At 60.2% G+C, this 56,932-nt stretch carries 53 protein-coding genes (2 of these 53 cut by a window edge); 31 read left to right on the top strand and 22 right to left on the bottom strand.

What is annotated here, in order from left to right; genetic code table 11:
- Positions 1–810: the 3' portion of a beta-barrel assembly-enhancing protease gene (gene bepA, locus ACW5XC_RS09745; RefSeq protein WP_005352930.1), read on the top strand. 645 nt of this gene lie to the left of the window's left edge; only the last 810 of its 1,455 coding nucleotides appear in the window; its start codon lies beyond the left edge, outside the window; it ends in the stop codon at positions 808–810.
- A 101-nt stretch (positions 811–911) separates the two neighbouring features.
- Here the strand turns inward: bepA and ACW5XC_RS09740 are convergent, their stop codons facing one another.
- A complete protein-coding gene (locus ACW5XC_RS09740; RefSeq protein ID WP_042053119.1) occupies positions 912–1,394 on the bottom strand; it encodes a TlpA family protein disulfide reductase in 483 nt (160 codons plus the stop codon).
- Between the two features lie 60 nt (positions 1,395–1,454).
- On the opposite strand from ACW5XC_RS09740, the gene arsC reads away from it, so the two are divergent.
- Together arsC and ACW5XC_RS09730 are read left to right on the top strand one after the other, a co-directional pair.
- Positions 1,455–1,805, top strand: a complete 351-nt coding sequence (gene arsC / locus ACW5XC_RS09735; RefSeq protein ID WP_019445365.1) for an arsenate reductase (glutaredoxin) — start codon at positions 1,455–1,457, stop codon at positions 1,803–1,805.
- Positions 1,802–2,185, top strand: coding sequence for a DUF2069 domain-containing protein (locus tag ACW5XC_RS09730; RefSeq protein WP_005333836.1), 384 nt, complete (start codon positions 1,802–1,804; stop codon positions 2,183–2,185). The genes arsC and ACW5XC_RS09730 overlap by 4 nt, the downstream gene beginning before the upstream one ends.
- Before the next feature lie 56 nt (positions 2,186–2,241).
- Here ACW5XC_RS09730 and ACW5XC_RS09725 read toward each other — a convergent pair whose 3' ends face one another.
- Positions 2,242–2,850 (bottom strand): acyl carrier protein phosphodiesterase, encoded by a 609-nt coding sequence (locus ACW5XC_RS09725; protein ID WP_042053118.1) that lies wholly within the window; start codon positions 2,848–2,850, stop codon positions 2,242–2,244.
- 389 nt (positions 2,851–3,239) lie between these two features.
- On the opposite strand from ACW5XC_RS09725, the gene ACW5XC_RS09720 reads away from it, so the two are divergent.
- Together ACW5XC_RS09720 and iadA are read left to right on the top strand one after the other, a co-directional pair.
- Positions 3,240–4,019 (top strand): ABC transporter substrate-binding protein, encoded by a 780-nt coding sequence (locus ACW5XC_RS09720; RefSeq protein ID WP_042053117.1) that lies wholly within the window; start codon positions 3,240–3,242, stop codon positions 4,017–4,019.
- Between the two features lie 66 nt (positions 4,020–4,085).
- A complete protein-coding gene (iadA, locus tag ACW5XC_RS09715; RefSeq protein ID WP_042053116.1) occupies positions 4,086–5,216 on the top strand; it encodes a beta-aspartyl-peptidase in 1,131 nt (376 codons plus the stop codon).
- Positions 5,217–5,319: 103 nt separating this feature from the next.
- Here the strand turns inward: iadA and ACW5XC_RS09710 are convergent, their stop codons facing one another.
- Positions 5,320–6,222: a lysine exporter LysO family protein gene (locus tag ACW5XC_RS09710; RefSeq protein WP_042053229.1), complete on the bottom strand. Its 903-nt coding sequence runs from the start codon at positions 6,220–6,222 to the stop codon at positions 5,320–5,322.
- Between the two features lie 533 nt (positions 6,223–6,755).
- Here ACW5XC_RS09710 and ACW5XC_RS09705 point away from each other — a divergent pair.
- From ACW5XC_RS09705 to ACW5XC_RS09655, 11 genes are all read left to right on the top strand, one after another.
- A complete protein-coding gene (locus ACW5XC_RS09705) occupies positions 6,756–7,526 on the top strand; it encodes an ABC transporter ATP-binding protein (RefSeq protein ID WP_005337310.1) in 771 nt (256 codons plus the stop codon).
- Positions 7,527–7,575: 49 nt separating this feature from the next.
- Positions 7,576–8,349, top strand: coding sequence for an ABC transporter substrate-binding protein (locus ACW5XC_RS09700; RefSeq protein ID WP_005337307.1), 774 nt, complete (start codon positions 7,576–7,578; stop codon positions 8,347–8,349).
- A 211-nt stretch (positions 8,350–8,560) separates the two neighbouring features.
- Positions 8,561–9,301: an ABC transporter permease gene (locus ACW5XC_RS09695; protein WP_042053114.1), complete on the top strand. Its 741-nt coding sequence runs from the start codon at positions 8,561–8,563 to the stop codon at positions 9,299–9,301.
- Between the two features lie 93 nt (positions 9,302–9,394).
- Positions 9,395–10,087 (top strand): ABC transporter permease, encoded by a 693-nt coding sequence (locus tag ACW5XC_RS09690; RefSeq protein ID WP_005337302.1) that lies wholly within the window; start codon positions 9,395–9,397, stop codon positions 10,085–10,087.
- A 176-nt stretch (positions 10,088–10,263) separates the two neighbouring features.
- Positions 10,264–10,923: a TIGR01621 family pseudouridine synthase gene (locus ACW5XC_RS09685; RefSeq protein WP_042053113.1), complete on the top strand. Its 660-nt coding sequence runs from the start codon at positions 10,264–10,266 to the stop codon at positions 10,921–10,923.
- Positions 10,923–11,618 (top strand): HAD family hydrolase, encoded by a 696-nt coding sequence (locus ACW5XC_RS09680; RefSeq protein ID WP_408649416.1) that lies wholly within the window; start codon positions 10,923–10,925, stop codon positions 11,616–11,618. The genes ACW5XC_RS09685 and ACW5XC_RS09680 overlap by 1 nt, the downstream gene beginning before the upstream one ends.
- 224 nt (positions 11,619–11,842) lie before the next feature.
- The gene (gene hppD / locus ACW5XC_RS09675) at positions 11,843–12,979 is read left to right on the top strand and encodes a 4-hydroxyphenylpyruvate dioxygenase (RefSeq protein ID WP_042053112.1); all 1,137 of its coding nucleotides are present in this window, start codon (positions 11,843–11,845) and stop codon (positions 12,977–12,979) included.
- Positions 12,972–14,123: a homogentisate 1,2-dioxygenase gene (locus ACW5XC_RS09670; protein ID WP_042053111.1), complete on the top strand. Its 1,152-nt coding sequence runs from the start codon at positions 12,972–12,974 to the stop codon at positions 14,121–14,123. The genes hppD and ACW5XC_RS09670 overlap by 8 nt, the downstream gene beginning before the upstream one ends.
- Positions 14,124–14,133: 10 nt before the next feature.
- Positions 14,134–15,129 carry a fumarylacetoacetate hydrolase family protein gene (locus ACW5XC_RS09665; RefSeq protein WP_042053110.1) on the top strand — a complete coding sequence of 332 codons (996 nt, stop codon included), beginning with the start codon at positions 14,134–14,136 and terminating at the stop codon, positions 15,127–15,129.
- Positions 15,130–15,268: 139 nt separating this feature from the next.
- Positions 15,269–15,907, top strand: a complete 639-nt coding sequence (maiA, locus tag ACW5XC_RS09660; RefSeq protein ID WP_042053226.1) for a maleylacetoacetate isomerase — start codon at positions 15,269–15,271, stop codon at positions 15,905–15,907.
- Between the two features lie 38 nt (positions 15,908–15,945).
- Positions 15,946–16,077 (top strand): hypothetical protein, encoded by a 132-nt coding sequence (locus ACW5XC_RS09655; RefSeq protein WP_265339887.1) that lies wholly within the window; start codon positions 15,946–15,948, stop codon positions 16,075–16,077.
- A 62-nt stretch (positions 16,078–16,139) separates the two neighbouring features.
- On the opposite strand, the gene ACW5XC_RS09650 is transcribed toward ACW5XC_RS09655, so the two are convergent.
- The 6 genes from ACW5XC_RS09650 to ACW5XC_RS09625 form a co-directional block, all read right to left on the bottom strand.
- Entirely contained in the window at positions 16,140–16,499 is a 360-nt protein-coding gene (locus ACW5XC_RS09650; RefSeq protein ID WP_202904090.1) for an OST-HTH/LOTUS domain-containing protein, read from the bottom strand.
- Positions 16,448–16,726 carry an NYN domain-containing protein gene (locus tag ACW5XC_RS09645; RefSeq protein ID WP_408649417.1) on the bottom strand — a complete coding sequence of 93 codons (279 nt, stop codon included), beginning with the start codon at positions 16,724–16,726 and terminating at the stop codon, positions 16,448–16,450. Before ACW5XC_RS09645 ends, ACW5XC_RS09650 begins: the two co-directional genes overlap by 52 nt.
- A gap of 462 nt (positions 16,727–17,188) precedes the next feature.
- Complete coding sequence (asnB, locus tag ACW5XC_RS09640) at positions 17,189–18,853, bottom strand: asparagine synthase B (protein WP_005352808.1); 1,665 nt, start codon at positions 18,851–18,853, stop codon at positions 17,189–17,191.
- A 192-nt stretch (positions 18,854–19,045) separates the two neighbouring features.
- The gene (locus ACW5XC_RS09635) at positions 19,046–19,414 is read right to left on the bottom strand and encodes a cupin domain-containing protein (RefSeq protein ID WP_042053109.1); all 369 of its coding nucleotides are present in this window, start codon (positions 19,412–19,414) and stop codon (positions 19,046–19,048) included.
- Positions 19,415–19,544: 130 nt separating this feature from the next.
- Entirely contained in the window at positions 19,545–21,119 is a 1,575-nt protein-coding gene (locus tag ACW5XC_RS09630; protein WP_042053108.1) for a cation:proton antiporter family protein, read from the bottom strand.
- A gap of 54 nt (positions 21,120–21,173) precedes the next feature.
- Positions 21,174–21,923 (bottom strand): HAD-IIA family hydrolase, encoded by a 750-nt coding sequence (locus ACW5XC_RS09625; protein WP_005337281.1) that lies wholly within the window; start codon positions 21,921–21,923, stop codon positions 21,174–21,176.
- Between the two features lie 197 nt (positions 21,924–22,120).
- Here ACW5XC_RS09625 and ACW5XC_RS09620 point away from each other — a divergent pair, with 197 nt between their 5' ends.
- Entirely contained in the window at positions 22,121–23,185 is a 1,065-nt protein-coding gene (locus tag ACW5XC_RS09620; RefSeq protein WP_042053107.1) for an adenosine deaminase, read from the top strand.
- Between the two features lie 111 nt (positions 23,186–23,296).
- Here ACW5XC_RS09620 and ACW5XC_RS09615 read toward each other — a convergent pair whose 3' ends face one another.
- The 4 genes from ACW5XC_RS09615 to ACW5XC_RS09600 all read right to left on the bottom strand — a co-directional run bounded on the left by ACW5XC_RS09615 (position 23,297) and on the right by ACW5XC_RS09600 (position 28,509).
- Positions 23,297–24,283: a zinc-binding dehydrogenase gene (locus ACW5XC_RS09615; RefSeq protein WP_042053106.1), complete on the bottom strand. Its 987-nt coding sequence runs from the start codon at positions 24,281–24,283 to the stop codon at positions 23,297–23,299.
- Between the two features lie 146 nt (positions 24,284–24,429).
- Positions 24,430–25,551, bottom strand: a complete 1,122-nt coding sequence (locus tag ACW5XC_RS09610; RefSeq protein ID WP_042053105.1) for an alkene reductase — start codon at positions 25,549–25,551, stop codon at positions 24,430–24,432.
- Between the two features lie 196 nt (positions 25,552–25,747).
- Positions 25,748–27,283: a TerC family protein gene (locus ACW5XC_RS09605; protein ID WP_021231440.1), complete on the bottom strand. Its 1,536-nt coding sequence runs from the start codon at positions 27,281–27,283 to the stop codon at positions 25,748–25,750.
- A 299-nt stretch (positions 27,284–27,582) separates the two neighbouring features.
- Positions 27,583–28,509: a cation diffusion facilitator family transporter gene (locus ACW5XC_RS09600; protein ID WP_042053104.1), complete on the bottom strand. Its 927-nt coding sequence runs from the start codon at positions 28,507–28,509 to the stop codon at positions 27,583–27,585.
- A gap of 167 nt (positions 28,510–28,676) precedes the next feature.
- Between ACW5XC_RS09600 and ydiJ the strand changes: the two genes are divergently transcribed.
- The 4 genes from ydiJ to ACW5XC_RS09580 all read left to right on the top strand — a co-directional run bounded on the left by ydiJ (position 28,677) and on the right by ACW5XC_RS09580 (position 34,947).
- Complete coding sequence (ydiJ, locus tag ACW5XC_RS09595; RefSeq protein WP_042053103.1) at positions 28,677–31,748, top strand: D-2-hydroxyglutarate dehydrogenase YdiJ; 3,072 nt, start codon at positions 28,677–28,679, stop codon at positions 31,746–31,748.
- Entirely contained in the window at positions 31,748–32,236 is a 489-nt protein-coding gene (locus ACW5XC_RS09590) for a hypothetical protein (protein WP_042053102.1), read from the top strand. The genes ydiJ and ACW5XC_RS09590 overlap by 1 nt, the downstream gene beginning before the upstream one ends.
- A gap of 167 nt (positions 32,237–32,403) precedes the next feature.
- Positions 32,404–32,865 (top strand): hotdog fold thioesterase, encoded by a 462-nt coding sequence (locus ACW5XC_RS09585; protein WP_042053101.1) that lies wholly within the window; start codon positions 32,404–32,406, stop codon positions 32,863–32,865.
- Between the two features lie 180 nt (positions 32,866–33,045).
- On the top strand, positions 33,046–34,947 hold the full coding sequence (locus ACW5XC_RS09580; protein ID WP_042053100.1) for a DEAD/DEAH box helicase: 1,902 nt from the start codon (positions 33,046–33,048) through the stop codon (positions 34,945–34,947).
- Between the two features lie 490 nt (positions 34,948–35,437).
- On the opposite strand, the gene ACW5XC_RS09575 is transcribed toward ACW5XC_RS09580, so the two are convergent.
- From ACW5XC_RS09575 to ACW5XC_RS09565, 3 genes are all read right to left on the bottom strand, one after another.
- Entirely contained in the window at positions 35,438–36,760 is a 1,323-nt protein-coding gene (locus ACW5XC_RS09575) for a Na+/H+ antiporter family protein (protein ID WP_005344933.1), read from the bottom strand.
- A gap of 274 nt (positions 36,761–37,034) precedes the next feature.
- Entirely contained in the window at positions 37,035–37,712 is a 678-nt protein-coding gene (gene rnt, locus ACW5XC_RS09570; protein WP_042053099.1) for a ribonuclease T, read from the bottom strand.
- Between the two features lie 99 nt (positions 37,713–37,811).
- Entirely contained in the window at positions 37,812–38,555 is a 744-nt protein-coding gene (locus tag ACW5XC_RS09565) for a phosphatase PAP2 family protein (RefSeq protein ID WP_042053097.1), read from the bottom strand.
- Between the two features lie 247 nt (positions 38,556–38,802).
- On the opposite strand from ACW5XC_RS09565, the gene ACW5XC_RS09560 reads away from it, so the two are divergent.
- The 9 genes from ACW5XC_RS09560 to ACW5XC_RS09520 all read left to right on the top strand — a co-directional run bounded on the left by ACW5XC_RS09560 (position 38,803) and on the right by ACW5XC_RS09520 (position 49,084).
- Complete coding sequence (locus tag ACW5XC_RS09560; RefSeq protein WP_042053095.1) at positions 38,803–39,924, top strand: 4-phosphoerythronate dehydrogenase; 1,122 nt, start codon at positions 38,803–38,805, stop codon at positions 39,922–39,924.
- A gap of 194 nt (positions 39,925–40,118) precedes the next feature.
- Positions 40,119–41,135, top strand: coding sequence for an aspartate-semialdehyde dehydrogenase (locus ACW5XC_RS09555; protein ID WP_005344937.1), 1,017 nt, complete (start codon positions 40,119–40,121; stop codon positions 41,133–41,135).
- A 271-nt stretch (positions 41,136–41,406) separates the two neighbouring features.
- A complete protein-coding gene (locus tag ACW5XC_RS09550) occupies positions 41,407–43,611 on the top strand; it encodes a FimV/HubP family polar landmark protein (protein WP_042053092.1) in 2,205 nt (734 codons plus the stop codon).
- A gap of 200 nt (positions 43,612–43,811) precedes the next feature.
- A complete protein-coding gene (gene truA / locus ACW5XC_RS09545; protein ID WP_042053091.1) occupies positions 43,812–44,621 on the top strand; it encodes a tRNA pseudouridine(38-40) synthase TruA in 810 nt (269 codons plus the stop codon).
- A gap of 119 nt (positions 44,622–44,740) precedes the next feature.
- Positions 44,741–45,604, top strand: a complete 864-nt coding sequence (gene accD / locus ACW5XC_RS09540) for an acetyl-CoA carboxylase, carboxyltransferase subunit beta (RefSeq protein WP_042053089.1) — start codon at positions 44,741–44,743, stop codon at positions 45,602–45,604.
- A gap of 2 nt (positions 45,605–45,606) precedes the next feature.
- The gene (gene folC / locus ACW5XC_RS09535; RefSeq protein ID WP_042053088.1) at positions 45,607–46,866 is read left to right on the top strand and encodes a bifunctional tetrahydrofolate synthase/dihydrofolate synthase; all 1,260 of its coding nucleotides are present in this window, start codon (positions 45,607–45,609) and stop codon (positions 46,864–46,866) included.
- Between the two features lie 74 nt (positions 46,867–46,940).
- The gene (gene dedD, locus ACW5XC_RS09530; RefSeq protein WP_042053087.1) at positions 46,941–47,741 is read left to right on the top strand and encodes a cell division protein DedD; all 801 of its coding nucleotides are present in this window, start codon (positions 46,941–46,943) and stop codon (positions 47,739–47,741) included.
- A 170-nt stretch (positions 47,742–47,911) separates the two neighbouring features.
- Positions 47,912–48,229 carry a heavy metal-binding domain-containing protein gene (locus tag ACW5XC_RS09525; protein ID WP_005352756.1) on the top strand — a complete coding sequence of 106 codons (318 nt, stop codon included), beginning with the start codon at positions 47,912–47,914 and terminating at the stop codon, positions 48,227–48,229.
- 252 nt (positions 48,230–48,481) lie between these two features.
- Positions 48,482–49,084, top strand: a complete 603-nt coding sequence (locus tag ACW5XC_RS09520) for a hypothetical protein (protein WP_042053086.1) — start codon at positions 48,482–48,484, stop codon at positions 49,082–49,084.
- Positions 49,085–49,184: 100 nt separating this feature from the next.
- On the opposite strand, the gene cysG is transcribed toward ACW5XC_RS09520, so the two are convergent.
- The 5 genes from cysG to ACW5XC_RS09495 form a co-directional block, all read right to left on the bottom strand.
- Positions 49,185–50,576, bottom strand: coding sequence for a siroheme synthase CysG (gene cysG / locus ACW5XC_RS09515; protein ID WP_042053085.1), 1,392 nt, complete (start codon positions 50,574–50,576; stop codon positions 49,185–49,187).
- Between the two features lie 197 nt (positions 50,577–50,773).
- A complete protein-coding gene (gene asrC, locus ACW5XC_RS09510) occupies positions 50,774–51,784 on the bottom strand; it encodes a sulfite reductase subunit C (RefSeq protein ID WP_040066440.1) in 1,011 nt (336 codons plus the stop codon).
- Positions 51,785–51,795: 11 nt separating this feature from the next.
- Positions 51,796–52,635 carry an anaerobic sulfite reductase subunit AsrB gene (gene asrB / locus ACW5XC_RS09505; RefSeq protein WP_042053083.1) on the bottom strand — a complete coding sequence of 280 codons (840 nt, stop codon included), beginning with the start codon at positions 52,633–52,635 and terminating at the stop codon, positions 51,796–51,798.
- A 1-nt stretch (position 52,636) separates the two neighbouring features.
- Positions 52,637–53,695, bottom strand: a complete 1,059-nt coding sequence (gene asrA / locus ACW5XC_RS09500) for an anaerobic sulfite reductase subunit AsrA (protein WP_042053081.1) — start codon at positions 53,693–53,695, stop codon at positions 52,637–52,639.
- Positions 53,696–53,895: 200 nt separating this feature from the next.
- Complete coding sequence (locus ACW5XC_RS09495) at positions 53,896–54,738, bottom strand: patatin-like phospholipase family protein (RefSeq protein ID WP_042053080.1); 843 nt, start codon at positions 54,736–54,738, stop codon at positions 53,896–53,898.
- A gap of 265 nt (positions 54,739–55,003) precedes the next feature.
- Between ACW5XC_RS09495 and ACW5XC_RS09490 the strand changes: the two genes are divergently transcribed.
- Positions 55,004–56,020, top strand: coding sequence for a S66 family peptidase (locus tag ACW5XC_RS09490; RefSeq protein WP_042053078.1), 1,017 nt, complete (start codon positions 55,004–55,006; stop codon positions 56,018–56,020).
- Positions 56,021–56,098: 78 nt separating this feature from the next.
- Here the strand turns inward: ACW5XC_RS09490 and ACW5XC_RS09485 are convergent, their stop codons facing one another.
- On the bottom strand, positions 56,099–56,932 hold the 3' end of the coding sequence (locus ACW5XC_RS09485) for an LTA synthase family protein (RefSeq protein WP_042053077.1). Its footprint extends 1,422 nt past the window's final position; the window shows 834 of its 2,256 coding nt (coding positions 1,423–2,256); its start codon lies off the right edge, out of view — the gene reads right to left on this strand; the stop codon is at positions 56,099–56,101.

Here is a 56,932-nt window from a genome sequence, read left to right as displayed (position 1 = left end):
CCCATGGGGATGGCCAACTTCTTCCAGAAACTGGCTGCCGAATACCGTTACGCCAGCAAGCCGCCGGAAATGCTGCTCACTCACCCGCTGCCGGAGACCCGGATCAGCGAGGCCCGCGCTCGGGCGGGCAGCTATGGTCGCCGCGACTTGCCGCCCAGCCTCGACTTCTGGCTGGCCAAGGTGCGGATTCAGGTCCGTTTTGGTACCGATACCCCGCAGGGGCTGCTGAGCTACTTCGATAGCCGGATCCAGAAGGGGGATTATCCGCTCAAGGATGCCGCCATCTATGGCAAGGCGCTGGCGCTGATCCAGCTCAAGCGCACCGACGAGGCGGATACCCTGATGCAGGAGCTGGCGGCCCGTCATCCGGAAGATCTCTTTATCGTCGATGCCCAGACCGATATCGATCTGGCCAAGGGGCGCAGTGCTCAGGCCATCGCTCGCCTCGAGAAGTTCCGCAGCCGGATGCCGGACAACGAAGTGGTGGTGGTCAACCTCGGCAACGCCTACCTCGAGAGCGGCAACTACAAGAAGTCCATCGCCATCCTCGACCCCTATGCCCGTGCCCATGAGGAGAACAATCTGGCCTGGAACCTGCTGGCCGATGCCTATCGCAAGGCGGGCAGAATGACCGAGCTGCATATGGCACGGGCCGAGATGCTCGCACTGCGCGGGGATTATCAGGCGGCCATCGACGAGCTGATCGTGGCGCGCGGCACCACCAGTGACCGGATGACACTGGCCCGACTGGAGGCGCGTATCACCGAGCTGGAGCGGGCCAAGAAGGATCTCGACAGCCTCAAGGGCTAACGAAACCTGGCATTGGCCTATCAAACAAGGGCGCACTACGGTGCGCCCTTGTTGTTTATGGCTGTGGCGTTGATGTGGGGGACGGTGATAGCAGCGATGGGCTAGTGACTCATGCTGCTGGCGGTCGCTTTGAGCATCTCGATCTGCTGCTGGTCGAGCTCGCCGACCAGCGTTTGCTTGAGTTTGCCCTCACTATCGAGCAGGTAGCTGGTGGGCAGGCCGCTTGGGCGAGGGAAGGGGAGGCTGGCATCTTCATTGGCAATAAGGAGCGGCACCTTGATGTGATACTCCGCAGCCAGCTTGTCCAGCTCTGCTGGCGTGGTCGGGTCGTAGTTGATGGCCACCACTGTGAGCTGGCCTTCTGCCGCCAGCCCGTTGAGGCGCGGCATCTCCCGCAGGCAGGGGGCGCACCAGGGGGCGAAGTAGTTGACCAGCAGCGGCTTGCCGGCAAAGTGGCGCAGGCTGACCGACTGCTTTGTTGCATCGGTAAATTCGGGGGCTGGTGTGCAGGCGCCCAGCAGGCCAGCCACAATCAGCCAACAAATTCGTTTCAATTCCTTTCCACTGCCGCTTACCCTGACCATCACTTTCCCCTACAATAGCGCCGTTTCTAGTCCCATCTTGCGATTAATCAGGGAGTTACCATGAGCGAGACCCAAATCTACCACAATCCGCGCTGCTCCAAGAGTCGCGAAACCCTGGCTCTGCTGGAACAGCACGGGATCGCCCCTGATGTGGTGCTCTATCTGGAGCAGGCCCCGAGCGAAGATGAGATCCGCAACCTGCTCTCTCTGCTCGGTTTTAGCGATCCCCGCCAGCTGATGCGCACCAAGGAGGATCTCTACAAGGAGCTGGGATTGGCCGGTGTCAGCGGCGATGCCCTCGTCCGCGCCATGCATCAGCATCCCAAGCTGATCGAGCGTCCCATCGTCATCAAGAATGGTCAGGCCCGTATTGGTCGCCCGCCGGAGCAGGTGCTGGAGATCCTCAAGTGAGCACCCGCTTCGCACGTTGGCTGACTCTGGTCGGCTTCTTCGGCCTGCTGGGCTGGGTCATCCTCTGGCATCTGTGGTTATCACCCCATCCGGACCTCAACCCCTGGCTGCTGCCGGTGATCTGGACGGTGCCGCTGCTCTTCCCTCTCAAGGGAATCGTGCAGGGCAACCCCTACACCCACGCCTGGGGCAACTTCGTGTTGATGCCCTATTTCCTCCACGCCCTCACCCTGATCACCACGGATGAGGGGGAGCGGTGGCTGGCGGTGGTGGAGCTGGTCTTCACCACTCTCGCTTTTGTCGGCACCATCTATTACGCCCGACTGCGTGGTCGGGAGCTGGGCTTAAGCATTCGCAAAAAGAAAGACGAAGCCAACTGATGACAAACGCCCCGCAAGGGGCGTTTTTTATGGGGAAGCAGCGTTATCCAGAGGGATCACTGTGCCCCTTGGGCTGCCCGATATTGGGCCAGCTGTTGCTGGCTAAAGTCCATCAGCGCGGGATAGAAGCGCAGAAATCCCGCCTCGCATGTTTGCCACTGCGACTCATCGAGGGTCAACAGCGCCTCTCCCAGTTGTACCGGGCGGCGCAGTCGGCGGCCGATGCCATTCAGCGCTTGCCCCAGCCCCTCCCTGTGGCGGTAGGAGGCGATCCAGTTCTGCTCGGCCATCCGTTTGAGGGGGAGTGGCAGTCCATCCGGCAGGCGTGGGTGATCCGCCAATAGCTGGTCATAACTGCGTTGCAGGAAGCGGGGCAGGGGCTCGGTGCTGAACAGTCCCCAGTGCAGGCTCAGCCAGTGGTCGTAGATCATATCCACCACTATGCCGCCAAAGCGGCGCCAGGGGGCCTCGAAACAGGCGACGGCCGCCTTGTGCTCGGGGTGGCCGTCGGTGAAGGCGTCAATTTTGCGGTGCAGCCAGATCCCCTCATCGAAGTGGGCGGCAAGCCCCGTGGGCAGCGTGCCTTTGACGAAATCGCCGAGCAGATTGCCGGTGAGGGAGCTTCGGGTGTGGGCAGCCAGATGGAGATGGGCCAGAAAATTCATCGGTAGCTGTGGGTCTGTTATGGGATGGCAAGGTGCTTCGAGCCTAACGGATCCCTCCCGCCTTGACCATGATCGGGATTTTGCTACTGTCCTGCGGCTGCCTCTTGCCGGGCAAAATTCGGGCGTGCTAAGGTGATGCCATCTTTGTCACAGGACGCGACAAACCACCATGATGCGCAAAGCCAGAGGCTTTTTTCTGGCCTTCTACTTCAAGCCTTTCTATCTCTCCGAGTGGTTCGACGAATAGATCGAACCCCTGAAGCAGTTCACTGACGCCCGCTCGGGCGTGATCTCGCTCATCCAGATTCTGCCGCTTTTGGTCATCGCATGCATTCGCCTGCGGTGCCTTGTCCGCGCCTGTGCGCTTTTTATGTAATGGAGTACTCAAGATGAAGATCAGACTGACCCTCTCAGCCCTGTTTGTTGCTAGTCTGCTGGCCACCCCCGCCATGGCCAAGGAGTGGAAAACCGTGCGTTTCGGGGTGGAGGGGGCCTACCCGCCCTTCTCCTGGACCGATGCGTCGGGCGAGATCAAGGGGTTTGATATCGATCTCGCCAACGCCCTTTGTAAGCAGATGGCGGTCAAGTGCGAGCTGGTGGCGCAGGATTGGGACGGCATGATCCCGGCCCTGCTGTCGCGTAAATACGATGCCATCATCGCCGCCATGTCGATCACCGACGAGCGGCGCCAGAAGGTCGATTTCACCGAGAAATATGCCCATATTCCCAATCGCTTTGTGGCGGCCAAGGGGACCGAGCTGACGCTGACCCCGGAAGGCATGGCGGGCAAGCGCATCGGGGTGCAGCGTGCCACCACCCACGATAAGTACCTGACCGACAATTTTGGCTCGAATGTCACCATCGTCCGTTACGGCAATGCCGATGAGGCCTATCTCGATCTGAAGGCGGGTCGGGTGCTGGCCCTGCTGGCCGATGCCTCTGCCATTGAGCAGGGGCTCCTTGGCAAAGAGGGGGGCGACAAGTTCGATTATGTGGGGCCCGCCCTGACCGATCGCCAGTGGTTTGGTGATGGTATGGGGATCGCCGTGCGCAAGAGCGATAAGGAGCTCAAGGGCAAGCTGGACGAGGCGATCAAGGCCCTGCGTGCCAATGGCACCTATCAGCAGATCAACCAGAAGTACTTCAAGTACGATATATATGGTGGTTGACGGGGGGAGGGAGCTTGCTCCCTCTCTTTTCATTGGGCAAGCGACAATCGTGCAAGGAGGATCGCCATGTTGACCCTGATCGAGGGAGCCGAGATCTTCAGCCCCACCCACCTTGGCCAGCAGGATCTGCTGGTGACCGATGGCCGTATCGCCTGGATGGGCAAGGGGTTGACGGTGCCCGCAAACTGGCCGCTGCACAGGGTCGATGGTCGTGGCCGCTATCTGGTGCCCGGACTGGTGGATCCGCTGGCCCATATCACCGGCGGCGGCGGTGAGGGGGGCTTTGCCTTTCGCACCCCGGAGCTGGCGGCGAGCGAGGCGCTCAGGGCCGGCGTCACTACCCTGGTGGCGGCGCTTGGCACCGACAGCCTGACCCGCACTCCCGCGCAGGTGCTCGGCAAGGTGCGCGAGTTTCGCGCCGCCGGGGTGAGCGCTTTTATGTATACCGGCTCTTACCATCTGCCGGTCAAGACCCTGACCGGCACGGTGGAGTCGGACATCATCCTGATCCCCGAGGTATTGGGGGTGGGGGAGGTGGCCATCAGTGACCACAGATCCAGTGCGCCGACCCACGACGAGCTGGCCAGGCTTGCCAGCGAGGCGCGGGTGGCCGGGCTGCTTGCGGGCAAGAGCGGGGTCAGCTTCTTCCACGTCGGGGATGGCAAGGGGGCATTGGCGCCCCTGCGGGCCCTGCGCGATGAGACCGACATTCCGCTGCGCCAGCTCTATCCCACTCACTGCAACCGCAACCCCTGGCTCTTTGCCGAGGCCGTCGAGTGGGGCAAGGCGGGAGGCTGGGTAGATCTCACCACCTCGAGCTTTCCCGATCTGCTGGAGGATGGCGAGCGGCTTGCCGCCGATGCACTCGTCGAGCTGTTGGCCGCCAGTGTGCCTGCCGAGCGCATCACCTTTAGTTCGGATGCCAACGCCAGCCTGCCGCGCTTTGATGGCGAAGGGCGCCTAATCGAGATGCGCTGCGGTCAGATTGCCAGCCTGTGGCAGCAGTGCGTGCGCGCGACCCAACTCGGTGTCTCGCTGGAGAGGGCATTGGCCGCGGTGACGAGCAATCCGGCGCAGGCGCTGGGACTCGGCAGCAAGGGGCGTATCGGGGTCGGGCAGGATGCGGATCTGCTGCTGGTGCACGACCGGACGTTTGCTATCGAAAGGGTGATGAGCGGCGGCCTGTGGCGCGAATAAGGCTGCGGGCAATATCGCAGCCAGTGCGAGTGTGTGGTTGCTCCAAACAGCCAAAGCCCGACAACAAGGTCGGGCTTTTTTATCTGCAATGTGGGAATCAGGCTTAGATCGCCAGAAATCCGAGGATCAGGATGGGGCCGAGCAGGCTCAGGATAAAGCCGGAGACAATGGCCACCGGCACCACCTGAATGCCCCCTGATTTCTGGATAACCGGCAGGGTGAAGTCCAGCGCCGTGGCGCCGCCGTAACCGATGGCCGCCGAGGGGTGGCGTCGCATCAGGACCGGGATGATCAGAATGGCGATAAGCTCGCGCCCAAGATCGTTGATAAAGGCAGCAGAGCCGAGCACCGGCCCCAGTTTGTCGGCCACCAGAATGCCGGAGAGCGAATACCAGCCGAAGCTCGAGCTCATCGCCAGACCATGGGCAAAGGGCATGCCCAGCAACTGGGCCGCCAGCAGGCTGCCCAGCCAGCTGCTGAGGATGACGGTGGCGGCTATCTTCATCCCCCAGGGGTTGAGCAGGATCTGGCGCAGCCGCATGCCAGAGTTGCGCATCTGCACCCCGATGAGAAACAGCAGCAGCATCAGGGCCCACTCGCTCCACTTGTCGATGGGCAGTGCGCGCAGATCCACCAGCAACCCGAGCAGCACACCGCCGAGCACCACAAAGCAGAGCTGCAGGGATTCCCACAACAGGTGTAGCTTGCTCGGCATCTTGGTATCACTCGCCTCGTGGGTCGGCGGCGTGCGCTTGTCGAGCCACCAGAGGGCCAGCAGGTTGCAGAGCGTGATCGCGGTGAGCATCACCCCGGCGACCTTGAAGATCACCGCCAGATTGCTGCCCAGGTTCTCCACATAGGCAAGCCCGAGCCCCATCAGAAACAGAATGAGGTAGACCATCTTGCCCAGACTCTGGTTGACCAGCTTGATCAGCCGGGCAGAGGAGAGGGGAATCAGATAGCCGATTGCCAGTGGCAACAGGATCAGCAACACATTGAGCAGCATCGAGGCCTCGATCACAAAAACTGATAAAAACACCACCTTATCATTACTTATTGGTTCTGTGTCACATATCTATCGCTTTCATGGCCGAAAACAGCCCTTTTGGGGGCGGATTGTTACTTTTTTGCCACAACCTCTCTGCTTGATAAGGTTCTGTGCGAGCCCGAGTGCACCAATGAAATCAAGTCGATCCGATCGGGGGGCCGATATTTCGCTCGGCAAGGGGGTGCATAAAGCCATTTTGGTGCCGGTTTGGCACACATCACGCTTTTCTCTTGCCACTGATATGATTGGGGTATAAAAAGGCGGTATCGGAATAGCCATTGAAACGGCTGTTTATGCAAACAAAGTGCTGAAAAATACGCAAAGAGCGAATAAAAATAGAGCGAATCCCCTGAAGACCCTCGTTCTGTATTGTTTTTTCACTATCCGGGTGATATTTTCGCTGAAGGTTGCCATCGGTTAACTTTTTGTTAAATGGACGATGGTTGAGTCACGCCCCCTGCGGCGTCTAGGGACAGACAAGGTTGTAATGGATGAGCGACGTTGCCGCACTGGAAGTACGTGATCTGCACAAATATTTTGGCACCCACGAAGTGCTCAAGGGCATCGACATGACCGCCCACAAGGGGGATGTGATCTCCCTTATCGGCTCCTCCGGCTCGGGGAAGTCGACCTTTCTTCGCTGTATCAATCTGCTCGAAACCCCCTCATCCGGCACCGTCTCGCTCCATGGCGAGCTGATCCGGATGAAAACCAGCCGCGCCGGCGAGCGGTTGCCCGAGGATATGCGTCAGGTGGAGCGGATCCGCAGCCGGCTGGCCATGGTGTTTCAAAGTTTCAATCTCTGGTCACACATGACCATCATGCAGAACATCATCGAAGTGCCAATCCAGGTGCTCAAGGTGCCTCGCGCCGAAGCACTGGCCAAGGCAGAGCAACTGCTCAACCGGGTTGGACTCTGGGAGCGGCGTGACTACTATCCCGGCCACCTCTCCGGTGGTCAGCAGCAGCGGGCCGCCATTGCCCGTGCGCTGGCGGTAGAGCCCGAGGTGATGCTGTTTGACGAACCCACCTCGGCGCTGGATCCCGAGCTGGTGGGGGAGGTGCTCGGCCTGATGCGCGAGCTGGCCGAAGAGGGGCGCACCATGCTGGTGGTGACCCACGAGATGTCGTTTGCCCGGGATGTATCGAACAAGGTGATGTTTCTGCATCAGGGGCGGGTGGAAGAGGAGGGCAACCCCAAGGAGATTTTCGCCCATCCCAAATCCGAGCGGTTCAAGCAATTCATCTCCTCCATCTACTGATGGCGGGATGCCTGGTTACCCAATCAACTGTTTTATCAAGGAGAGATACATGAACAAGCTGATGCTGGCGACAGCCGTAGTTACTGCCCTTGCGTCCGGTAGCCTGATGGCCAAGGAGTGGAAAGAGGTCCGGATCGGGGTTGAGGGTGCCTATCCCCCCTTCTCCTGGACCGAGCCCAGTGGCGAGGTGAAAGGTTTTGATATCGACATCGCCAACGCCCTGTGCGAAGAGATGAAAGTGAAGTGTACCCTGGTCAAGCAGGACTGGGACGGCATTATTCCGGCGCTGCTGTCGCGCAAGTTTGACGCCATCATCGCTACCATGGACATCACAGAAGAGCGCAAGAAGAAGGTGGACTTCACCCAGAAGTACCAGCACATTCCGGCCCGCTTTGCCGCCAAGAAGGGCACTGACGTGCAGCTCGACAAAGCCTTTATGGAAGGCAAGTCCGTCGCGGTGCAGCGTGCGACCTCCATGGATACCTTTATTACCGACAACTTCCCCAACGCCACCATCAAGCGTTACGGCACCGCCGATGAAGCCTATCTCGATCTGAAATCCGGTCGTGTGGACTATGTGCTGGCCGACTCTGCCGCCATCACCGACGGTCTGTTGAAGAAAGAGGGCGGTGATGCCTTCGAATTCGTCGGCCCGAAACTGACCGATCCCAAGTGGTTTGGCGAGGGTGCCGGTATTGCGGTGCGCAAGGCCGATAAGGATCTGAAAGAGAAATTCAACGCCGCCATTCTGGCGCTGCGTGCCAACGGCAAGTACAAGGAAATCAACGACAAGTACTTCGAGTTCGACGTTTACGGAGAGTAAAACAAAGAGACGTTTACGGCGAGTAAGTCCAAAGACGTCTACGGCAAGTAACGACAGATTGATCCCGTCAGTAGTCATCGGGCCCGTCACCTCCCTGAGGGAGTTTACGGGCCCGCATTGATTGCAATGGAGCTGCACATATTTCATTCGGACTGCTATGGATCCTTCTGGTTAGCAGGTGCGTGAAGATTCAGTGGCGATGGAGCTGCATATGTTTGATTTGAAAGGATACGAAGCCTCGCTGCTGGAGGGCGCCTGGGTCACCCTGGAAGTGGCGCTGGCCTCCCTGCTGCTGGCGTTGCTGCTGGGGATGCTGGGGGCGCTGGCCAAACTCTCTCCCTACAAGTGGGCCAGGGCCATCGCCACCGGCTACACCACCATTATTCGCGGTATCCCCGATCTGGTGCTGATGATGCTGCTCTTCTTTGGCGGCCAGGTGCTGATCAACGGCATCTGCACCTGGGTCAACGAGGCTTACAACAACTGGTTGCTGGAAAGCAATCCCAATCAGGAGTGGGTCTCCCTGCTGCCGGACTATATCGACATCAGCCCCTTTGTGGCCGGTGTCGCGACCATCGGCTTTATCTTCGGCGCCTACATGACCGAGACCTTTCGCGGCGCCATTCTGGCGGTGGACAAAGGGGAGCTGGAGGCAGCACGGGCCTTTGGCATGCGGGCAACCCAGGTGTTTGTGCGGATCCTCTTCCCCCAGATGATGCGCCACGCTCTGCCCGGGTTTGGCAACAACTGGCTGGTGCTGCTGAAAACCACCGCGCTGGTCTCCATCATCGGCCTTGATGACATGGTGCGCAAAGCCTCGCTGGCGGCGGGCTCGACCCAGCAACCCTTCACCTTCTACATGGCGGTGGCGCTGATCTTCCTGATCTTCACCGCAGTCTCCACCTCGGCGCTCAAGTGGGCCGAGCGTCACTATGCCATCAAGACGAGGTAAGCCATGTCGTACTCAATGCAGTCATCCGTTTACTGTGAGCGTCGCGGTGCCAGTGCCGAGCGTCACTACATCACGATGAAGACGAGGTAAGCCATGGATTTCTCAATCATTCTCAAAGAGTGGCCCACCTATTGGGAGGGGCTCTATACCACCGTCTGGCTGGTGGCCCTCTCTCTGATCCTCGGCCTGATGCTGGCGGTGCCCATGGGCATCCTGCGCAATAGCCGCAACTGGCTGATCAAGGGGCCAATCTGGGCCTATATCTACTTCTTTCGCGGCACCCCGCTGCTGGTGCAGCTCTTTATCATCTACTACGGCGCCGCCCAGTGGGAGTGGCTGAAGAACAGTGCCGCCTGGTCGCTCTTCTCCGAAGCCTGGTTCTGTGCGCTGCTGGCCTTCACCCTCAATACCGCTGCCTATACCGCCGAGATCGTGCGCGGGGCGGTACACAATATGCCGCGCGGCCAGATTGAGGCTGCCAACGCCTTTGGCATGACCCGCTGGCAGACCCTGACCCGGATCATTTTGCCCAACTCGTTTCGTCGGGCACTGCCGGCTTACAGCAACGAGGTGATCTTCATGCTGCAAGGTTCGGCGGTGGCGGGCATCATCACCATCGTCGATCTGACCGGCGCGGCGCGGATCATCAACTCCCGCTACTACAGTCCGTTCGAGGCCTTTTTGACCGCGGGGCTGCTCTATATGCTGCTCACCTTTGTCATCGTCTGGCTGTTCAAGAAGTGGGAAGCGCGCTGGCACGCTCACCTGCGCCCGCGTAATGTGTAAGGTGTGATCTGCCAAGATGAGCGAAAATGGCCCCGCCTGTTGCAGGCGGGGCCATTTTTTATCTTTATCCTCCGCCCGTCCGGTTTGCCAAATGGCGGACGAGCAGGGAGAATGCAGCACTCCCGAGTGCCGCCAGTCGTTGGCTGCATGCCTTATTCCCCAGTTCCCGAGGTTTTATGTACCGGATATTGTTTGAGCATCCCGCTTTCCTGGTTATCGACAAGCAGCCCGGCATCGGCATGCACGACGAGAAGGGCGACGGGGAGGCGGTCAATCCGGGGCTGGTCAATCGCGTGAAGGGCGATACCGGGCTCACTCTCTATCCGGTACACCGGCTCGACAAGATGACCTCTGGGCTGGTGCTGCTGGCCCGCACCACGGAGGCGAACCGTGAGCTGAGCATGGCTTTTGCGGCCCGTGAGGTGACCAAGCAGTATCTGGCGCTCTCCGATCGCAAACCCAAGAAAAAGCAGGGCTGGGTGAAGGGGGATATGCAAAAGGGGCGCGGCGGTAGCTGGATGCTGGCTCGCACGCTGGAAAACCCCGCCATCAGCTGGTTTGATTCGGTGTCGGTGCGCGAGGGGCTGCGGCTCTATCGCATCAAGCCCCAGACCGGCAAAACCCACCAGATCCGGGTTGCCCTCAAAAGTATCGGCGCCCCCATTCTCGGGGATGAGCGCTATGGCGGCACGCCAGCCGATCGCGGCTATCTGCACGCCTGGCGGCTCAGCTTTACCCTGGCGTGCGAGCCGTTCGATTTTGTCTGCCCGCCCGATGTGGGGAGTGAATTTGTCACTCCCGAGCTCACGGCAGCCATCGCAGCCCTTGCGCCCTGATGCTGATGCGCCCAGCGTCTGACGCCATGATCCATTCAGCGAAAGAGCGTGATCCTGACGGACGTGCACCGCGCTGGATCCTGGCCGACTTTGACGACACCCTGGCCCCCGGCGACAGCCACGCCGGTCTGCTGCGCTATATCCTGCGCCGCCGGATCTGGCCGCTGCTGCTGTTGCCAGTGATTGCACTGGGTGGCTTGGTCTATCTTCTTCCCAGCCAGCGGCGGCGCAGTATCTCCCTTATCTGGTGGGCCATCTCGTTGGGACTTTCTCCTTTGGGCTGGCGCAAGCTGGTGCGCGCCTATTGCCGCACCAGGCCGGGGCTGTATCGTCAGGCTCGCGAATTGCTGCAAAGCGAGGGGGCGCGCTGCTGGGTGATCTCCGCCAGCCCCTGCGCGCTGGTGCGAGCCCAGCTCTATCAGCAACTGCCCGGGCAGTTGCCCCACCGGATCATTGGCTCGCAGATGTACTACCGTTTTGGCGGCCTGATGCCGCGCTTCTATTGCCACGGCCAGCATAAGCTGTTGCCGGAGATCTGTGCCCTCGATGCCGAATTGGCCTTGAGCGACAGCCTGCACGATCTGCCACTGCTGGGGTTGGGGAAAGAGGCGTGGCTGATCAATCCAACGCCCACGCGACTGCAAAAAGCCCGGGCCTGCTTGCCCCATCTGATGGTCAAAAACTGGCAACTGTAATGCAAAGCTGACAGCCATGCGGGTCGTTACCGTTTGATCCGCAAGGCTGTGGCTTGAATGTCACAATCCATTTACATCTTTTGCTACCAGCTGCGAAAAACTATCTGCAACCCGCCTCTTCTCTTCCTGCTACGCCCTGCTTCTAATGAAACAAGTTGTTAACACTTGCCGCACCGCGGGGTGCCGCAATCCGTTTTAACCGAATCAAGAGCAAGGAGCGCCCGATGAATGCCACCTCTTCCGCCACCCATACCATCAATCCGTTAGGCACTGACGGTTTCGAGTTTGTCGAGTACACGGCCCCCGATGCCAAAGGGATTGCCGCCCTCAAGAGCCTGTTCGTTTCGCTCGGGTTTGCCGAGGTCGCCAAGCACAAACACAAGCAGTGCTGGCTTTACCGGCAGGGGGATATCAACTTCGTGGTCAATGCCGAGCCCCACTCCCAGGCGGAGCAGTTTGCAAGCCTGCACGGGCCGAGCGTTTGCGGCATGGCATTTCGGGTGAGCGATGCGGGTAAGGCCCAGCAGTTCGCCATCGCCAAGGGGGCCAAGCCCTTTGTCGGCAAGATTGGGCCGATGGAGCTCAATATTCCCGCCATCTACGGTATCGGCGAGAGCACGCTCTCCTTTGTCGACCGCTATGGCGACAAGGGTTCCATCTATGACGTGGATTTTGTCTTCTACCCCGACTGGCAGTCCCGGATGGCAGAGGTAGATGCCGGTCTTATGGAGATCGATCACCTGACCCATAACGTGCATCGCGGCAATATGGATGTCTGGTCCAACTTCTATGAGCGGATCGGCAACTTCCGCGAAATTCGCTACTTCGATATCGAGGGCAAGCTGACCGGACTGCATTCACGCGCCATGACCGCCCCCTGCGGCAAGATCCGCATCCCCATCAACGAGTCGGCGGATGACAAGTCCCAGATCGAGGAGTACCTGCGCCAGTACAAGGGGGAGGGGATCCAGCACATCGCCATGGCCTCCAGCGATATTTACCACACCATCCGCACCCTGCGCAGCCGCGGTACCGGCTTTATGCCGACGCCCGATACCTACTACGAGAAGGTGAACAGTCGGGTCGAGGGGCATCAGGAGGATCTGGCGGCCCTCAAAGAGCTGCGCATCCTCATCGACGGCTCCCCCACCAAGGATGGCATCCTGCTGCAGATCTTCACCGATACCGTGATAGGCCCGGTCTTTTTCGAGATCATCCAGCGCAAGGGCAACGAAGGGTTTGGCGAGGGCAATTTCAAGGCGCTGTTTGAATCGATCGAGCTGGACCAGATCCGCCGTGGCGTGCTGGATGGCGGCGAGGATGAGAAGGGTGCCCGCAAAGAGGGAGCGAGCGATGCGTAACTGGATTAACATCCCCCATCGGGAGGGAACCCACTCCCGGCAGGCCCATGCCGACCTGCCGGAGCAGGCCATCTATGAGCGCGAGTTGGGGCGCAGCGGCTTTTTCGGCCCAGCTACCCACATGCACCACAAGCATGCCCCCACCGACTGGAGCAGTTGGGAGGGGCCACTGCGGCCACGGCTGTTTGACCTCAATGCTCTGCAAGAGGAGGTGAGTTCCCTCTCCCCCTGGGTGGCCCCCGATATTCTCAGCAACCCCCACTGCCGCTACCGCATCTGGCGGCTATCCGAGGTGATGCCGTTTCTGGTGCGCAACGCCGACGGCGACGAGCTGCTCTTTATCCACGAAGGGAGCGGAGAGTTCTTCTGCGATTACGGCCATCTGACTCTGCGGGACGGCGACTATGTGGTGATCCCCCGTGGCACCATGTGGCGCATCGAGCCGACAGCGCCCCTGTTCATCCTGATGATCGAGGCGACCAACGACAGCTACCAGTTGCCGGACAAGGGGCTGGTGGGCAATCACGCCATCTTCGACCCGGCGGCGCTGGATGTACCCGCCATCAACGAGCGCTTTTTGGCCCAGCAGGATGAGAATCCCTGGTCGCTGCAGGTGAAGCGCCACGATCAGGTGTCGGTCATCACCTGGCCCTTCAACCCGCTGGATGCGCAGGGGTGGCACGGCGACTTGTGCGTGGTGCGCCTAAACTGGCGGGATATCCGCCCGCTGATGAGCCACCGCTACCATCTGCCGCCATCGGCTCATTCGACCTTTGTGGCGAGCCGCTTCGTGATTTGCACCTTTGTGCCGCGCCCCATCGAGAGTGACCCCGGCGCCCTCAAGGTGCCCTTCTATCACAGCAATGACGATTACGACGAGGTGCTCTTCTACCATGCAGGGGACTTCTTCAGCCGGGACAACATCGAGCGGGGCATGGTCACCTTCCATCCCGCCGGTTTCACCCACGGCCCCCATCCCAAGGCGTTTGCGGCAGGGCAGGCCTATGCCAAGAAGTTCACCGACGAGGTGGCGGTGATGTTAGATACCCGCGATGCGCTGAACGTCGGCAGTCTGTGCGAAGGGATAGAGAACACCCGGTATGTCTCCAGCTGGCAGCGCCCGGACGTGGCTGCCGGCAAATAAGGAATCGCTTATGAAATTGGCAACATTGAATAATGGCAAGCGCGATGGCGCTTTGGTGGTGGTGAGCCGGGATCTGACCCGGGCGGTGCGGGTGAGCGAGATTGCCCCGACTTTGCAGGCCGTCCTCGACGAGTGGGCCGAGGTTGCCCCCAGGCTGGAGGCTGTCTATCAGCAGCTTAACGAGGGCCGCGTGGCCGAGGCGTTCCCCTTTGACGAAGCGTCTTGCCTCTCTCCGCTGCCGCGCGCCTATCAGTGGGCCGATGGCAGCGCCTACGTCAACCATGTGGAGCTGGTGCGCAAGGCGCGCGGCGCCGAGATGCCGGAAAGCTTCTGGCACGATCCGCTGATGTATCAGGGGGGCTCCGACAGCTTTTTGGCTCCCCGTGGGCCGATTGTGATGGGTTCGGAAGAGTGGGGGATCGATTTCGAGTCGGAAGTCGCCATCATCACCGACGACGTGCCGATGGGGGTGAGTGCGCAGGGGGCCGCCAGCCACGTCAAATTGCTGATGCTGGTCAACGACGTGAGCCTGCGCAACCTCATTCCGGCGGAGCTGGCCAAGGGCTTTGGTTTCTTCCAGTCCAAACCATCGAGCGCCTTCTCGCCGGTGGCCATCACCCCGGATGAGCTGGGGGATGACTGGCGCGATGGCAAGGTGATGCTGCCCCTGCGCACCCATCTGAACGGCGCCCTCTTTGGCGCACCGGATGCCGGGGTGGACATGACCTTCAGCTTCTTCGATCTGATTGCCCATGCCGCCAAGACCCGTCCCCTTGGCGCTGGCTGCATCATCGGCTCGGGCACCGTCTCCAACTACGATCGCAGCGCCGGTTCATCCTGCATCGCCGAGCGCCGCATGCTGGAAATTCTTGATTGTGATCAAGCTATAACCCCCTATTTGCAGTTTGGTGATAGAGTGTCGATCGCGATGGAAGATCGCTCTGGCCAAAACCTGTTTGGCACCATCTCTCAACAGGTGGTGCCAGCGAGCGGTCAGGGAGGTTGATGGCCAGCGCCGGTTGGCGGCAAACCTATTCGGGATATGTCCGGATCACGACGAGCCCTCAACCGGTGCCGGATACACAAGGAGGCAGGTGGTGAGCACCTGCCGGGCTTCGGGCCCAGATAAGATGCAGGGACAGATTATGTTGCAGTTGTTTGGCTATTGGCGTTCGTCGGCAAGTTTTCGGGTGCGGATCGTGTTGCAGCTCAAGGGGCTCGCCTACGAGCAGCATCCCATCAATTTGCGGCAAGGCGAGCAGAGCGAGAAGGCCTATCGCCGGATCAACCCCCAAGGGCTGGTGCCGTTTCTGGTGGATGGCGATGTGCAGATCGGTCAGTCGGTCGCCATCATGGAGTACCTTGACGAGACCTATCCCGCCTATTCTCTGATGCCCTCTTCCCCCGACGCGCGGGCCCGGGTGCGCCAGATCGTCAATATGATCGCCTGTGATATTCACCCGCTCAACAATCTGCGGGTGCTTAACTATCTGGAAGAGCACTTCAGGGCCAACAACGAGCAGGAGGCCCGCTGGTATCGCCACTGGATTGACGAGACTTTCACTGCCCTCGAACAGCTGTTGATGACCACCGCCGGTGTCTACTGCGTCGGCAACGAAGTGACCCTGGCTGACTGCATGCTGGTGCCCCAGGTCTACAACGCCCGCCGCTACGACATGACCCTTGACGATTACCCCACCATCCGCCGCATCGTCACCAACTGCGAACAACTGCAAGCTTTTATCAAGGCCGCCCCCGCAAACCAGCCGGATGCGCAGGGGTAACTATGATTTCTCACGCAAGCCAACGTTAGAAGGAGTTAATGATGGGGATTAAGCCTGGTCCAAAAAGGAAAAATGAAGATGGAACACCGGATAAACGACAAAGGGTCACACCTGAAAAGCAAAAAGATCATCCAGACCTTAAGCCGCATAAACACAAGCCCGGCGATTGAAATGAAGGCAGCTTTATAAGCTGCCTTCATTCTTGGTATCACTTAATTAGCATCGACAAAAATCATATCACTGCTTTGCTCGAAGATATAAAACACTTTAGTGTTGACCCCGGTGCTGGCCGCGCCTCCGTAATAAACAAATCTGTTTTTGCCTTAACAAGATCGGAGAGTTTTTTGAAGCCATAAAGTCTAGAATCGAAGTCAGGTTGTAATTTTGTGAGATAACTACCAAAAATTCCCAGTTGCGCCCAACCAGCATCGTCACTTGACTGTTCTAGCGCAGCTAAAAGAAATTTTGCAGGGAAAATTGGTTTTGTTTCTGATGGTGGGTGATGTTCTATCGGTTTATTTTCGTTTTCAACTTTCTTATCTAATATTGTTTGCTGGGTGACAGCACCTGGGCGAAGGAATTCAGTAAACACAAACTTATGACAGGCATTGCGAAAAGCATCAGGGGTCTTTTTTTTTCACCGAAACCAAGAACAGTAAGCCCCTCTTCACGTAGCCTCATAGCAAGACCAGTGAAATCTGAGTCACTTGTTATAAGACAAAAACCATCGAATTTTCGTGTGTAGAGCAGGTCCATAGCGTCGATTATTAAGGTGCTGTCAGTAGCATTTTTTCCTGTGGTGTATGCGAACTGCTGGATAGGTTTTATAGCATATTACTGCAATACTTTTTTCCAAGATGCACTTGTTGGGGCAGTAAAGTCGCCATATATACCCTTTACCGTAGCCTCCCCAAATCGAGCTATCTCTGCCAACAGTCCCTCAATTACTGCAGCTTGGGCATTGTCGGCATCAATGAGTACAGCTAAGCGGAGAGTAGGCTCTTCTGCTTCAATTTTTGCAACTAGTCGTGGTGATACCAAGGTAACTCTATGCTCTGATATTCTAGCTTGGCACTGTAATGATATTTAATTGACTGGGATCAATCTCAGCCGTATGTATATGGTGGTTAATAACATCTCTACCATATTACTTAGCTAGATGATAATTATCTATCATATCTACGGAAGGGTTATCAAATAATTCTATTCGAGATATATCCGATTAAAAGTAAAAAACCCCTCTCAGGAGGGGCTTTATGCTATCCGAGGTTGTGCCTTGGCTTAGTATCCCTGCTGGTGCACATCCATCACGGCGCGGCCGGACGGGTCGGCCATCTCCTTGAACTTGGCATCCCACTCCAGCGCGGTGGGGGTGGAGCAGGCGACCGACTTGCCGTAGGGCACGGTACGGGCGGCGGCTTCCAGCGGGAAGTGCTCGTCGAAGATGGCTCGGTAGAAGTAGGCTTCCTTGGTGAGCGGGGTGTTGATGGGGAAGCGGAATGCGGCCGCCTCGAACATCTGATCCGTCACCTCTTGTTCTACCATGGCTTTCAGGCTGTCGATCCACGAATAACCCACGCCGTCGGAGAACTGCTCCTTCTGACGCCATGCCACTTCGTGGGGCAGCAGATCCTCGAACGCTTCGCGCAGGATGTGCTTCTCGATCTTGCCCTTGCCGCACATCTTGTCGGCGGGCTGCAGGCGCATCGCCACATCCATGAACTCCTTGTCGAGGAAGGGCACGCGACCTTCCACACCCCAGGCGGCCATCGACTTGTTGGCTCGCAGGCAGTCATAGAGGTGCAAAGAGGCAAGCTTGCGCACGTTCTCTTCGTGGAACTCGCGGGCATTGGGCGCCTTGTGGAAGTAGAGGTAGCCACCGAACAGCTCGTCGGAGCCTTCACCGGAGAGCACCATCTTGATCCCCATCGCCTTGATGTAGCGGGCCATCAGGTACATGGGCGTGGAGGCGCGGATGGTGGTGACGTCATAGGTCTCGAGGTGATAGATGACGTCGCGCAGGGCATCCAGACCCTCCTGCACGGTGAAGTGGATCTGGTGGTGGATGGTGCCCAGATGGTCGGCCACTTTACGGGCGGCGGCGAGATCCGGCGACCCTTCCAGACCGACGGCGAAGGAGTGCAGTTGCGGCCACCAGGCTTCGCTCTTGCCATCGTCCTCGATGCGGCGCGCCGCATAGAGCTTGGTGATGGCGGAGATGACGGAGGAGTCCAGCCCGCCGGAGAGCAGCACGCCATAGGGCACGTCGCACATCAGCTGGCGCTTGACCGCCGCTTCCAGCGCGGCTTTCAGCTCCGCCTTGTCGCTGACGTTGTGCTCGACCGCGGCGTACTCCATCCAGTCGCGCTTGTACCACTGTTTGAGCTCGCCATCCTTGCTCCACAGGTAGTGTCCCGGCGGGAAGGTTTCGACGCTCTTGCAGACCGGTACCAGCGCCTTCATCTCGGAGGCGACATAGAAGTTGCCGTGCTCGTCGCGACCGGTATAGAGGGGGATGATCCCCATGTGGTCGCGACCAATCAGGTAGGCATCCTGTTCGGCGTCATAAAGAATGAAGGCAAAGATGCCGTTGAGATCGTCGAGAAACGCCGGGCCCTTCTCCTTGTAGAGGGCAAGCAGCACTTCACAGTCAGATTTGGTCTGGAACTGGAAGTCGACCTTGAGGGTTTTCTCCAGCTCTTTGTGGTTGTAGATCTCGCCATTGACCGCCAGCACATGGGTGCGCTCGGGGTTGTAGAGTGGCTGGGCGCCATTGCCCGGATCGACGATGGCCAGACGCTCGTGCACCAGGATGGCTTTGTCGGAGCTGTAGACGCCGGACCAGTCAGGCCCGCGGTGACGAAGTCGCTTGGACATCTCCAGCGCCGATTTGCGCAGGGCAACTGCATCGGACTTGATATCCAGAATGCCGAAAATTGAACACATTGGCGGTAATCCTCTTGATTTTTATATGAGCCCCCCACGTTTGGGCTCGAAATTCCATTTACATTCCTCGTCAGACACAATGCCTAGCGGAAAAACCTTTTGCAAGCGGGAAAACCGCAGAAAATCATGCCGTAAGCGTCAAGCAGATCAACAGGATAAGGATTATTGCAACTGGGCAGGGTGCCGTGAACGTCAAGCCGAGGCGGGTTCGAAGATCACATAGACCTTGCGACAGGGGGTGAGGGTCTCCCACTCACCGACAAAGCCGGCGGGAATGACGAATTGATCGCCGGGTTTGAGGGCCAGCTGGCCGCCCTGACTGTCGTGGATCACCACATCCCCCTCCAGCAGCTGGCAATACTCGTGCTCGGTGTAGTGAATGGTCCAGCGGCCTGGCTCGCAGCTCCAGAAGCCCACGTGAAACTGCTGGCTGGGGTCGGAGTAGTGGTTCCACACCGTTTGCGCCGGGTTGCCCGCTTTAATGCGCTCGGGGTCTGGCATCAGCGGGGTAGGGGCCGCCTCGTGGCAATCGAGCAAAATCCAGTCGTTGAGAGTCTTCATGGTGCCTCCTTGGCTGCGGCAGATAGGAACGCGGGGCCATCCTGGCCCTGCGTTTGTTCGTTTTATTAAACGAGGTTGTGCATAACTTAAACGATGTGCATTCCCTTGCCAAGAGCCGCTGGCCGCAGGATCAGAGCGGTTGCAAACGGCGGATCACATGGCGGGCAAAGCCGCTGCCCGCTTCGTTGTAGACGTTGAACACAGCATCCACCCCCTGCTCCTTGAGGGAGGCGATATCATCCTCGAAGCGGACGATGGCGGCTATCTTGCCGGCAAAACCGTGGCTGCGCAGCTTCTCGATGGCGTAGAGATTCCCCGAGTGGTGGGGCATCGCCAGCAGCACCAGATTGACCTGATTGGAGAGCAGTACCTTGTCCCAGAAGTCGGTATCGGTGGCATCCCCCTCGATGACGTTCATCCCCTGGGCGCGCAGGGTGGGCAGCTTCTCGCTGTCGTTCTCCACCCCGAGGATGACGTTGCCGTACTTGTTCTCCAGTTCGAAATAGGCCCCCTGACCGATCCGCCCCATGCCGAGGATGATCACCTCTGCATCGCCAAGCTCGATGGGTCTGTCTTCCGGATGAAGGTTGCTCGCCTGCAACCCCTTGAGCCAGTGACCGATACGGTGGTAGATCCGCTCACTCTGGGCATTGAGCGGGGCGGAGATCATAAAGCTCGCCGCCAGTGCCAGCGAGACTGCCACCAGCCACTCGTGGGAGAGCCAGCCCGCCTTGGCGGCGATGGCCGCGACGATCAGGCCAAACTCCGAGAAGTTGGTGAGCGCCAGGGTGGAGAGCAGCGCGGTGCGCACCCGCAGGTGAGCGCCGCTGTAGACCAGATAGTAGAGGACACTTTTGAGCGGCAGGGCCAGCACCAGCGCTAGTGCCAGCAACATGGTGTCGTGGGTCGGCAGGCCGTTGAGGCCGATGGTGAGAAAAAAGCAGACCAGAAAGAGGTCTTTGAGGTTGAAGAGCGCCTTGGCAAGCCCGGCTGCGGCAGGATGGGAGGCGAGCATCATGCCGATGATGAGGGCTCCGAGATCCGGCTTGAGGCCGACCACTTCAAAACCGGCGGCCCCGACCACCAGCGCCAAAAACACCCCGAACAGCACCTGCAGCTCGCCGTGACCGGCCCGCTCCAAGAGCTTGAACAGCAGCGGGCGCAGCAGCGGCAGTCCCAGCACCCAGAGCGCCCAGATGCTGGGCCACTTGCCGCTGGAAAACGCCAAAAAGGCCACGGCGAACACATCCTGCATCACCAGCACCCCGATGGCGATGCGGGCGTAGAGGGCATTCATGTCGCTGCGATCTTCCAGCACCTTGACTGCGAAGACGGTGCTGGAGAAGGAGAGGGCAAAGCCCAGCAGCAGCGCCAGTTTCCAGTCCAGCGAGAGGGCAAGTTCAAGCCCCAGTCCCTTGCAGACCAGCAGCACCACGGTAAAGAGCAGGGTGGAGAGCAGCAGGTGCAGGCTGGTGGTGCCCCACACATCGCGCCGCATCAGGGTTTTGATATTGAGCTTGAGGCCGATGGTGAACAGCAGCAAGGTGACGCCGAGATCGGCCACCTCGCTCAGGGCAGGGGTATTTTCATATCCCATGCCGTTGAGGATAAAACCGGCGGCCAGAAAGCCGAGCAGGGGGGGCAGGCCAATCAGATTGACTACCATGCCGCAACCAAAAGCCACGGCGATCAGAATGGGTTCCATAACAGATCCTGCAAGGGCAGGAGAGACCTGCCCTGTTTAACGCTTGGGTGGTGATTAGACGATATCGATGTCGACCACGGAGTCGAAAATATGGTTCGGTCTGAACGGCATGCGGTCGATATCGGCGACCTTGCTCACCCCGGAGAGCACCAGCACCGTTTCGAGACCGGCCTGAAAGCCTGCCAGAATGTCGGTGCGCAGGTTGTCGCCGATGATGATGGTGTCGTCGGAGTGGGCCTCCATCCGGTTGAGCGCCGCACGGATGATCCAGGCGCTCGGCTTGCCGACATAGAACGGCTTCTTGCCGGTCATTCGCTCGATGGGGGCGCACAGGGCGCCGCAGGCCGGGTGCATCATGGGGCCGTGGGTATCGGGGTTGGTGGCGATAAAGCGGGCCCCCTGATCGACGAACTTGGCCCCCTGTTGCATCATGGTCCAGTTGTAGTTGCGGGTCTCGCCCACCACCACGAAGTCCGGGTCTATGTCGGTGATGGTGAAACCGGCCTTGTAGAGCTCGTGGGTCAGCGCCCCTTCACCGATCACATAGGCCTTCTTGCCATCCTGACGCTTGAGGAAGTCGGCGGTGCCCATGGCGGAGGTATAGAAGCACTCCTCCGGCACCTCGATCCCGGCGGAGCGGAAGCGGTTTTGCAGATCTTTCTGGGTCTGGGCCGGGTAGTTGGTGAGGAACAAGAGCTTGCTGCCCTGCTCCAGCAGGCGATGGACGAAACGGTCGGCACCGGGGATGAGATCGTTATTGTGCAGGATGACACCGTCGATATCGCAGATGACGTTCTTCTTCATGAAAACTCCTTGTCAGGGCGCAGGCGAGCCGCCAATCGTTAAGATGTTCAATCATTTATGATTTTTGTGACGCCATTATAAGTCTGTTTGATGACAAGTCTCCCCTGTCTCGCCACTTCGGTGCACAATAAAGCTGCCGTCGGGTCAGTCTGGTGGAGGGGCTGACGCCGGATCACTTTGCTGATGGAGCCGTCGCTATGGACACCCCGATTTCCAAGCCAGTCACACCCGAACACCTCACCGCCGCGCAATTTATCGCCGGACTGCCGAAACTGGAGCTGCACCTGCATATCGAGGGCAGCCTCGAACCCGAGCTGATGTTTGAGCTGGGCCGCCGCAATAACATCCCGCAGCCCTGGCCCGATGTGGCCAGCGTGCGCGCCGCCTATGACTTTGACTGCCTGCAATCCTTTCTCGACCTCTACTATCGCGGCGCCAGCGTGCTGGTGACCGAGCAGGACTTCTTCGACCTCACCTGGGCCTATCTTGAGCGTTGCGCCGCCGACAAGGTGGTGCATGTGGAGATCTTCTTTGACCCGCAGACCCACACCGCCCGCGGCGTCCCCTTTGCCACTGTGCTCGGCGGCATCGAGCGGGCGCTGCAGACCGGGGAGCAGGAGTTTGGCATCAGCTGGCGCCTTATCATGAGCTTTTTGCGCCACCTCAGCGAAGAGGATGCTTTTGCGACGTTGGAAGAGGCTATGCCCTTCCTGTCGCGCATTCACGGCATCGGCCTCGACTCGGGTGAAAAGGGCAACCCACCGACCAAGTTTGCCCGGGTCTTTGCCAAATGCCGCGAGCTGGGGCTGCCGGTGGTGGCCCATGCGGGTGAAGAGGGCCCTGCCGACTACATCTGGCAGGCGATCAACGAACTGCAGGTATGCCGCATCGATCACGGGGTGCGCTCGGCAGACGATCCCGAGCTGCTGCGCTATCTGGCGGATACCCGCTTGCCGCTCACCGTCTGCCCCCTCTCCAACACCCGGCTCAAGGTGTTCGGCAATATGGCCCAGCACAATGTGTTGCGACTGCTGGAGCAGGGGCTCTGCGTCACCATCAACTCGGACGATCCCGCCTACTTTGGCGGCTATATGAATGCCAACTTTGTGGCGCTGGCCGATGGCCTTGGCGCGACCATGAGTCAGCTCTGTCGCTTGTCGCTCAATGCGGTGGAGGCGAGCTGGCTATCTCTGGCCGACAAGGCGCGCCTGACTCGGGAGATCCGCAGTTATGCCGAGACTCACGGGGTGATCCTGCATTGAGTCAGGCGCCAATGAAGCCGAGATGACATGCACTATATAAAGAGAGGCCCGCCATCACTGGCGGGCCTCTTTTGTTTCAATGGTCGGTGTGGTTATTAGGGAAGGTCAGCGTTATGCCACTCGTACCAGAAACTTCTCACCCTGTCCTTCGCGCTTGAAGCGCTCAAGCAAAGTAGGCAGTGCCTCAAAGTCGCCCACCACCAGCGGCGGCAGGGTCAGCTCGCCGCTCGCCATCTGCTCCATCATGGCGACCCCGGCGGTGACCAGTCGGCTCCACTGTTTGTCCGAGCCAAAGGCGTGCTGGGCACCCAGTGCAATCTCGTGTAACGAGTGGCAATGGGCAAAGGCGGGCAGCGGATTGTGCGGGATGCGCCCCAGCACAGTCACCATATGGCCGTAGTAGCCAAGGGCGGGCAGCAGGCTCTCTGCCTGTTGGCTCGAGACCAGATCGATGATCCCCTCGAACGGCTCGTTGCCGTTGGCGGCCTGCAAGGTGGCCAGCCAGTCTGGTTCCCGATAATCGGCCACCCCCTGCACGCCGATCTGTTTGAGCCACTGATGGTGGCGTGGGCTGGCGCTAGCAAAGACCCGCGCTCCTTGCTGGAGGGCGAGCTGCACCGCAAAGCGGCCGACACTGCTGCCTGCACCTGTGATGAGCAGTGCTTCCCCGTGCAGGCGCGGCAGCTTGGCCAGTGCCTGCCAGGCGGTGAGGCCTGGACAGGGCAGGGCGGCGGCGGCCTCGTTACTCAGGGCATCTGGCACCGGCAGCAGGGCGCGGGCCGGTACCCGGGTGTGGCGGGCAAAGCTGCCGTGGTGGCGCAGGTCGGTGTGATAGGTGACCCGGGCACCGAGGCGCAGATGGCTGACGTTGGCGCCGAGGGCCACGATAGTGCCCATGCCATCGACGCCGGGCACCTGACCGTCCTGCCAGTTGGAGTGGCCATATTCGATCAGCTTCCAGTCCACCGGATTGAAGGCGATAACCCGGTTTGCCACCAGCACCTCGTCAGGGGCGAGCGGTGCCAGGGGCAGATCGGCGAGGGTCAGCTGGGTTGGTTCACCGGGGGCATGCCAGCACCAGGCTTGGGTGTGATTCATGGTGACTCCTTGTGAAAGCGAGGGGAGATAACAACGAGATCATTGCAACAGCAATATAGAGAAACTGCCACTGCTGCGAATGGGCAACAATACGGCAGGCCCCAACCTGTGGGGCCTGCGTTACATGGCTGGTTGGCCATCGGCAATCAGCGGCTGGTGGTTGCGTCCTCGGCCTGATAGACGGGGTAGTCGGTCAGCCCTTTCTCGCCGCCGCCAAACAGGGTGGCCGGATCGTGGGGGGCCAGCGGGTAGCCGTGGCGCAGACGGTTCGGCAGATCCGGGTTGGCAACGAAGGGGCGACCAAAGCCAATCATGTCGGCCCAGCCCGCTTCGAGGGCGGCGCGAGCCCGCTTGCCATCATATTTGCCGGCATAGATCAGGGTGTTGGGGAAGGCATCCCGCAGACCCTGCTTGAAGTTCTCCGGCATCAGGGGGGCATCGTCCCAGTCCGCTTCGGCGATGTGCAGGTAGACCACGTTGAGCTGGCCCAGCAGGCGGGCGGCGGCCAGATAGGTCTCCTGCGGATTGGCATCGACTGTGCCGTTGAGGGTGGTGAGCGGCGCAAGACGCACCCCAACCCGGTCAGCGCCGATTTCGCTGCTGACTGCCTCGGTCACCTCTTTGAGGAAGCGCAGCCGGTTTTCCAGCGATCCGCCGTAACTGTCGGTGCGGGCGTTGGACTCGGAGTCGAGGAACTGGTTGATGAGGTATCCGTTGGCGGCGTGCAGCTCGATGCCGTCAAAACCGGCGCTGATGGCGTTGCGGGCCGCCTGACGGAACTGGCCCACTACCGCATCGATATCGGTTTGTGTCATGGCGCGCGGGGTGACGGTCTCGACAAAGCCCGGTGCATCGCTGCCGTTATCGACGAACACCTTGACACCCACTGCGGGCAGGGCTGAAGCGGAGATGGGCTGGGCGCCGCCGATGTTGTCGGGATGGGTGACCCGGCCCACGTGCCAGAGCTGGGCGAAGATGGTGCCCCCCTTGGCGTGCACGGCATCGGTCACCAGTTTCCAGCCAGCGATCTGCTCGGCGCTGTAGATGCCCGGCGTCCAGGCATAGCCCTTGCCCATGGGGTCGATTTGGGTGCCTTCGCTGATGATCAGGCCCGCCTCGGCGCGCTGGGCGTAGTAGCTCGCCATCATGGCGTTGGCCACGTCACCCGGCTGACTGGCACGGGAGCGGGTCATGGGGGGCATGACGATGCGGTTGGCAAGGTGCAGCTGGCCAAGGCGCAGCGGGCAGAACAGGTGATCGTGGCTCATCTTGAGTTCCTCATGGTGGAAGTGAGGCCACTTTATGCCGCCATCTTGTTGTGAAAAAGAGGGGTAATTGCACAAGAGAATTGTGCTTGATGCAGCAATCAGCACAAACCGCCGGGAAAGAAGGCGTTGAGGCATAAAGTTGAAGCATAAAAAAGAGGGCCGTCTGGCCCTCTTCTATTTTCTGCTGGTGGCAGGCTCAAGCAGCGGCGGGCATCACTTTCACCCGCTCGATGCGCCGCTCGCTCACCTCGATCACCTCGAAGTTGAGCTGCTGCAGTTGCAACTGCTGGCCCGGGGTGGGCAGGGTGCCGAAGTGGGAGAGCAGCATGCCCGCCAGGGTCACGTATTCATCGCTCTCGCTCACCAGCCCCTCATGCTCCAGCACCTGCTCCACATGATGGATGTTGGTGCTGCCGTTGATCAGCCACCCTTCGCCATCGCGCACGATATCCGGGGTTTCGTCTTCGTCCGGCAGCTCGCCGACGATGGCCTCCAGCAGATCGTGGGTGGTGACCAGCCCCTGGATCACGCCAAACTCGTCGGAGACCAGAATAAGGCTCCCCTTGGCTTTGCGCAGCTCCGCCAACAGACGGATCACGTTGATGGTTTGCGGCACGATAATGGGGTCGTTCTGCTTGGCCAGTTCACTTAAGGATTGCCCTTCGTTCAAGGCAAACAGCAGGTCCCGCGCCTTGACCACTCCGATCACCTCGTCCAGATCCCCGTCACAGATAGGGAACAGGCTGTGGGGCTCGCGCTGCAGCAGGGCGCGGATCTCGTCGCTGGAGTCGTTGATATCGATCCAGGCCATCTCGGAGCGCGGGGTCATGATGGTGCGAATGGAGCGCTCGGCCAGCGACAGCACGCCGGTCACCATATAGCGCTCCTCCTCGCCAAAGCTCACCGGCGCTACGGCCGGGGCATCCAGATCGTCATCCGGCTGATCCTGATAGGCCTTGCTGCCCATCAATTTGAAGATGGCGGCAGTGGTGCGCTCGCGCAGCGGCTGTTTGGATTCGTGACGCATGGCGCTGCGCTGGGCCAGCTGGTTGAAAAACTCGATCAGCACCGAGAAGCCGATGGCCGCGTAGAGGTAGCCCTTCGGAATGTGGAAGCCGAACCCTTCTGCCACCAGGCTGAAGCCGATCATCAGCAGGAAGCTCAGGCAGAGCACCACCACGGTTGGATGAGCGTTGACGAAGCGGGTCAGCGGTTTGGAGGCGAGTACCATCACCACCATGGCGATGGTCACGGCGGCCATCATTACGCCAAGGTGCTCCACCATGCCGACGGCGGTGATGATGGAGTCGAGCGAGAAGACCGCATCGAGCACCAGAATTTGGGCGATCACCACGCCGAAGCTGGCGTAGGCGCCGACCGGGCCATCATCCTGGGGCTTGGCTTCCAGCCGCTCATGCAGCTCGGAGGTGGCCTTGAACAGCAGGAACAGGCCGCCCCCCATCAGGATCAGGTCCCGACCGGAGAAGGGGTGATCCCACAGGTGCAAAATCGGGGTGGTCAGGGTGACCAGCCATGACATGACGCTCAAGAGCCCAAGTCGCATCAGCAGGGCCAGCGACAGGCCGATAATGCGCGCCTTGTCCCGTTGGGCGGGGGGCAGTTTTTTCACCAGGATGGCGATAAAGACCAGGTTGTCGATCCCCAGCACGATTTCCAGAATGATCAGGGTAAACAGACCAATCCAGATATGGGGATCCAGCAGCAATTCCATTGTATGACCTCAATAAAAACAGACAGAGCAGAGAGTGATCACGGCGCGCGATGGCCGCAGTAACAGCAAGGCAAAGGTGTTATTCAGAGGCGCTGATTAAGCAGAAAAAGATAGGCTTTGACAGAGAGAGACGAAGGGCAACTTCGGGGATTGTCCATGATGGGCAATAAAACCTCGGGTGAAAAATGAGCCCTGATGATAGCGGCTGGCGCCAATTTGGCAAGAGCAGCGTCAGCGAGGCGTGATGGGGTTGTGATGCGACAGGGGAGGCGGCGGTGCCGCTCTCCCCCGTGCGGTCGTTACAACCAGCGCTTTTCGCGGGTGAAACAGACCGACAGCCAGGCATCGCCCAGGGTGTCGCCAAGGCGAGACCAGAGCTCCTGGCGCAGGGCATCCTGACGTTCGACAGGCCACTCCTGACCAGGCGCCACCAGAATGTTCAATTCCAGATCGAAGCGGCGACCGCTTTTGGCCAGATGGCTATAGCACTCGATGCCGTGGCGCTGGCGCAGCGCCTCGATCTCCTGCTCGACTTGCCGTGGCACATCCCCCTTGGGGGCGATCTTCAACACTTCCCGCAGGTTGCGACCGAGCACCTTGATGGGAATGAGAGTGGCGCAGAGGGCCAGCAGCGAGACCAGCACCGGGTCGATATAGCGGTTGTATTGGCCGTAGCCGATGGCATCGAGGCCAATGGCGACTACGAAACCGATAAGCAGGGTGGCGCTGAGCAGGGTATCCACCAGCCACTCCTTGGAGTCGACCCGCACCAGCTCGGAGTCAACCTGTTCGGCAACCTGGGCTTCGATGCGATAGATGATGGCGCAGAAGAAGGTGGATACGGCGGCATAGATGAGGGCGTGGCCGAGATCGATCTCCCGTCCCCCTGCAAACAGGGTGGTGAGGCCGTTGTAGAGTGCCGCCAGACAGAGCAGCAGAATAATGGAGCCGTTGATGACGTTGGCGATGGGCTCGAAGTGCGCATAGCCATACTGGAAGCGCGAATCGGAAGGGCGGGTAACGAGATAGGCGGTAACAAGACCGAGGCCCGTCATGCCCATGCTGAACAGGGTGAAGATACCGTCGAGCATGATGGCGTTGGAACCGACGAAGAGGCCGTAGCCGATGCCGAAGATGGCAAAGGTGATACAACCGAACAGCGACAGGGTAAGCGCCTGTTTTTCGGTGGTGACCAGCGTACTGATAACATGGCTGTGGTGAGCCATAAAAGTCCTCCTTTCAAATGGTGAATATTGCCAAGCGCAAGCGGTTTTCTAGCTGATATACTGCCCGCTCACATGTGAGCGGACTGGCCTGACTGCCATTGACAGGCGGCTGGCCAGTCGTTGTCGCCGGCGTGCCGGCATCAAGCAAAGGATGGGAACAAGGATTCATGATCCCGAGACTCGATTACCAGGACAGTTTGTCACCCGCAACCCTGCAGTTTCTTGAGTTGCTAGAGCGCAGCGCATTTCGTGGTGATATCGAAAAGTCTTATGCAAGCCGGTTGGCGATGGCGACGGATAACAGCGTCTATCAGGTAGTACCTCAGGCGGTTCTCTATCCGCGCAGTGCGGATGACATAGCAGTGATGCTCAAGCTGGCCGCAGAGCCGGCGTTCGCCTCCTTGAGTTTTTTCCCTCGCGGTGGCGGTACCGGCACCAATGGTCAGTCATTGGGCGGCGGCATTATCGTCGATCTCTCCCGTTATATGAACCAGATCATGGAAATTAATCTGGAGGAGGGGTGGGTGCGTGCCCAGGCCGGGGTGGTGAAAGACCAGCTCAACGCCTATCTCAAGCCCCACGGCTACTTCTTCTCGCCGGATCTCTCCACCTCCAACCGCGCCACCTTAGGGGGTATGATCAATACCGACGCCTCGGGGCAGGGGTCTCTGGTCTACGGCAAAACCTCGGATCACGTGCTTGGCCTCAAAGCCGTGCTGGAGAATGGCGATATCATGGCCACCGAGCCGCTGACCGGTGAGCGACTGGCCGACAAGCTGGCGCTGGAGAATCGGGAAGGGGAGATCTATCGCACCCTCTATCGCATCGGTAAGGAGCGCCGCGCCGACATCGAGGCGACCTTCCCCAAGCTCAATCGCTTTCTGACCGGCTACGATCTCAAGCACCTCTATCAACCCGATACCGATACGCTGGATGTGAGTCGGGTGCTGTGCGGCTCGGAAGGATCCTTGGGCTTTATCACCGAAGCCAAACTCAATATCACCCCCATCCCGCGCTACCGCACCCTGGTCAACGTCAAGTACGACAGCTTCCCCTCCGCCCTGCGCAACGCCCCCTTTATGGTTGAGGCCCAGGCCCTCTCGGTGGAGACGGTGGATTCCCGGGTGCTCGGGTTGGCTCGCGCCGACATCATCTGGCATTCGGTGAAAGAACTTATTCAGGATGTGCCCGGCAAGGATCTGCAGGGGCTCAACATCGTCGAGTTTGCCGATACCGATAAGGCAGAACACAAGGCCAAGGTAGCTGAGCTCTGTCGCCGTATCGACGGTCTGCTGGCCAACGGTGAAGCCGGGATCATCGGCTATCAGGTGTGTGACCACCTGCCGAGCATCGAGACCATCTACGCCATGCGCAAGAAGTCGGTTGGGCTGCTGGGCAACGCCGAAGGGCGCAAGAAGCCGGTGGCGTTCACGGAAGATACCGCCGTGCCGCCCGAGTCACTGGCCGATTTCATCATGGAGTTTCGCGCCCTGCTGGATGCCCACGGCCTCGACTACGGTATGTTCGGCCACGTCGATGCCGGTGTGCTGCACGTGCGCCCGGCGCTGGATTTGTGCGATCCCGAGCAGGAGGTGCTGCTGCGCCGCATCTCCGATCAGGTGGTGGCGCTGACCGCCAAATATGGCGGTCTGATGTGGGGCGAGCATGGCAAGGGCTTTCGCTCCGAATACAGCCCCGCCTTCTTTGGCGAGCTGTGGGAAGAGCTGCAGCGGGTCAAGGGGGCGTTCGACCCGGCCAACCGCATCAACCCGGGCAAGATCTGTATCCCCTACGGTAGCGGTGCCGAGCTGGTGTCGGTGGATGGCCCCAAGCGCGGCAAGTATGACCGCCAGATCCCGCTCGCGGTGCGCACCAGCTACACCCGCGCCATGGATTGCAACGGCAATGGTCTGTGCTTCACCTTCGAGACCGACTCCCCCATGTGCCCCTCGGTCAAGATCAGCCGCGATCGCCGCCACTCCCCCAAGGGGCGGGCGGGACTGATGCGCGAATGGTTGCGTCAGCTGGCGGAGCAGGGCTTCGACCCGCTGGCGGAAGAGGTGGCGCTGCAATCCGGTGGTGTGCGCTTCAAACAGCTGGTGGACAAGGTGCGCAACAGCTGGGCCAAACAGCGTGGCGTGTATGATTTCTCCCACGAGGTGATGGAGGCGATGGCAGGCTGTCTGGCCTGCAAGGCGTGCACCAGTCAGTGCCCGATCAAGGTGGATGTGCCCGATTTTCGCGCCCGTTTTATGCAGCTCTATCACGGCCGCTACCTGCGCGCGCCGAAGGATTACTTCGTCGGCACCGTCGAAAGCTATACGCCGCTGCTCGCCAAGGCGCCGAAGCTGGTCAACTTCTTCCTCGAAAAAGAGTGGGCCCAGAAAGCGACCGAGAAGAGTATCGGCATGGTCGATGTGCCGCTGCTCTCTGTGCCGACCCTGGCCGAGAGCCTGCACGATAACCGCGCCCGCTATTTTGATCTGCCGGGACTGGAGCGGATGAGTGCCGAGCAGCGCAAGCAGGTGGTGCTCATCGTGCAGGACCCCTTCACCAGTTATTACGATGCCCCTGTGGTGCGCGACCTGGTGAAACTCGCCAGCAAGCTCGGTTTCCAGCCCTACTTGCTGCCCTTTAAACCGAACGGCAAGCCCCAGCATATCAAGGGGTTCCTGCGCGCCTTTGCCCGTACCGCGGCCAACAGCGCCCAGTTCCTCAATAAGGTAGCGGCGCTTGGCATTCCCATGGTGGGGGTGGATCCGGCCATGGTGCTTTGCTATCGCGACGAGTATGCCAAGGCGCTGGGGTCGGCTCGCGGCGATTTTCAGGTGTTGTTGCCGCAGGAGTGGCTGCTCTCGCTGCCGGTAGATCAGTTGCCTGCTCGAACCGACAAGACCAAGAGCGAGGAGGGGAGCGAGCCCTGGTATCTCTTTGCCCACTGCACCGAGAAGACCGCCAAGCCCTCGACCCACGGCGACTGGAGTACCCTGTTTGGCCGTTTCGGGGCCAGTTTGCAGCCGGTCTCTGTGGGTTGTTGTGGCATGGCGGGCACCTATGGTCACGACGTCAAACAGGTGGAGAACTCCAAGGGGATCTATGGGTTGAGCTGGGCTGAGCCACTCGCGCGCCTGCCCAAAGCGCGCTGTCTGGCGACCGGCTATTCGTGCCGCAGTCAGGTCAAGCGGATGGAGGGGGAAAAGCTCAAACATCCATTGCAAGCCCTGCTGGAGCTGCTCTGATGCTGACGTTCCCCAAGCGGTTTCGGGTGCCGAAGGCCTATCGGCACCCGCGTTTCTTGCTGTTACCCGCAACTCCCGCTCAGGCGGTGGTGGAGTTTGTCGCCATGTTGCGCGAGCGCGAGCAACTCCATCAGCTGTTTCGCCCGAACGATATCTGGCCCTCGGCCAACTTCAGCCTGAGCCAGCACGAAGGGGATCTGGAGTGGCAGCAGTCGGAGTTTCTGGCCAAGCGCTCCTTTGCCTATGGCCTCTGGAGCCCGGATCGGGAGCCGCAATTCTGGGGCGGGGTTTATCTTTACCCCTCGGTGTTGCCAGAGGTAGCGGTGGAGCTCTTCTTCTGGAAGATGGCCGAGGCGCCAATCACGGATGAGGAGCTGGAGATTCAGCTGCGCGACTGGCTCGCCAGGGTGTGGCAGTGGCCAGAACCCCGCTTGCCGGGGCGAGATGTGCCTTGGTCTGAGTGGCCCGGCGTTACCTACCCCTGGTGACATCCCGCTTAAGGGCATGATTGTGTAACACGCAGCTCCGGGTCGGGGCTGCGTTGTTACCACGTCACCTGGTAACCAACAACTCATATAACCGAACCATGTTGCCGATGGAGGTCGTTTCACCCATATCGGTACGCATTCATCGCTACATAAGGAGTCTGCTCGCAATGAGTCACGATATTGCGCCCATCTGGCGTAAACCCATGAGTCTGGAGGGGCTCAACGCCACCTCTCGCAACACCCTTATGGCCCATCTCGACATCGTCTACACCGCTTTTGGCGCTGATTGGCTGGAAGCGACCATGCCGGTGGATCACCGTACTCACCAGCCCCTGGGCATGCTGCACGGTGGTGCCTCTGTTGTGCTGGCGGAGACGCTTGGGTCGCTGGCGGCCAATATGGCGGTCGGGCCAGATAGCTACTGTATGGGGCTGGAGGTGAATGCCAACCATCTGCGAGCCAAGCGGGAAGGGGTGGTGACCGGGCGTTGCACGCCGCTCCATCTGGGAGCAACAACCCAGGTGTGGCAGATTGAAATTCGGGACGAACGTGAGCGTTTATTGTGCACCAGCCGACTGACCATGGCGGTGCTCAAACACAAGCGGGGCAAGGACTCCAGCGAGGAGTGATCTGCAATCACGCACTATGAGTGCAAAATAAGCAAGCCATACTCGTCAGATCCCTCTATAATTGCCAACGTCTTGAGAGGCTTATCACATTTTTCAAGACAGCAGAACAAAGTGGCGCTATAATCGCCGCCTTTTTGCTATTCCGCGGTGTTAGCCGCCTGCCTTAATCTGGAAGAATCTATGTCTGATACCGAACAACTGCCCCTTTTTAGTGAGCTCGGACTGGCCGCGCCTGTATTGAAAGCGCTGCAGGACGTGGGCTATGAGCGCCCGTCACCGATCCAGGCCGCAGCAATTCCCCACCTGATGGCGGGACACGATCTGCTGGGGCAGGCGCAAACCGGTACAGGGAAGACCGCTGCTTTTGCCTTGCCTCTGTTGTCTCGTCTGGAAGCTGGTAACCGCAACACCCAGATCCTGGTGCTGGCGCCTACCCGCGAACTGGCGCTGCAAGTGGCTGAAGCGTGCCAACGCTATGCCCACCACATGCCTGATTTCCACGTACTGCCCATCTACGGCGGTGCCTCCTACGAAACCCAGACCCGCGCCCTGCGTCGCGGTGCTCAGGTTGTCGTCGGTACTCCGGGCCGCGTGATGGATCTGATCCGTCGCAAGAACCTGGACCTCTCCGGCCTGAAAGCCCTGGTACTGGATGAAGCTGATGAAATGCTGCGTATGGGCTTCATCGACGACGTGGACTGGATCATGGAGCAGTGCCCGAGCACTCGTCAGGTTGCCCTGTTCTCAGCCACCATGCCGGAGCAGATCCGTCGTGTGGCCCAGAAGCACCTGAAGCAGCCCAAAGAGATCAAGATCGCCTCCAAGACTGCTACCGCTACCACTATTCGCCAGCGTTACTGGCAGGTAACCGGTCTGCACAAGCTGGACGCCATGACCCGTCTGCTGGAAGTGGAATCCTACGAAGCCCTGCTGGTATTCGTACGTACCAAGAACGCTGCCGAAGAGCTGGCTGGCAAGCTGGCCGCACGTGGCCACGCCTGTGAAGCGCTGCACGGCGACATCCCGCAGAAACTGCGTGAGCGTACCGTCGACAAGCTGCGCCAGGGCCAGCTGGATATCCTGATCGCCACCGACGTTGTCGCCCGTGGTCTGGACGTTGAGCGCATCACTCACGTAGTGAACTACGACATTCCGTACGACACCGAATCTTACGTACACCGTATCGGTCGTACCGGTCGTGCCGGTCGTAAAGGCGAAGCCATCCTGTTCGTCGCTCCGCGCGAGCGCCGCATGCTGCGCGCTATCGAGCACGCAACTCGTCAGGCCATCGAGCCGATGAAGATGCCGAGCACCGAGGACATCAACCAGCATCGTCTGGCCAAGTTCAAGGAGCGCATCCGCGAAACCATGATGGGCGAAGAGCTCGAGATCTACCACAACCTGGTGAACGAGCTGATCGAAGAAGATTCTGCCGATCCGCTGGAGCTGGCTGCCGCACTGGCCAAGCTGGTACAGGGCGACCAACCGCTGCTGCTGGATGACTCCATCCCGGATCCGCTGTTCAACAACAGCAACGATCGCGGTGGCTTCGAGCGCCGTGACTTCAACGACCGTGGCGGTCGTGATTTCGGTGACCGTGGCGATCGTCCTGCCCGTCGCATGCCGTCCCTGGAGCCCCGCCCGCTGAAAGACAACCCGGATGTGGAGATGGAGCGCTATCGTGTAGACGTGGGTGCTCATCACGGCGTCAAGCCGGGCCAGATCGTGGGCGCCATCGCCAACGAAGCGAACATCGAGAGCCGCTTCATCGGTAACATCGACATCGCTGACGACTTCTCTACCGTCGACCTGCCCAAGGGTATGAGCGCCGATGTGCTGGAAGTGATCAAGAAAGCCCGTGTTTGCCAGCGTCCTCTGCAGATCACTCGCTACACCGAAGTGCCGGCCGGTGGCAACACCAGCAGCCGTCCGCCCCGTGGTGATCGTCCGTTCCGTGGTGACCGTCCTTTCAACAAGGATCGCCGTCCCCAGGGTGACCGTCCGTTCAACAAGAGCGGGGAGCGCCGTGAAGGTGGCTTCAACAAAGATCGCAAATTCGGTGGCAAGCGTCGCGAAAGCTGATTGCTGATCCCGTTATGAAGAAGGCCGCTCATTGAGCGGCCTTTTTTCTGCCTGCGGTTTACCCTGTGTGCTTACTGAACGCCAGATCGGCATAAGCCGTTACATGGGTGAGCGCATGATGGCCACTATTTGATAACTGGATGTCGGGGAAAGAGAGAATACCTTTCCTACTCGACAGGCGGTTGTGACGTGGTCGGGTATCATCCGCCGTTCTGCCATAGGTCTGGGCTGGCAGCCGTTTCTTTGTATTGGCAAGCGTTGGGACGTGTGCACTTGGGCGGATGGTTGGATGGGGAGTGACAGCATTGCGCCCGCTGACTCCGGCAATCGTAAGGGGTGGCGACTAGGTGGCCGCTCAGAGGCTTTGTCTGGCTGGCAACCATTATTCATATCGAGCGGGGTAATTGGTTGGCATCAATGAAGAAGGCGACCATCAGGTCGCCTTCTTGTTGTGCATTGTGACGTGCAGAGTTCGCAGCCCGAGGGGCTATCAGAGCACCATGGCGGCAATCCAGCCGAAGATCACCAGCGGGATGTTGTAGTGAATAAAGGTGGGCACCACGCTGTCCCAGATATGGTCATGCTGGCCATCGGCGTTGAGGCCGGAGGTGGGGCCCAGAGTTGAATCAGATGCAGGTGAACCCGCATCCCCCAGCGCGCCTGCGGTACCGACCAGCGCGATGATCGCCATTGGTGAGAAGCCGAGCTGCAGACAGAGCGGCACATAGATGGTGGCGATGATGGGCACGGTGGAGAAGGAGGAGCCGATCCCCATGGTGATGAGCAGGCCAACCAGCAGCATCAGGAAGGCGGCGATGCCTTTGTGCTGGCCGATGCCGGAGGCGACCACCTGGACCAGAGAGTCGACCCCGTGGGTTGCCTTCATCACGGCGGCAAAACCGGCGGCGGAGATCATGATGAAGCCGATCAGCGACATCATCCGCACCCCCTGAGTGAAGGCATCCTGGCTTTCGCGAAACTTGATGACGCCGCCGCAGGTGAAGATGACAAAACCGGCCAGCGCACCCAGTACGATGCTGTTGGTCATTAGTTGCAGCCCCAGCGCCACGCCAATGGCTAGCAGGGCCACCCAGATGTGAGTGAGGTTGAGCTCGACCGCTTCGGGCTCGGCATCCAGGATCTTGGCCAGATCGTACTGGCGCGGTTTGCGATAGCTGATGAATACCGCAATCAGCAGGCCCAGTACCATACCGGCGACCGGAATGGCCATCGCCAGCGGGATCTGGCTGGTGGTGATGGGCACGCCGTTATCGATCAGGTTCTTGGCCAGAATGTTGTTGAGGAAGATGCCGCCAAAGCCGACCGGCAGCACCATATAGGTAGCTGTCAGGCCAAAGGTGATGACACAGGCCACCTGACGACGGTCGATCTGCATCTGTGCCATCACATGCAGCAGCGGCGGGATCAGGATGGGAATAAAGGCGATGTGAACCGGGATCAGGTTCTGGGAGGAGATCGCCACGGCCAGCACGGAAGAGAGCAGCAGGGTTTTGACCCACATGATGCGGGTCGAGCTGGCATCCTTGCCCAACTGGCTGATCACCTTGCGGGCCAGCAGGTCTGTGATCCCGGAGCGGGAGATGGCAACCGCAAAGGCGCCCAACATGGCGTAGGAGAGGGCAATCTCGGCGCCACCGCCCAAACCACCGCTGAAGGTGGTGAGGGTATCGGTCAACGACAGCCCACCGACCAGGCCGCCAGCAATGGCCCCCAGCGCCAGCGAGACCACCACATTGATCCGCAGCAGACTGAGCACCAGCATCAGCCCGACTGCGATAACAACTGGATTCATTTGATTTCCTTATAGTTTGTTATTGCTGTCTGTCATGTGAAGGGGAGTTAGTTTGCGAAAAATGTGACAAATGTCGAGTAAAAAATCAGTCAAACCCCTCATATCGCAGCAGCATGTGGCACAAGGTTGTTCAACATGAGGGTTTGTGACCTGTTTGTCTCCGTGTATCACGTGCGCAGCGGTGGATAGTGACGTTGATAGCGATTTCCTGTGCTCCGTGCAATCAATCACTTCCCCAAAAAAGCGAAGGCTGCCAGTGGCAGCCTTCATTCGTTTATTTTTGCCCCTCATCATCGGTAGGGGCATCGGTTGTGTCATCATCCGGATGCGCTGGCGGCCAACCCCCCATGCTCTTCCAGCGGTTAACGATATGACAGAACAGCTCGGTGGTGCGTTCGGTGTCATAGAGGGCAGAGTGCGCCTCTTTATTGTCAAACGGGATGCGGGCGCTCTGGCACGCTTTGGCCAGCACGGTCTGACCCAGCGCCAATCCGGAGAGGGCTGCGGTGTCGAAGGTGGCAAACGGGTGGAACGGATTGCGCTTGAGGCCAGCGCGCTCTGCGGCAGCCATCACGAAGCCGTGATCAAAGGTGGCGTTGTGGGCCACTATGATGGCGCGGCCGCAATCCTGCTCCTTCATCCCCTTGCGGATCCCCTTGAAGATCTCGGTCAGCGCCTCTTTTTCCGAGACAGCGCCACGCAACGGGTTGTAGGGGTCAATGCCGGTGAACTCCAGCGCGGCTTTCTCCAGGTTGGCCCCTTCGAAGGGTTCGACATGAAAGTGGAATACCTGATCGGGAACGAGCCAGCCCTGCTCATCCATTTTCAGGGTGTAAGCCGCGATTTCGAGCAGGGCATCGGTCTTGGCGTTGAACCCGGCTGTTTCAACATCGATGACGACGGGGTAAAAACCACGGAAACGGCCCTTGAGGGTATGAACTGCGTCGGTCATGGGATCTCGGTCGGGATAAAATGAGGCGGCATTATGGCAAAAAAGCGCTGGCTTGTCCTCCCATCCCACGCAGGATGCCGCGCCAAGATGGCGCCGGATTCAATATCTGTGCAGCCACCAGCGGGCGGCAACCAACGCCGTGAGCGTACCCAACAGGGCGCTGGCCAGCACATCCACCGGCCAGTGCATCCCCATTACCATGCGCGACAGACCAATTCCCAGTGCCCACAACGGTAGCAGCCAGACGCCTGTGGGGGCGCGGGCCAGCCAGATAAGGCCAAAAAATTGGGCCAGGCTGATAGCGGCGATGCTGTGGCCAGAGGGGAAGGCGTAGTTCACCTCTGCCTGCCAGTGGTGGCCGAGCCACTCTGGCAGGGCCAGCAGCTGGCTGGCGGCGTGAACCTGTTCGCTGCGCACATCGACGCTACTGGCGTAGAAGTGCTTGATGGCCGGGATCAGCGACTGACTCTCCAGCCAGAGCAGATAGGGTCTGGGCTCTTCGGTCAGGTGCTTGATCAGGCTTTTGAGCACCCAGTCGCTGGCAAGTAGGGCCGCCAGTGCACACCCCAGCGCAATAAAGGGAGCCAGCTCCAGTTTGAGTTTGTAGCGGGTCAGTAGCAGCAAGAGGGCGCCACTGACCCCGATCCCGGGAATATCGACCATGCGGGTAAGGGCGTATAACCACCATAGCCAGCCTGACTGCAGTGAACCGGTCAGAAAAGGCTGCCAGGGCAGGGTGGCGAGCATCAGCAGGGGCAGGATCAACAGGGCAGTGAAGCCAAGCACCTGACTGCGGGTGAGTGAAGCGGTTGACGCTGAGTGCGATGGAGCGTGTGGCGGCATGGTGGGTATGGGCGATCGCGAAAAAGAGGGGCATTGTGCCACCGTGATATGCCCGGACAAAGCCGAGCAGCACGTTTGTTACCTCTGCTTACACATTTGTGGCGACATCCTCTGTTTGAGCGGGCGGATGGAGCGGCTGCCGCGCAATGTGGGCCCGTTTCGCGCCGGATTGCATCACAGGCTGAAATCTCGGGCGGCTTTGCGCTAGAATGGCGCCCCCGTGGCGGTTGTGACCAAAGAGAGCCCGATGAAGATAGTCGTTGATGAGAATATGCCCCATGCCGTGGAGCTGTTTGCCGAATTTGGCGAGGTGATCCCCTTGCCCGGACGGCAGATGCAGGCCCGCGATCTGCTCGATGCCGATGTGCTGCTGGTGCGTTCGGTCACCCGCGTCAACGGCGATTTGCTGGCGACCAGCCCCAAACTCGGGTTTGTCGGCACCGCCACCATAGGCACAGACCATGTGGACAAGGCCCTGCTGGCAAGCCGCAATATTCCCTTCTTCAGCGCCCCCGGTTGCAACAAGTATTCGGTGGGGGATTATGTGCTCTCCGCCCTGCTGGTGCTGGCGGAGCGTTATGAACTCGACCTCTCGGCCATGACTTTGGCGGTGATTGGCGCGGGCAATACCGGCGAGTGTGTGGCTGGCAAGGCCCAAGCGCTCGGCATGCGGGTACTGCGCTGCGATCCACCCAAGGCGCGTAATACCCCCGATGCGGGCTTTGTCGATTATCAGACCGCTCTTGGTGCCGATATCGTCAGCTTCCATGTGCCCATTACCCGTGAAGGGCAGGATGCCACCTACCATCTGCTCGATGCCGAACAGATTGCCGCCCGTCCTGCCGGGCAGATCCTGATCAATGCTTCCCGTGGCGAGGTGTGGGATAACCGGGCCCTGCTGGCACGCCAGCTGAGCGATAAGCCGTTGCGACTGGTGATGGATGTGTGGGAGAACGAGCCCGAGCCACTGGCTGCGCTGGTGCCCCATACCGAGATTGCCACCCCCCATATCGCCGGTTACAGCCTGGAGGGGAAGGCCCGCGGTACCTGGATGCTCTACCAGGCGCTCTGCCAGCAGCTGGGACGCCAGCCTCGTCAGGATTTGAGTCGGCTGTTGCCCGCCCCCGATGTGCAGGCGGTGGTGCCGGGCCGCGCGCCGGATCAGGCGCTGATCAAGCAGCTGGTGCATCTGGTTTATGATGTGCGCCGCGATGATGCCCGTTTCCGGACCCGACTCGGCTTGCCAGGCAGCTTTGATGAGCAGCGCAAACACTACCCCGAGCGCCGTGAACTATCCTCCCTGCAGATCGAGGGGGCGTTTGCCGACCAGGCGCTGGGCGAGCTGGGATTTGTGCTATCACGCCCCTGAATCGGGGACTAGGAGTTGGAAGACAACCGGCAGGGGTGAGCCGTACTGGCTACTTCGCCCCCATTTTTTTACTGAGGTGGAGCAGATGCTACTGCGCCGGCTCAGCCATATCTGGCAGCGTCATCTCGCAGCGCGGGAGCCTGCCGACCATGGCGCCACCCGGCGCCATTGCAGCATTATCAGAGGAGAACAGAATGAGCCAGCAGTTTAATGTAGCGGTATTGGGTGCCAGCGGCGCCGTGGGTCAGGCGATGATCGAGATCCTGGAAGAGCGCGAATTTCCGGTAGCGACCCTCTATCCGCTGGCTTCCAGCCGCAGTGCCGGTGATACCGTGCGCTTTGGCGGTAAGAACCTCGAGATCCTCGATGTGGAGGAGTTTGACTGGAGCCAGGTGCAGATCGCACTGTTCTCCGCCGGAGCCGAGGTCTCGGCCAAGTGGGCGCCGATTGCTGCCGAGCACGGTTGTATCGTCATCGACAACACCTCCTGCTTCCGTTATGACGAAGATATCCCGCTGGTGATCCCGGAAGTGAACCCGGATGCGCTGGCCGATTTTCGCAATCGCAACATCATCGCCAACCCCAACTGCTCCACCATCCAGATGCTGGTGGCCCTGAAGCCACTGCACGACGAAGTGGGCATTGCCCGCATCAACGTGGCCACCTATCAATCCGTGTCAGGCTCCGGCAAAGAGGGGGTCAGCGAGCTGGCTGGCCAGACTGCTCATCTGCTCAACGGTCGTCCGGTGGAACCGACCCTCTATCCGCAACAGATCGCCTTTAACCTGATCCCGCAGATCGACAGCTTCACTGACAACGGCTACACCCGTGAAGAGATGAAGATGGTATGGGAAACCCAGAAGATCCTAGGGGATGCCAGCATTGCCGTGAACCCCACCTGCGTGCGGGTGCCGGTCTTCTACGGCCACGCCGAGGCGGTACACGTCGAACTGCACCAGCCGCTCGATGCCGAACAGGTCAAGGACCTGCTGCGCAATGCGCCGGGTGTGACCCTGTTTGATGACGAAGGGGACTATCCGACCCCGGTGCGTGACGCAACCGGCAAGGATGAGGTGCTGGTGGGTCGGGTGCGCCAGGATATTTCTCACCCGAGTGGTATCAATATGTGGATCGTGGCCGATAACGTTCGTAAGGGCGCGGCAACCAACAGTGTACAGATTGCCGAGCTGCTGGTTCGCGACTATCTGTAAGGCTGGTCAGATGCCACAGATGCGCAGCAGGGAGTGCTGCGCATCCGGCCTGTGATTAAACCGGGGTGTGACCCATGCCGCACTCCGTCACTTCAAGATTCTGTTGCGATATCAACTGATTAAGTTTTTTCCTACACTCAGGGTCAAGTTGGGTGCTAAATGTGTCGGACTGCTGGCTTGCCAGGCGAGCCTGATTTATATTGAACCGACTGTTTTGGGGTAACTATCCAGATTTTTCAATGTGATAGGGCCGTCATACGAAGGAACGAATATGGGACATTCCCGCATAACATTGGCAACGCTACTCGCATTGGGTCTGCTGGGCACCGTCCAGGCTGAAGACTCGGCGCGGGAGCCTTTTTTTGTCGAGCTAAAAGGCCCTGACGAACCCGCACCTCCCGCTGTCAATTCCCAGCCGCTGACGCAGCCGGTCGCCAGACCCGTCGCACAACCGGTGCGTACAACCGCCCAGCCGGTGGTGCGTCAGGTCACTGCCAATGCCGGTAGCTATGGCCCTGTTCGTCCGACCGATACCCTATGGAGCCTGGCGAGCAAATATCGCCCCTCCAATCGGGTCAGCGTCTACCAGACCATGGTGGCGATTTACGAGAAAAACCCCCGCAGTTTTGCCGATGGCAATATCAACCACATTCTGGTGGGTTCCCGCATTCTGCTGCCGACCGCGGCCGAGGCGAGCGTCATCACTGATGCACAGGCCCGCGCCAAGTTCCGCAGCGACAACGCCAGCTGGAAGGGGTTAAGCCCCAAATATCTGGCTGACAAGCAGGCCCATACCGCCAAGCCGGCTGCCGCCAAACCCGCGAAGGTTGAAGCCGCCAAGACCGAGCCGGTGAAGGCTGCGCCTGCGCCGCTGCCAGTGGCGAAAGCCGCCCCCATTCCCGCCCCGGTGGTGGCTCCGCAACCGGCTGCCGAAACCAAAGAAGTGGCCAAGGTGAGCGAGCCTGCGCCGAAAGAGGCGGTAGCACCTGCTCCTAGCGCTGCAGAAGGCACCACACCGGCGCCTCTGCCTTCCGATCTGGATAAACCGGTGGGCAAACCGGCTACCGAGATGGCGCTGGCACTGGAAGATGCCAATGCCCAGCTCGGCCAGGTGACCGAGATGAACCACAGGCTCAAGCTGCGTCTGCAATCCCTGACTGAAGAGGTGGAGACCCTCAAGGCCCAGCTGCAGGATCAGACCGCGCTGCAAAAAGAGATTGCCGAGCTCAAGGCCCAACCGGTCCCGCCGGTGGCAGCCGAGCCTGAGCCTGAGAAAAACTGGTTGATGGATCTGCTCTCCTCACCGCTCAACCTCGCCATGATCATTCTGCTGCCTGTGCTGCTGGTATTGGCGCTGGTGACCCTGTGGCTGCGTGCCCGTGCCCGCCGAGAGCTGGAAGAGCAGGAGAAGAGCCTCTCCGAATCCACTGCCATGATGATGGATCAGGAGCAGAGCGAGTTTGATGATCTGCTGAGCGTCGATGTGACCGACAACGAGCCGGTGCGCCCGGTGCCGGATCTCAACACCCCGGATGGCTTTATGCCGATGGAGCCTGACGAGCCGGCCGCCAAGCCGGATGTCGATCTGGTGTTCAGTGACGAGGGCGAGATGGAGCTGCAGGGCTTTGAGCCCGAGCGGATGGCGGCCCAGCCAGCCAGTCGTGACCCGGATCTGGTGCCGGATCTCGATCTCTCGCTGGATGAGCCCATTGCGCTGGCCAACGAGCCCGCCATGGATCTGGCCAGCGAGTTCAACCCCAAGCCCAAGGCCGCTGACGAGATCATGAGCGAAGAGGAGCTGCAGGCAGCCCTGTTTGCCGAGCTGGATGCGGATCTCTCCGCCGACCTCGAGCCCGATTTGAGCTCCATCGACGAAGTCGGCGCCGCTGACGACGATCTGGCGAGCTTCGATCTCGGCGATTTCGACAGTGCCCTCGACGAGCCTGCTGCTGGCAAAGATGATAACGCCATTGATCTCAGTGCCGCAGAGGACGCCGACGAGAGTGCGGATGCCATGCTGGCCGAGCTCGGCCTTGAGCCTGTCAAGGCGAAGGAAGCGGAGCTGGATCTGGAGTGGGATCCCAACGAGCTGGCGCTCTCCGATTTCGAAGATGCGTTCGCCGAGGTGGAGTCTCATCCGGCGGATGTTCAACCCCGTGAGCAGGCACAGGAGAGCGGCTACGTCGAGATCGACAAGCTGCTGGCCGAAGCGGATGCTACCGCGCCGGAGCAGGAGCCGTATCAGGGCTTCTCGCTGGATGTGGGGCTCGATGGCTTCCCCGAGGTGCTGCCGGAATCCACCGGATTTGACGTGGATGCCGACGACGGCGGTGTGGGTGCCAAGCTGGATCTGGCCCGTGCATACCTCGAGATTGATGACAAGGATAGCGCCCGCGAGCTGCTGCAAGAGGCGGCGGAGCAGGGCAGCGATCACCAGCGTGCCGAAGCCGAGAAGTTGCTCAAGCGGTTGGGCTAAAGCATCTCCCATCACGGGATCAGAAAAACGGGGGCAGCCAGTAGGCTGCCCTCTTCTTTTGGCGATTTGCGATGGGGGGATCATGGCCGCGCAGGTTCGCAATCCAGGCCAATTGCGCGCGTGGTGGGACTTTTCGGGCTGAGCGCGTATAATCCGCCCCGTTTCTTTCACTGCGTTTTCACAACAAGACAAGTTTATCCATGCGAATTGCCCTAGGTATTGAATATGACGGCAGCCGGTATTTCGGCTGGCAGCGTCAGCGTGAAGTGATCAGCGTGCAGGCTGAACTGGAGACGGCGCTGAGCCGGATTGCCAACCATCCTGTCTCCATCCAGTGTGCCGGACGCACCGATGCCGGTGTCCATGCGACCGGTCAGGTGATCCACTTCGATACCGAGGCGAACCGTGCCGAAGGGGCCTGGACCCTGGGGCTCAATTCCAACCTGCCGCCGGATATCGCCGTGCGCTGGGTCAAGCAGGTGGGCGAGAGCTTCCACGCCCGCTTCAGCGCCACCGCCCGTCGCTACCGCTATGTCATCTACAACCACAACTACCGGCCGGCGATCCTCGGCAGTGGCGTCAGCCACTACCACGAGACCATCGATGCCGAGTTGATGCACCAGGCGGGCCAGAGCCTGCTGGGGGAGCACGACTTCAGCACCTTCCGTGCCGTCGCCTGCCAATCCAACACCCCGTGGCGCAATGTGACCCATCTGTGTGTCAGCCGCTCCGGCCCCTACATCGTGCTCGACATCAAGGCCAACGCCTTCCTGCACCATATGGTGCGCAACATCACCGGCTCCCTGCTGCTGGTGGGGCAGGGGCTCAAACCGGTGGAGTGGATTGCCGAGGTGCTGGCTGCCAAGGATCGCAATCTGGCCGGGCCGACCGCCAAGGCCGGTGGCCTCTATCTGGTCGACGTGGATTACCCGGCCGAGTTTGCTCTGCCGCAGTTGCCGCTCGGCCCGCTGTGGCTGCCGGACTCGGCACCGGGTACGACCAGTTTTTAGTAACTGCGCCCGAAAAATTGTGGTTTAATGACCCGTCATTTGTTGCCATCGAGCTATTAAGTCATTGAACAATCTAGGCTCGATGCGTTTTGTCAGGCACAAAAGCATTAAGGAATTCCATGAGCTGGCTTGAGAAGATTCTTCCCAAGAGCAAGATCACTGCGCCCCGTCGTCACAACATTCCGGAAGGGGTGTGGACCAAGTGCAGTGCTTGTGAACAGGTGCTCTACCGGGCAGAGTTGGAGCGCAACCTCGAAGTGTGCCCCAAGTGTGATCATCATATGCGCATCAGCGCCCGCGCCCGTCTCGAGAGCTTCCTCGATGAGCAGGGTCGTACCGAGATCGGTGCCGAGCTGGAGCCGCAGGATGTACTGAAATTCAAGGATTCCAAGCGCTACAAGGATCGTTTGTCTGCCGCTCAGAAAGAGACGGCGGAGAAAGATGCGCTGGTGGTGATGAAAGGGACCCTCAAAGGGGTACCGGTTGTCGCCTGTTCGTTCGAATTCTCCTTCATGGGGGGCTCCATGGCCTCCGTGGTCGGTGCCCGCTTTGTGCGCGCCGTCGAGGAGTGCATCAAGGAAGGCCGTGGCCTGGTCTGCTTCTCCGCCTCCGGTGGTGCTCGCATGCAGGAAGCACTGTTCTCCCTGATGCAGATGGCCAAGACCAGTGCGGCGCTGGACCGTCTGTCCAAAGCCGGCCTGCCCTATATCTCCGTGCTGACCGACCCCACCATGGGTGGCGTCTCTGCCAGTCTGGCGATGCTGGGTGACATCAACGTGGGCGAGCCCAAGGCGCTGATCGGCTTTGCCGGCCCGCGCGTTATCGAGCAGACCGTGCGCGAGAAACTGCCGGAAGGCTTCCAGCGCTCCGAGTTCCTGCTGGAAAAGGGTGCCATCGATATCATCATCGATCGCCGTGAAATGCGTAACCGTCTGGCCAGCCTGCTCGCCAAAATGCTGAATACTCACGTCATCGAAGAGTGAAGATGAGTTCAAACATGCAACAATCCCAAAGCCGGTCGCTTGTCGACTGGCTTTCTTATTTGGAGCAGATCCATCCGGTCAATATCGACATGGGGCTGGATCGGGTCGGTGCTGTCGCCCGGTGCATGGGGCTTACCCAGCTGCCGTTCAAGGTGATCACGGTGGCGGGTACCAACGGCAAGGGCTCCAGCTGTGCCATGGCAGCCAGCATTCTGATGGCCGCAGGCTACAAGGTCGGCGTCTACTCCTCGCCCCATCTGCTGCGCTTTACCGAGCGGGTGCGGGTCAACGGGCAAGAGCTGCCCGACAGCGATCACTGCGCCGCTTTTGCCGAAGTGGAAGCGGCGCGTGGCGAGATAGCGCTCACCTTCTTCGAGTTCGCCACCCTGGCTGGCTTGTGGCTCTTCTGCCGCGCCGCCCCCGATGTGCTGCTGCTGGAAGTGGGACTGGGTGGTCGGCTCGACGCCACCAATGTGGTGGAGTCCGATGTGGCGATGATCACCTCCATTGCCCTCGATCACTGCGACTGGCTGGGAGATACCCGCGAAGCAGTGGCGGTGGAGAAGGCTGGGGTCTATCGCGCCGGCAAACCCGCCATCAGTGGTGAGCCCAATCCGCCAGAGACTATCGCGAGCGAAGCGGCACGTCTTGGCGCAAACCTGCATCAGGTCGGTATCGATTTTCGTGGCGATGAGCACGAGAGCGGTTGGGATTATCACGGCCTCAACCAGTGGCGGGATCTGCCAAAACCGGCGCTGCCGCTGATGAACGCGGTGACCGTGCTGGCGGCGCTGGAATCCCTCGGCTTGCCGCTGCCGGAGTCCGCCATTCGCGACGGGCTGGCCAATGCCCGGCTGGCTGGCCGGATGCAGCAGTTGCAAAGTGCGCCGCTGGTGATCGTCGATGTGGCCCATAACCCCCATTCGGCAGCCTATCTGGCAGCTCAATTGCGCATGATGCCCTGCGCGGGTGTGCGCCGCGCCGTGGTCGGCATGCTCAAAGACAAGGACATGGCGGGATCCCTTGCCGAACTTGATGGTCTGATTGGCGAGTGGTATCTGGCCAGTCTCACCGGCCCGCGCGCCGCCACCGCTGCGCAACTGGCTGCGGCGTTGGGAGAGGGCAAAGGGCCTGCCAGAGAGTTTGATGATGTCAGCGCCGCTTATCAGGCAGCGTTGGCCGCATCGAGTCCGGACGATATGGTCATTGTGTTTGGTTCGTTTTACACTGTCGCCGACATTCTGGCGGGTGTCGCCGTCTAGGCCACACCCCGGCCCCCCGGCCTTCGGGCGGGGAGCCAAATCGCATATTGAGTTACGTAAAGGTAGGATTCAACTTGGCCTCGAAGTTTCAAAACCGTCTGGTGGGCACCGTCATCCTGGTGGCCCTGGTTGTTATTTTCCTGCCGGACTTGCTGGATGGTCACAAGCTGGCACAAAAGGAGGAGGCCTTTGCCAAGATCCCGCTGCGCCCCGAGCTGGAGCCTGCCAAGCCTGCGCTGCAGGTCTCGGCAGCCAGCAGCCTGCCTGCCGATCATCTGGCCAGCCAGCAGCAGGCCTCTGCGGCCCAGCAGTGGCAAGTGGAAGAGGTGGCTGACCCCATGACCCTCGCCGGTCAGGGCAACGGTGCGCAGCCGGCGACAACCCCTGCCGCACCGGCGCCGGTCCAGCCGCAACAGAATGCCCAACCCAAGCCACAGCCCAAGCCGGAAGTGGTGGCCAAAAAGCCGGTCGAACCGCCCAAGCCAACACCCAAGCCGACGCCAGCCAAACCGGTTGAAGTGGCCAAGGCGCCTGCACCGGCCAAGCCGCAGGCGGGTCAGATCAAGTCCCTCGACGATCTGATTGAAAGCAAGATGACCCAGCCGACCACACCCGCGCCTGCTGCGGCACCGGCACAGGGTAGCTGGATCCTCCAGCTTGGCGCCTTCAAGAACGTCGACAGCGTCAACGCGCTGGTGAGCAAGCTGCGGGCGGCGGGCTACTCTGCCCACACCTCGCCGCGCACACCGGTGCAGGGTCAGCTCAACCGGGTCTTTATCGGACCGGATGTCTCCAAGGCCAAACTGCAGGGCATGCAGGGGCGGATCTCCCAGATGACCGGCCTCAGTGGCTCGGTGGTCTCTTACAATCCGTGACGGCTTGCCGTTGGCAATGGCCCTCTGAAACAAACACCGCGCCCCGTGCGCGGTGTTTTTTATCTTGCCGTCGTGATTTTTAAGGTCGGCGTCGTACAGGCCACCCCCTGGTTGGGATTTTCGGGCAGTTGGGGTAGTCTGAGCCCTTCTGCTACTCACAGGAGTTCAAGATGATCCTCTCGACGACCCCCACGCTGGAAGGCAAAGCCATTCGTGAATACCGCGGCATCGTGGTTGGCGAAGCCATTCTCGGTGCCAACATTTTCAAGGATCTCTTTGCCGGGATCCGCGACATCATCGGCGGCCGCTCCGGCGCCTATGAAAAAGAGCTGGCCCGTGCCCGCGAGATCGCCTTCGATGAGCTGAAAGAGCGTGCCGCTGCCCTTGGCGCCAATGCGGTGGTCGGCATCGATATCGACTACGAGGTGGTGGGGCAAAATGGCAGCATGCTGATGGTCAGCATCAGTGGCACCGCCGTGGTGGTCTGATCGGGCACCAGCCTCTGCATGGGCAATGAGCCGATAACCGGGTTATCGGCTTTTTTATTGCCTGTCTGATACGTGGCGGCTGGCAGGGTTATTACTCAACCCATTGATTTTAAATATTTATATTTATTAATAATTCCACTGACCGGTTTTATTTTTTTTAACTGGGTGGCCCGAGAGGGTCAAGCTAGAGTGCCGCCATCAGGAACGACACCGATCACGGACGAGGTTCTCTTCTTTTGAAGGCGTATCACTATGAATCAAAAACCTGCTCTGCTGGCCCTTGTCATCTTGGCCATGACCGCCCATGCCAGCAGTGCCCTCGCGGCGCTGCCCAACTTCAGCGCCACTTGTCCCACCGATATCCGGGTCAAGTCGCAAGGGGGCAACGTCTTTATCAATGGCAAGAAAGCGACCCTGAAAACGCTGGCGCCCGCAGCCTATTCGGCCACAAGCGGCAAGGTGGTCATCGGGATCACCTTCGATCTGCCCGCCAGCGAACCCACCCTGGATTACGTCATCAAACATGATCGCCGGGCCCACGGTTTTTGCACTGTGCAAGCCTGGTCGGCGGGCAAGGCCGCCGCACTGCCTATGGCCAAGGGGGACTCGCCCTATCAGGGCAAGTGGATCGCCAAAAACCGCGAGACAGGCGCCACGGTGGCCAATATTCAGGTGGATGGCAAGGAGCAGGTGTGGGTCAACGGAGTCAAGGTGAAGGCGAAACGGGCCGATGGCGCTCTGCAGTTTCGTCAGGGCACCATCCTCTACACCTTGCAGGGGGATCCGCGTATTCGCGATGAGAGCGACTGGAATGACAGCGATGTTCAGAATACCGGCCCCATCCGGCTCGAGTAACAGACGTGCCGTGCCACGGCTTGGTTATTGATGCAAAAAACAGAGAGCGGCATGGCCGCTCTCTGTTTTGTTGTCTCTATTGGGTGATAGCCGTGCGGGGTTAGATGCCGTGGATGGCGTTGGCTTCCCCATACCAGTCCAGCTTGTCGGCCAGAGTGACCACTGTGCCGATAATGATGAGACTCGGGCTCTTCACCTGACGGGCCAGTTCGGCCAACTGCTGCAGCTCGCCGCGCACCACCCGCTGGCTGAGCTGGGTGCCTTGTTCCACCAGCGCCACCGGGGTGTGACCGGGCATGCCGTGGGTTTGCAGCGCATCCTGAATGCGGGCGGCGTGGGCCAGCCCCATGTAGAACACCAGGGTCTGGCGTGGGGCCGCCAGCGCCGACCACTCCTGGGCGATATTGCCCTCCTTGTCGTGGCCGGTGATGAACTGCACCCGCTGGGCGTGATCGCGGTGGGTGAGGGGAATGCCGCTGTAGGCGGCGCAGCCTGAGGCTGCCGTAATGCCCGGTACCACCGAGAAGGGGATGCCCGCCTCGGCCAGGGTTTCCAGCTCCTCGCCGCCCCGGCCAAAGATAAAGGGATCGCCCCCCTTGAGCCGCACCACCTGTTTGCCCAGCTGCGCTTGTTCCAGCAACAGCTGGTTGATCGCCTGCTGGGGCACGCAGTGGCGGCCCGCCTCCTTGCCGACAAAGATCCGCTCGGCATCCCGGCGAACAAGCGCCAATACCTCCTGCGACACCAGTCGGTCATAGACCACCACATCCGCCTGCTGCAACTGCTGCAGACCGCTCAGGGTAAGCAGCCCCGCATCGCCGGGGCCTGCGCCCACCAGGGTTACGCTTCCCTTGCTCTGCAGCGGCTCATTCAATAGCTCTGCGACGCTCTGCTCGGCAGCCTGCTGCTGGCCGCGGGCCAGTTGGCGGGCGAGGCGCTCGTGGCTAAAGAGCCGCTCCCAGAAGCGGCGGCGGGCCAGCTTGTCCGGAATGAATTTGACCCGCTCGCGCAGCTTGCCCGCCAGCGCCGCGAGCTGGCCGAGGTGTTGCGGCAGCATGGCTTCGAGTTTTTCCCGCAGCTGGCGGCTCAGTACCGGCGCCGCGCCTGCGCTGGAGATGGCCACCATCAGCGGCGAGCGGTCGATGATGGCGGGCATGATGGCGCTGCAGTGGGCCGGAGAGTCCACCACATTGCAGAAGATCTGGCGCAGGTTCGCCTCATGAAAGACCTGCTGGTTGACCTCTTGCTGGTTGGTGGCGGCGATCACCAACCACTTGCCATCGAGCAGTTCGGGATGAAAGCTGGCGGCGCAGACGGTCAGGCGACCCTGCTCGGCCCAGCTCATCAGCTGGGGTTCCAGATGCGGGGCATTGATGGTGATCTTCGCCTTGGCATCGAGCAGCAGGCGCACCTTGCGCACCGCCACCTCACCGCCGCCGACGATCAGGACCGGCTTGTTTTGCAACTGACAGAAGAGAGGGAGAAAGTCCATAACAGGCTCCGGATGCTGGCCCGCTCGCAATGCCGCGCCGGGCGAGATAGCAGGGCACGCCGTGACGTACCCCGGATGGTCGGGGGAAAGATCCCCCGACGGGAATAAAAAAGGGGAAGGGTTATCTTCGCCCGGGCCAACGACAGATCCCCACCGGTGTCGGCCACTTGATCACGCTTCCCCAAACGAGGTTTTTCCTATTGCACCGCTTTGACGTGCATGTTGGCGACGTACTGATCTTCGGCCCAGAAGATGCGGTCAGCGACCATGGCTTCCGGGTTGAGGGTGACGCCGCGTAGCACCCGCTCCTTGAACTTGTGATAACCGGCCCGGTCGATAAGGTGACCCATGTGCAGGTAGATGGGTTTGCCATCCAGCATCTCGGCCTCGAACTCGAACAGGTTCTTGATCACTGCGTGCAGCACCTCTTCGGTCACCCAGTTGAGGAACAGTTTGCCGGTACGGGGGGTCTTCTTGCTGGTGCGTCCCCCCAGCTTGACCATGTAGAGCTGCTTGGGATCCCGCTGCCAGGCCAGGGTCGGGCAGGCCAGCACGCACTCGCCACAGCCGATGCACTTGCTCTCCTCTTTGACCGCCTTGCCATGCTTGATGGCGAGGCAATCCACCGCGTGGTGGCTACATGCCTTGACACAGGCGCCGCAGCCGATGCAGCGCTCGGCATTGAAGTGGATTTTGGCGATGCCGAGGATACCGAAGTCGGCCATGTTGGCCTTGGCGCAGTCGTTGGGGCAGCCGGCGATCACCATTTTGAGGTGATAGGGGTTGGGGTAGAGGTGTTTCTCCATCCGCTGGGCCAGCCCGGTGCAGTCGATATTGCCCTTCTGGCAGATGGTGTTGCCCTGACAGGCGACGATATTGCGCCCGCCGATGGTCTGGTAACCGGCTGTGGTGTCCTCTACCTCGATGCCGCAGGTCTCCACCTCGATCTCCTTGATAAAGGGTTCGAGGGCGGCGTTGACCTTGTCCATGTCCTGATATTTGATGCCGGGCATCGCCAGCTTCTGGCGGGTGGTGAGGTGGATCAGGCCGTTGCCATACTGTTCGGCGATCTGCTGGGCCACTGCCAGCAGGTGGGCGGGCATGATCCCGCCGGGAATGCGTACGCTGATCATCGCTTCGCCGCGCACCTTGGAGAGGCGGTATTCGTTCTTGGCGCGGGCCTTGATGATGTCGATATCGAGACTCATGGTGTTCTCCCTCAGTCGATCAGATGCTGGGCCTGGTCAAAACGAAAGACCGGTCCATCCACGCAGATATAGGTGTCGCCCATCCGGCAGTGGCCACACTTGCCCACGGCGCAGGCCATGCGGCGTTCGTAGTCGACCCAGATGCGATCCTTGGGGATGCCCCGCTCGAGGAAGGCGAGCACCACGAAGCGGATCATGATGGGGGGGCCGACCACGATCACCTGGATATCCTCCTTGTCAGCGAGATCCAGCTGGTCGATGTAGTCGGTGACCCGGCCAATGCGAAACTGCTCGCTCTCCTTGCCCTCATCCAGGGTGACGATGAGGTTCTGCTGCTCGGCCCAGAGCGGCATCTCGTGGCGATAGAGCACCGCCTGCTCGTTCTTGAAGCCGAGGATCATGTCGAGGGATTTCACCTCTTCCGGATGTTTGCTGAAGCGGCGCAGCAGCCCCTTGACCGGCGCGACGCCGGTGCCGCCCGCCACCACGATGAGGTGCTGGTTGCGGTAGGTCTCCAGCGGGTAGCCGTTGCCGTGGACGCCGCGCATCCACACCTTGTCGCCCACATCGAGGGCAAACAGCGCATCGGTTACCTTGCCGACTTTGCGGATCAGCAGATCCACATAACCATCGCCATAGTCGGAGACCGAGATGGGCGCTTCGCCGACGGTGGGCAGGGAGATCTCCACAAACTGGCCGTAGTGGACATCAAAGTCGCGGGAGACCCGAAAGTTCCACTCCAGCTCGGTGTGACGCTCGATGGCCAGAATGGTGTAGGCCTTGGGCAGCAGGCGGTTTTCGACCACGTCCTGCTGCGGTTTTGCTGTTGCGGTTTGCTGGCACTGGCACATATCAGTTCGCCCCCTGCGCGTTGTCGGCTGCGATGGTCTGTTCGACCACATCGGTCATCTTGTTGATGATGTTGCTAAAGGAGATGTAGTGAGGGCAGCGATCGTCGCAGCGGCCGCAGCCGACGCACATGTGCTCCTCCCCCTGACGGGCCTTGTAGTCGTTGACCTTGTGCAGGGCGCGATAACGCAGGCGCTCGCCATGTTTGGCGCGAAAACCGTGGCCACCGGCCATGTCGCTAAAGCCATCCACCATACAGCTGGCCCACTGGCGACGGCGCTCGCCCTGCTTGGGGTTCTCGGCATAAGTGAGGTCGTGCACGCTGTAGCAGCTGCAGGTCGGGCAGGAGGTGGTACAGCGGCCGCAGCCGATGCAGCGGCTGTCGTACTCGGCCCAGACCGGATGGGCGGTGAGGATCTGGCGGATCCGCTGGGGGTCGTCACAGACGCTGTCCGGGGTGCGTACCTTGACCGGGTTGCTCTGGACAAATTCCGGGGTGAAGTCATCGGATTCACCCAGCTCGGCAAAGTAGCCGAGCAGCTCGGGATCCTTTACCTCGATACGGGCACCCTCATCGCTCAGACGAATGGCGGCGGCGTAGTCCTGGGTCTCGTTGCTGCCCATGGAGACGCAGAAGCAGTTCTCGAAGCTCTCGCGGCACTCCAGCAGCACCAGCTTGAGCTTGCTGCGCAGTCTGGCGTAGTAGACGTCGCTGTTCTGGCCATTTTTCAGGTAGACCTGATCCAGCCTGCGCAGAGCGTGGATATCGCAGCTGCGCAAGAACAGCAGGGTGGGCTTGGCCTCCACCTTTGATTCGCGCAGCTCCAGATTGTCGAAGTGGAACAGGGTCTGGGTGATGGGGAGCACCACTTCTTTCGGGGAGAAGTGGGACTTCTCCTGCCACACCAGATCGGCCGGATGACGGATGTTGTGATAGGTGACGTTGTCGGTGTCGGAGAAGCGGCCGCCCCGATATTCGGCCGCGGGCGCCATGATCCGGTAATCGGGCAGCAGCCGCTCGAACAGCTGCGCCAGCGCGGGATGGGTGAGAAGAAACGACATAAATAAACACCTTGTATGAGGGTGAGATGCCCTGGCATAGGGATGAGGCGCAAGCAGCTAAGAGTGTCTGGCACCGGTTCTGGCCGCGCTTGCCTCGCCACGGTCTGTTTTTATGACTCATGTTGCTCAACTGACCCGATTGTTATTGTGTTGGCGGCGCGTGCGTCGCGGCAGGTCGGGTCATGCCTGTAAAAACCTTATCAATTGAGCAGGGCGGCCTGATAGCCTGCGCACTTGCCCATCACGTATCCCATCTCCAGCTTGTTGATATCGCGGGTGAAACGGGAAACGGGGAAGTAGTCGGCCGGGGCGATCACCTCGATCTGGCAGTCCTCCGGCGGATTGGCGATAAAATCGAGCGCCTCGTTGTAGCTGCGATCCCGCTGCTCCAGCGCCTGTGCCAGCGCGGGGCGGGTCTTGAGCAGAGTGCGGATCATCCAGGGGAAGGGCATTGGCTTGAGCCGATAGCCAAGGGGCTCGGAGAGGATCACCGTCAGGTGACGGGCACCGCGGCGGTAGGCCTCGATCACCGGGATGGAGTCGGCCACCCCGCCATCTGTCATCGGCACCCCGTGCACCTCCGGGTATTCGTGGGAGGCGAGGGGAATGGCGCAGCTGGCGGGCAGCACCTCGTTCATGTTCTCCGGCTTGACCCGGATGTACTCCGCCTTGCCGGTCAGGGTATTGGTCACCACTGCATAGAAGGGGATGCCGGTCTCCCGGTAGGCGTGAATGTCGAGGGGATACTTGCTGCAGCTGGTGTTCCACAGCCAGTGGATATCCACCAGATTTCCCCCCTTGGCAAAGCGCAGGGGATCCATAAACTGCTGGCTGCACGCCAGTTTGGTCAGGATCTCGTGGCTGCGGCCATGCTGGCTGGCGAGATAAGCCAGCAAGTTGGTGGCCCCCGCCGAGACGCCGATGGCGAAGTCAAAGGGGCGATAGTCATGCTCGATAAACGCATCCAGCACGCCGCTGGCAAATATGCCGCGCATGGCGCCGCCTTCTACAACCAATGCGCTGGGGGATGCGTTTTTGTTCATGACAGGCACCTCATTGATAAGTCAGAGAGAAAAAGTGGGAAAGAGAACGTCCGGGCTGTCAGGCCGACCGTTCTGACAACCAACCGGGGTTGGCCATCGCAATGAGGTCATTCTAGGAAGGGGATAGTGTTTAGAATATCTGTTAATAATGAATCAAGTGTTTTGTATTTCTAAACGATAGTGATAAACCCGTTGTGATCAACGGGGTTGTGTAGGAGTCTCAACGACTCTGCGATGGCTGGATATTGGCAAGGATGAGTGTGTCATGACGTTATTGGTTCCCCCGCTGCTCCAACGTGGCGATACCATCGCTTTTTTCTCCCCCTCCAGCGCGGCGACCGCCTGGGCACCCAACCGTTTTGCCCGCGCAAAAGCCTTTCTTGAGGGGCAGGGCTTTAGGCTCAAGGCGGGCAGCCTCACCGGCCAGCAGGATCACTGGCGTTCCGGCTCCATCGCCGCGCGGGCCGAGGAGCTCAATGCCCTTATTCGCGACCCAGAAGTACGCTGCATCATGTCGGTGATTGGTGGCAGCAACTCCAACTCCCTGCTGCCCTACCTCGATTTTGAGGCGCTGAGGCGCGATCCCAAGATCATCGTTGGCTACTCCGATGTGACGGCGCTGCTGCTCGGCATCCATGCCCAAACTGGCCTGGTTACCTTTTATGGCCCGGCGCTGGTGGCCTCCTTTGGCGAGTTGCCGCCGCTGGCGGATGAGACGCTGGCCAGTTTTTTACAGATTGCGTTGGCCGACGAAGCTGGCGTCCCCTGCACGCTGCCCACCCCGGTGCAATGGAGTGATGAACGGCTGGACTGGGAGAATCAGACCCGGGCCAAGCAGTGCCAGCCCAATTGGCTGATCTCGGTGGGTTCAGGTCGGGTTGAGGGACGACTGATTGGCGGCAACCTCAACACCATGGCGGGGATCTGGGGCTCCCCCTATATGCCGCCCATCGAGCGCGGCGACATTCTGCTGCTGGAGGACAGCCTGAAATCAGCCGAGACGGTGGAGCGCTCCTTTGCCCATCTCAAACTGTGCGGGGTGTTTGATCGGATCGGCGCGCTTATCCTCGGCAAGCACGAGTTGTTCAACGATCAGGGTAGCGGCAAGCGCCCCCTCGATATCCTGCTGGAGGTGGTGGGGGAGCCGAACTTCCCCATTCTGGCGGAGTTTGACTGCGCCCATACCCACCCCATGCTGACGCTGCCGCTGGGCATCGAGGTGGCGCTCGATCTCGACCGCCAGCAGCTCAAGCTACTGGTGCCCTGGTGGCGAGCAGAATGAGGGCGAAATGAATGTCAAAAAATGGGTGTCAAAAAACAAGGCCGCGGATGCGGCCTTGTCTGTTTTTGTGGGGCGTGATCAGGGCAGGGCATCGGGCCGGAAGCTGGCGCGGATCTGCGGCACTAGGCTCGAGGGGTCGAACCCCTTCTCTTCTCCCAGCACCGGATGGAGCAGGGGCTTCTCTTCGATGGGGGTGATATCCCCCGCCAGCAGCTGGCGGGTGGCCTGACCCATCTGGTAGAGCTGGCGCACCGGCGCAAACTGGGTCGCTAGATTGAGGGGATCATCTGCGCGGGTGAAGGCCATCATGGGGATCTGGTAGGTGGCATCGCGCGCCGGCTTGTCACCGTGAATCCCCTTGCCGGCAGACATCAAAAACGGCTGGTGATCGCCAAAGGCCACCACCAGATAGCGCTTGTCCGACTGGTCTAGGGTCTTGAGCAGTCGCTCCAGCGAGGCCATGGTATCCACCACCCCTGTGTAATAGGTGTTGAGTAACTGGGTGTCGCTCTCGCTCTGGTTCGGACAGGCGCCGCTGCGCTCCTGCCCCTGATAGCGGGGGCCATCGAAGGGGCCGTGCCCCTGCATGGTGACCGCATAGGCAAACAGCGGTTTGTCATCCTGTTCGCTGCGCTTGAGCAGGTGGTCGATGAGCGCATCATCTGAGATATAGAGCCCCTTGTGCTCAAGGGTGGTAAAACGGGTATCGAACCAGCGCTCCTCATAGCCGAGCGCCGGGATTGCCTTGGCGCGGCCCCAGAACTTCTCTACATAGGGGTGGGCAAACAAGGTCTTATAGCCGCTCTGTCTGGCGCTCTGGGCCAGTCCCGGCACCTGCTGCGAGAGGTAGTAGTAGGGCACTACGCCCTGCTTGAGCAAGCCCACCGGCAGGCCGGTGTTCATCTCGAACTC

The sequence above is a fragment of the Aeromonas sp. 25-AL00135 genome (assembly GCF_054052385.1).
The sequence above is the reverse complement of the archived record's forward strand: the minus strand, read 5'-3'. Positions and strand labels throughout refer to the sequence as shown.

Coding starts and splice junctions, on each gene's coding strand:
- ACW5XC_RS09740 (WP_042053119.1), bottom strand. CDS start 1,394: ATGGTCAGGGTAAGCGGCAGTGGAAAGGAATTGAAACGAATTTGTTGG.
- arsC (WP_019445365.1), top strand. CDS start 1,455: ATGAGCGAGACCCAAATCTACCACAATCCGCGCTGCTCCAAGAGTCGC.
- ACW5XC_RS09725 (WP_042053118.1), bottom strand. CDS start 2,850: ATGAATTTTCTGGCCCATCTCCATCTGGCTGCCCACACCCGAAGCTCC.
- ACW5XC_RS09720 (WP_042053117.1), top strand. CDS start 3,240: ATGAAGATCAGACTGACCCTCTCAGCCCTGTTTGTTGCTAGTCTGCTG.
- iadA (WP_042053116.1), top strand. CDS start 4,086: ATGTTGACCCTGATCGAGGGAGCCGAGATCTTCAGCCCCACCCACCTT.
- ACW5XC_RS09710 (WP_042053229.1), bottom strand. CDS start 6,222: ATGCTGCTCAATGTGTTGCTGATCCTGTTGCCACTGGCAATCGGCTAT.
- ACW5XC_RS09705 (WP_005337310.1), top strand. CDS start 6,756: ATGAGCGACGTTGCCGCACTGGAAGTACGTGATCTGCACAAATATTTT.
- ACW5XC_RS09700 (WP_005337307.1), top strand. CDS start 7,576: ATGAACAAGCTGATGCTGGCGACAGCCGTAGTTACTGCCCTTGCGTCC.
- ACW5XC_RS09695 (WP_042053114.1), top strand. CDS start 8,561: ATGTTTGATTTGAAAGGATACGAAGCCTCGCTGCTGGAGGGCGCCTGG.
- ACW5XC_RS09690 (WP_005337302.1), top strand. CDS start 9,395: ATGGATTTCTCAATCATTCTCAAAGAGTGGCCCACCTATTGGGAGGGG.
- ACW5XC_RS09685 (WP_042053113.1), top strand. CDS start 10,264: ATGTACCGGATATTGTTTGAGCATCCCGCTTTCCTGGTTATCGACAAG.
- ACW5XC_RS09680 (WP_408649416.1), top strand. CDS start 10,923: ATGCTGATGCGCCCAGCGTCTGACGCCATGATCCATTCAGCGAAAGAG.
- hppD (WP_042053112.1), top strand. CDS start 11,843: ATGAATGCCACCTCTTCCGCCACCCATACCATCAATCCGTTAGGCACT.
- ACW5XC_RS09670 (WP_042053111.1), top strand. CDS start 12,972: ATGCGTAACTGGATTAACATCCCCCATCGGGAGGGAACCCACTCCCGG.
- ACW5XC_RS09665 (WP_042053110.1), top strand. CDS start 14,134: ATGAAATTGGCAACATTGAATAATGGCAAGCGCGATGGCGCTTTGGTG.
- maiA (WP_042053226.1), top strand. CDS start 15,269: ATGTTGCAGTTGTTTGGCTATTGGCGTTCGTCGGCAAGTTTTCGGGTG.
- ACW5XC_RS09655 (WP_265339887.1), top strand. CDS start 15,946: ATGATGGGGATTAAGCCTGGTCCAAAAAGGAAAAATGAAGATGGAACA.
- asnB (WP_005352808.1), bottom strand. CDS start 18,853: ATGTGTTCAATTTTCGGCATTCTGGATATCAAGTCCGATGCAGTTGCC.
- ACW5XC_RS09635 (WP_042053109.1), bottom strand. CDS start 19,414: ATGAAGACTCTCAACGACTGGATTTTGCTCGATTGCCACGAGGCGGCC.
- ACW5XC_RS09630 (WP_042053108.1), bottom strand. CDS start 21,119: ATGGAACCCATTCTGATCGCCGTGGCTTTTGGTTGCGGCATGGTAGTC.
- ACW5XC_RS09625 (WP_005337281.1), bottom strand. CDS start 21,923: ATGAAGAAGAACGTCATCTGCGATATCGACGGTGTCATCCTGCACAAT.
- ACW5XC_RS09620 (WP_042053107.1), top strand. CDS start 22,121: ATGGACACCCCGATTTCCAAGCCAGTCACACCCGAACACCTCACCGCC.
- ACW5XC_RS09615 (WP_042053106.1), bottom strand. CDS start 24,283: ATGAATCACACCCAAGCCTGGTGCTGGCATGCCCCCGGTGAACCAACC.
- ACW5XC_RS09610 (WP_042053105.1), bottom strand. CDS start 25,551: ATGAGCCACGATCACCTGTTCTGCCCGCTGCGCCTTGGCCAGCTGCAC.
- ACW5XC_RS09605 (WP_021231440.1), bottom strand. CDS start 27,283: ATGGAATTGCTGCTGGATCCCCATATCTGGATTGGTCTGTTTACCCTG.
- ACW5XC_RS09600 (WP_042053104.1), bottom strand. CDS start 28,509: ATGGCTCACCACAGCCATGTTATCAGTACGCTGGTCACCACCGAAAAA.
- ydiJ (WP_042053103.1), top strand. CDS start 28,677: ATGATCCCGAGACTCGATTACCAGGACAGTTTGTCACCCGCAACCCTG.
- ACW5XC_RS09590 (WP_042053102.1), top strand. CDS start 31,748: ATGCTGACGTTCCCCAAGCGGTTTCGGGTGCCGAAGGCCTATCGGCAC.
- ACW5XC_RS09585 (WP_042053101.1), top strand. CDS start 32,404: ATGAGTCACGATATTGCGCCCATCTGGCGTAAACCCATGAGTCTGGAG.
- ACW5XC_RS09580 (WP_042053100.1), top strand. CDS start 33,046: ATGTCTGATACCGAACAACTGCCCCTTTTTAGTGAGCTCGGACTGGCC.
- ACW5XC_RS09575 (WP_005344933.1), bottom strand. CDS start 36,760: ATGAATCCAGTTGTTATCGCAGTCGGGCTGATGCTGGTGCTCAGTCTG.
- rnt (WP_042053099.1), bottom strand. CDS start 37,712: ATGACCGACGCAGTTCATACCCTCAAGGGCCGTTTCCGTGGTTTTTAC.
- ACW5XC_RS09565 (WP_042053097.1), bottom strand. CDS start 38,555: ATGCCGCCACACGCTCCATCGCACTCAGCGTCAACCGCTTCACTCACC.
- ACW5XC_RS09560 (WP_042053095.1), top strand. CDS start 38,803: ATGAAGATAGTCGTTGATGAGAATATGCCCCATGCCGTGGAGCTGTTT.
- ACW5XC_RS09555 (WP_005344937.1), top strand. CDS start 40,119: ATGAGCCAGCAGTTTAATGTAGCGGTATTGGGTGCCAGCGGCGCCGTG.
- ACW5XC_RS09550 (WP_042053092.1), top strand. CDS start 41,407: ATGGGACATTCCCGCATAACATTGGCAACGCTACTCGCATTGGGTCTG.
- truA (WP_042053091.1), top strand. CDS start 43,812: ATGCGAATTGCCCTAGGTATTGAATATGACGGCAGCCGGTATTTCGGC.
- accD (WP_042053089.1), top strand. CDS start 44,741: ATGAGCTGGCTTGAGAAGATTCTTCCCAAGAGCAAGATCACTGCGCCC.
- folC (WP_042053088.1), top strand. CDS start 45,607: ATGAGTTCAAACATGCAACAATCCCAAAGCCGGTCGCTTGTCGACTGG.
- ACW5XC_RS09525 (WP_005352756.1), top strand. CDS start 47,912: ATGATCCTCTCGACGACCCCCACGCTGGAAGGCAAAGCCATTCGTGAA.
- ACW5XC_RS09520 (WP_042053086.1), top strand. CDS start 48,482: ATGAATCAAAAACCTGCTCTGCTGGCCCTTGTCATCTTGGCCATGACC.
- cysG (WP_042053085.1), bottom strand. CDS start 50,576: ATGGACTTTCTCCCTCTCTTCTGTCAGTTGCAAAACAAGCCGGTCCTG.
- asrC (WP_040066440.1), bottom strand. CDS start 51,784: ATGAGTCTCGATATCGACATCATCAAGGCCCGCGCCAAGAACGAATAC.
- asrB (WP_042053083.1), bottom strand. CDS start 52,635: ATGTGCCAGTGCCAGCAAACCGCAACAGCAAAACCGCAGCAGGACGTG.
- asrA (WP_042053081.1), bottom strand. CDS start 53,695: ATGTCGTTTCTTCTCACCCATCCCGCGCTGGCGCAGCTGTTCGAGCGG.
- ACW5XC_RS09495 (WP_042053080.1), bottom strand. CDS start 54,738: ATGAACAAAAACGCATCCCCCAGCGCATTGGTTGTAGAAGGCGGCGCC.
- ACW5XC_RS09490 (WP_042053078.1), top strand. CDS start 55,004: ATGACGTTATTGGTTCCCCCGCTGCTCCAACGTGGCGATACCATCGCT.